Annotated in this window: 48 protein-coding genes, 3 tRNA genes and 8 pseudogenes (2 of these 59 running past the window's edge); 25 read left to right on the top strand and 34 right to left on the bottom strand. The window is 56.4% G+C overall.

The window, feature by feature from the left end:
- The 6 genes from sufB to ldtE form a co-directional block, all read left to right on the top strand.
- On the top strand, positions 1-982 hold the 3' portion of the coding sequence (sufB, locus tag WLO32_RS11400; RefSeq protein WP_435945285.1) for a Fe-S cluster assembly protein SufB. It extends 503 nt beyond the left edge of the window; the window shows 982 of its 1,485 coding nt (coding positions 504-1,485); its start codon lies off the left edge, out of view; it ends in the stop codon at positions 980-982.
- A 16-nt stretch (positions 983-998) separates the two neighbouring features.
- Positions 999-1,745 (top strand): Fe-S cluster assembly ATPase SufC, encoded by a 747-nt coding sequence (gene sufC, locus WLO32_RS11395; protein WP_435945284.1) that lies wholly within the window; start codon positions 999-1,001, stop codon positions 1,743-1,745.
- The gene (sufD, locus tag WLO32_RS11390; protein ID WP_435945283.1) at positions 1,720-3,000 is read left to right on the top strand and encodes a Fe-S cluster assembly protein SufD; all 1,281 of its coding nucleotides are present in this window, start codon (positions 1,720-1,722) and stop codon (positions 2,998-3,000) included. Before sufC ends, sufD begins: the two co-directional genes overlap by 26 nt.
- On the top strand, positions 2,997-4,217 hold the full coding sequence (gene sufS / locus WLO32_RS11385) for a cysteine desulfurase SufS (protein ID WP_435945282.1): 1,221 nt from the start codon (positions 2,997-2,999) through the stop codon (positions 4,215-4,217). The genes sufD and sufS overlap by 4 nt, the downstream gene beginning before the upstream one ends.
- Before the next feature lie 13 nt (positions 4,218-4,230).
- The gene (sufE, locus tag WLO32_RS11380; protein ID WP_121268799.1) at positions 4,231-4,647 is read left to right on the top strand and encodes a cysteine desulfuration protein SufE; all 417 of its coding nucleotides are present in this window, start codon (positions 4,231-4,233) and stop codon (positions 4,645-4,647) included.
- Positions 4,648-4,747: 100 nt separating this feature from the next.
- Positions 4,748-5,797 carry a L,D-transpeptidase LdtE gene (gene ldtE / locus WLO32_RS11375; protein ID WP_435945281.1) on the top strand — a complete coding sequence of 350 codons (1,050 nt, stop codon included), beginning with the start codon at positions 4,748-4,750 and terminating at the stop codon, positions 5,795-5,797.
- A 99-nt stretch (positions 5,798-5,896) separates the two neighbouring features.
- Here the strand turns inward: ldtE and WLO32_RS11370 are convergent, their stop codons facing one another.
- From WLO32_RS11370 to WLO32_RS11330, 9 genes and pseudogenes are all read right to left on the bottom strand, one after another.
- Positions 5,897-6,133 carry a major outer membrane lipoprotein gene (locus WLO32_RS11370; protein WP_034455915.1) on the bottom strand — a complete coding sequence of 79 codons (237 nt, stop codon included), beginning with the start codon at positions 6,131-6,133 and terminating at the stop codon, positions 5,897-5,899.
- A gap of 308 nt (positions 6,134-6,441) precedes the next feature.
- Positions 6,442-7,854, bottom strand: a complete 1,413-nt coding sequence (pykF, locus tag WLO32_RS11365) for a pyruvate kinase PykF (RefSeq protein WP_435945280.1) — start codon at positions 7,852-7,854, stop codon at positions 6,442-6,444.
- On the bottom strand, positions 7,851-8,057 hold the full coding sequence (ynhH, locus tag WLO32_RS11360; protein WP_435948286.1) for a protein YnhH: 207 nt from the start codon (positions 8,055-8,057) through the stop codon (positions 7,851-7,853). The genes pykF and ynhH overlap by 4 nt, the downstream gene beginning before the upstream one ends.
- 167 nt (positions 8,058-8,224) lie before the next feature.
- Positions 8,225-8,301, bottom strand: a tRNA-Val gene (locus WLO32_RS11355).
- Between the two features lie 184 nt (positions 8,302-8,485).
- On the bottom strand, positions 8,486-8,734 hold the full coding sequence (locus tag WLO32_RS11350; RefSeq protein ID WP_121268793.1) for a CsbD family protein: 249 nt from the start codon (positions 8,732-8,734) through the stop codon (positions 8,486-8,488).
- A 107-nt stretch (positions 8,735-8,841) separates the two neighbouring features.
- A complete protein-coding gene (iraP, locus tag WLO32_RS11345; RefSeq protein WP_435945279.1) occupies positions 8,842-9,171 on the bottom strand; it encodes an anti-adapter protein IraP in 330 nt (109 codons plus the stop codon).
- A gap of 135 nt (positions 9,172-9,306) precedes the next feature.
- A pseudogene (locus WLO32_RS11340) lies at positions 9,307-11,413 on the bottom strand (membrane-bound PQQ-dependent dehydrogenase, glucose/quinate/shikimate family).
- A gap of 590 nt (positions 11,414-12,003) precedes the next feature.
- Complete coding sequence (locus WLO32_RS11335) at positions 12,004-12,504, bottom strand: ferritin-like domain-containing protein (protein ID WP_435945278.1); 501 nt, start codon at positions 12,502-12,504, stop codon at positions 12,004-12,006.
- A gap of 107 nt (positions 12,505-12,611) precedes the next feature.
- Complete coding sequence (locus WLO32_RS11330) at positions 12,612-12,791, bottom strand: general stress protein (protein ID WP_435945277.1); 180 nt, start codon at positions 12,789-12,791, stop codon at positions 12,612-12,614.
- A 524-nt stretch (positions 12,792-13,315) separates the two neighbouring features.
- On the opposite strand from WLO32_RS11330, the gene WLO32_RS11325 reads away from it, so the two are divergent.
- Entirely contained in the window at positions 13,316-13,393 is a 78-nt protein-coding gene (locus WLO32_RS11325) for a hypothetical protein (RefSeq protein WP_259462055.1), read from the top strand.
- Between the two features lie 187 nt (positions 13,394-13,580).
- The gene (locus WLO32_RS11320) at positions 13,581-14,582 is read left to right on the top strand and encodes an SDR family oxidoreductase (protein ID WP_435945276.1); all 1,002 of its coding nucleotides are present in this window, start codon (positions 13,581-13,583) and stop codon (positions 14,580-14,582) included.
- A 31-nt stretch (positions 14,583-14,613) separates the two neighbouring features.
- Here WLO32_RS11320 and WLO32_RS11315 read toward each other — a convergent pair.
- Positions 14,614-16,243 (bottom strand): annotated as a pseudogene (locus WLO32_RS11315) (alpha-amylase family protein).
- A 300-nt stretch (positions 16,244-16,543) separates the two neighbouring features.
- Between WLO32_RS11315 and WLO32_RS11310 the strand changes: the two are divergent.
- Together WLO32_RS11310 and WLO32_RS11305 are read left to right on the top strand one after the other, a co-directional pair.
- Positions 16,544-17,932: a cytochrome ubiquinol oxidase subunit I gene (locus tag WLO32_RS11310; protein ID WP_435945275.1), complete on the top strand. Its 1,389-nt coding sequence runs from the start codon at positions 16,544-16,546 to the stop codon at positions 17,930-17,932.
- Positions 17,920-18,867, top strand: coding sequence for a cytochrome d ubiquinol oxidase subunit II (locus WLO32_RS11305; RefSeq protein WP_435945274.1), 948 nt, complete (start codon positions 17,920-17,922; stop codon positions 18,865-18,867). The genes WLO32_RS11310 and WLO32_RS11305 overlap by 13 nt, the downstream gene beginning before the upstream one ends.
- An 87-nt stretch (positions 18,868-18,954) precedes the next feature.
- Here WLO32_RS11305 and WLO32_RS11300 read toward each other — a convergent pair whose 3' ends face one another.
- Together WLO32_RS11300 and WLO32_RS11295 are read right to left on the bottom strand one after the other, a co-directional pair.
- Entirely contained in the window at positions 18,955-20,280 is a 1,326-nt protein-coding gene (locus tag WLO32_RS11300; protein ID WP_435945273.1) for a uracil-xanthine permease family protein, read from the bottom strand.
- 55 nt (positions 20,281-20,335) lie between these two features.
- Entirely contained in the window at positions 20,336-21,460 is a 1,125-nt protein-coding gene (locus tag WLO32_RS11295; RefSeq protein WP_435945272.1) for an aryl-sulfate sulfotransferase, read from the bottom strand.
- Positions 21,461-21,644: 184 nt separating this feature from the next.
- Here WLO32_RS11295 and WLO32_RS11290 point away from each other — a divergent pair, with 184 nt between their 5' ends.
- On the top strand, positions 21,645-22,652 hold the full coding sequence (locus WLO32_RS11290) for a LacI family DNA-binding transcriptional regulator (RefSeq protein ID WP_435945271.1): 1,008 nt from the start codon (positions 21,645-21,647) through the stop codon (positions 22,650-22,652).
- Positions 22,653-22,753: 101 nt separating this feature from the next.
- Here WLO32_RS11290 and WLO32_RS11285 read toward each other — a convergent pair whose 3' ends face one another.
- The 4 genes and pseudogenes from WLO32_RS11285 to mdtK form a co-directional block, all read right to left on the bottom strand.
- On the bottom strand, positions 22,754-23,323 hold the full coding sequence (locus tag WLO32_RS11285; protein ID WP_435948285.1) for a DJ-1/PfpI family protein: 570 nt from the start codon (positions 23,321-23,323) through the stop codon (positions 22,754-22,756).
- 233 nt (positions 23,324-23,556) lie between these two features.
- Positions 23,557-23,633, bottom strand: a tRNA-Val gene (locus tag WLO32_RS11280).
- A gap of 18 nt (positions 23,634-23,651) precedes the next feature.
- Positions 23,652-23,728, bottom strand: a tRNA-Val gene (locus WLO32_RS11275).
- A 155-nt stretch (positions 23,729-23,883) separates the two neighbouring features.
- Positions 23,884-25,258, bottom strand: a pseudogene (mdtK, locus tag WLO32_RS11270) (MdtK family multidrug efflux MATE transporter).
- A 248-nt stretch (positions 25,259-25,506) separates the two neighbouring features.
- Here mdtK and WLO32_RS11265 point away from each other — a divergent pair.
- Positions 25,507-26,148 carry a riboflavin synthase subunit alpha gene (locus tag WLO32_RS11265; protein ID WP_435945270.1) on the top strand — a complete coding sequence of 214 codons (642 nt, stop codon included), beginning with the start codon at positions 25,507-25,509 and terminating at the stop codon, positions 26,146-26,148.
- A 37-nt stretch (positions 26,149-26,185) separates the two neighbouring features.
- Here WLO32_RS11265 and WLO32_RS11260 read toward each other — a convergent pair whose 3' ends face one another.
- From WLO32_RS11260 to punC, 5 genes and pseudogenes are all read right to left on the bottom strand, one after another.
- The gene (locus WLO32_RS11260) at positions 26,186-27,109 is read right to left on the bottom strand and encodes a LacI family DNA-binding transcriptional regulator (RefSeq protein WP_435945269.1); all 924 of its coding nucleotides are present in this window, start codon (positions 27,107-27,109) and stop codon (positions 26,186-26,188) included.
- Between the two features lie 51 nt (positions 27,110-27,160).
- Complete coding sequence (locus WLO32_RS11255; RefSeq protein ID WP_435945268.1) at positions 27,161-28,552, bottom strand: glycoside hydrolase family 1 protein; 1,392 nt, start codon at positions 28,550-28,552, stop codon at positions 27,161-27,163.
- A gap of 47 nt (positions 28,553-28,599) precedes the next feature.
- Positions 28,600-29,920: pseudogene (locus WLO32_RS11250) on the bottom strand (PTS sugar transporter subunit IIC).
- 203 nt (positions 29,921-30,123) lie between these two features.
- Complete coding sequence (cfa, locus tag WLO32_RS11245) at positions 30,124-31,272, bottom strand: cyclopropane fatty acyl phospholipid synthase (protein ID WP_435945267.1); 1,149 nt, start codon at positions 31,270-31,272, stop codon at positions 30,124-30,126.
- 293 nt (positions 31,273-31,565) lie between these two features.
- A complete protein-coding gene (gene punC / locus WLO32_RS11240; protein WP_435945266.1) occupies positions 31,566-32,768 on the bottom strand; it encodes a purine nucleoside transporter PunC in 1,203 nt (400 codons plus the stop codon).
- 114 nt (positions 32,769-32,882) lie between these two features.
- Between punC and punR the strand changes: the two are divergent.
- A pseudogene (gene punR, locus WLO32_RS11235) lies at positions 32,883-33,822 on the top strand (DNA-binding transcriptional activator PunR).
- On the opposite strand, the pseudogene purR reads toward punR, so the two are convergent.
- Positions 33,819-34,845: pseudogene (gene purR / locus WLO32_RS11230) on the bottom strand (HTH-type transcriptional repressor PurR). The pseudogenes punR and purR sit on opposite strands and share 4 nt — an antisense overlap.
- A gap of 308 nt (positions 34,846-35,153) precedes the next feature.
- On the opposite strand from purR, the gene WLO32_RS11225 reads away from it, so the two are divergent.
- Complete coding sequence (locus WLO32_RS11225; RefSeq protein ID WP_435945265.1) at positions 35,154-35,243, top strand: YnhF family membrane protein; 90 nt, start codon at positions 35,154-35,156, stop codon at positions 35,241-35,243.
- A gap of 48 nt (positions 35,244-35,291) precedes the next feature.
- Here WLO32_RS11225 and WLO32_RS11220 read toward each other — a convergent pair whose 3' ends face one another.
- Positions 35,292-36,125: a C40 family peptidase gene (locus tag WLO32_RS11220; RefSeq protein WP_435945264.1), complete on the bottom strand. Its 834-nt coding sequence runs from the start codon at positions 36,123-36,125 to the stop codon at positions 35,292-35,294.
- Positions 36,126-36,486: 361 nt separating this feature from the next.
- Here WLO32_RS11220 and WLO32_RS11215 point away from each other — a divergent pair, with 361 nt between their 5' ends.
- Entirely contained in the window at positions 36,487-36,831 is a 345-nt protein-coding gene (locus WLO32_RS11215; protein WP_121268754.1) for a Grx4 family monothiol glutaredoxin, read from the top strand.
- A 464-nt stretch (positions 36,832-37,295) separates the two neighbouring features.
- Positions 37,296-38,831, top strand: coding sequence for a methyl-accepting chemotaxis protein (locus WLO32_RS11210; RefSeq protein ID WP_435945263.1), 1,536 nt, complete (start codon positions 37,296-37,298; stop codon positions 38,829-38,831).
- A 91-nt stretch (positions 38,832-38,922) separates the two neighbouring features.
- On the opposite strand, the gene rnt is transcribed toward WLO32_RS11210, so the two are convergent.
- From rnt to eptA, 5 genes and pseudogenes are all read right to left on the bottom strand, one after another.
- Positions 38,923-39,588, bottom strand: a complete 666-nt coding sequence (gene rnt / locus WLO32_RS11205) for a ribonuclease T (protein WP_435945262.1) — start codon at positions 39,586-39,588, stop codon at positions 38,923-38,925.
- Positions 39,589-39,679: 91 nt separating this feature from the next.
- Positions 39,680-40,088: pseudogene (gene gloA, locus WLO32_RS11200) on the bottom strand (lactoylglutathione lyase).
- A 96-nt stretch (positions 40,089-40,184) separates the two neighbouring features.
- Entirely contained in the window at positions 40,185-41,282 is a 1,098-nt protein-coding gene (locus WLO32_RS11195) for an alkene reductase (RefSeq protein ID WP_435945261.1), read from the bottom strand.
- Positions 41,283-41,336: 54 nt separating this feature from the next.
- Complete coding sequence (locus tag WLO32_RS11190; protein ID WP_435945260.1) at positions 41,337-41,936, bottom strand: TetR/AcrR family transcriptional regulator; 600 nt, start codon at positions 41,934-41,936, stop codon at positions 41,337-41,339.
- Between the two features lie 71 nt (positions 41,937-42,007).
- Positions 42,008-43,636 (bottom strand): phosphoethanolamine transferase EptA, encoded by a 1,629-nt coding sequence (eptA, locus tag WLO32_RS11185; protein ID WP_435945259.1) that lies wholly within the window; start codon positions 43,634-43,636, stop codon positions 42,008-42,010.
- A 185-nt stretch (positions 43,637-43,821) separates the two neighbouring features.
- On the opposite strand from eptA, the gene WLO32_RS11180 reads away from it, so the two are divergent.
- From WLO32_RS11180 to sodC, 3 genes are all read left to right on the top strand, one after another.
- Positions 43,822-44,061, top strand: coding sequence for a DUF1289 domain-containing protein (locus WLO32_RS11180; protein ID WP_435945258.1), 240 nt, complete (start codon positions 43,822-43,824; stop codon positions 44,059-44,061).
- 57 nt (positions 44,062-44,118) lie between these two features.
- Positions 44,119-45,015, top strand: a complete 897-nt coding sequence (locus WLO32_RS11175; RefSeq protein WP_435945257.1) for an aldo/keto reductase — start codon at positions 44,119-44,121, stop codon at positions 45,013-45,015.
- 81 nt (positions 45,016-45,096) lie between these two features.
- The gene (gene sodC / locus WLO32_RS11170) at positions 45,097-45,618 is read left to right on the top strand and encodes a superoxide dismutase [Cu-Zn] SodC (protein ID WP_435945256.1); all 522 of its coding nucleotides are present in this window, start codon (positions 45,097-45,099) and stop codon (positions 45,616-45,618) included.
- A gap of 1 nt (position 45,619) precedes the next feature.
- Here the strand turns inward: sodC and WLO32_RS11165 are convergent, their stop codons facing one another.
- The 3 genes from WLO32_RS11165 to WLO32_RS11155 are packed head-to-tail and all read right to left on the bottom strand — an operon-like array spanning position 45,620 to position 48,748.
- Positions 45,620-47,641 carry an FUSC family protein gene (locus tag WLO32_RS11165; RefSeq protein WP_435945255.1) on the bottom strand — a complete coding sequence of 674 codons (2,022 nt, stop codon included), beginning with the start codon at positions 47,639-47,641 and terminating at the stop codon, positions 45,620-45,622.
- 8 nt (positions 47,642-47,649) lie between these two features.
- Entirely contained in the window at positions 47,650-48,507 is an 858-nt protein-coding gene (locus WLO32_RS11160) for an efflux RND transporter periplasmic adaptor subunit (protein WP_435945254.1), read from the bottom strand.
- A 4-nt stretch (positions 48,508-48,511) separates the two neighbouring features.
- Positions 48,512-48,748, bottom strand: a complete 237-nt coding sequence (locus tag WLO32_RS11155) for a DUF1656 domain-containing protein (RefSeq protein WP_435945253.1) — start codon at positions 48,746-48,748, stop codon at positions 48,512-48,514.
- Between the two features lie 182 nt (positions 48,749-48,930).
- On the opposite strand from WLO32_RS11155, the gene slyA reads away from it, so the two are divergent.
- Complete coding sequence (slyA, locus tag WLO32_RS11150; RefSeq protein ID WP_435945252.1) at positions 48,931-49,365, top strand: transcriptional regulator SlyA; 435 nt, start codon at positions 48,931-48,933, stop codon at positions 49,363-49,365.
- Between the two features lie 106 nt (positions 49,366-49,471).
- Here the strand turns inward: slyA and slyB are convergent, their stop codons facing one another.
- Complete coding sequence (slyB, locus tag WLO32_RS11145) at positions 49,472-49,939, bottom strand: outer membrane lipoprotein SlyB (RefSeq protein ID WP_435945251.1); 468 nt, start codon at positions 49,937-49,939, stop codon at positions 49,472-49,474.
- A 284-nt stretch (positions 49,940-50,223) separates the two neighbouring features.
- Here slyB and anmK point away from each other — a divergent pair, with 284 nt between their 5' ends.
- The 5 genes and pseudogenes from anmK (at position 50,224) to pdxY (ending at position 54,844) form a co-directional block, all read left to right on the top strand.
- A complete protein-coding gene (gene anmK / locus WLO32_RS11140) occupies positions 50,224-51,348 on the top strand; it encodes an anhydro-N-acetylmuramic acid kinase (RefSeq protein ID WP_435945250.1) in 1,125 nt (374 codons plus the stop codon).
- Positions 51,349-51,434: 86 nt separating this feature from the next.
- Positions 51,435-51,764: a C-type lysozyme inhibitor gene (mliC, locus tag WLO32_RS11135; RefSeq protein ID WP_435945249.1), complete on the top strand. Its 330-nt coding sequence runs from the start codon at positions 51,435-51,437 to the stop codon at positions 51,762-51,764.
- Positions 51,765-51,821: 57 nt separating this feature from the next.
- Positions 51,822-52,479, top strand: a pseudogene (gene pdxH / locus WLO32_RS11130) (pyridoxamine 5'-phosphate oxidase).
- A gap of 142 nt (positions 52,480-52,621) precedes the next feature.
- On the top strand, positions 52,622-53,896 hold the full coding sequence (tyrS, locus tag WLO32_RS11125) for a tyrosine--tRNA ligase (protein WP_435945248.1): 1,275 nt from the start codon (positions 52,622-52,624) through the stop codon (positions 53,894-53,896).
- A gap of 87 nt (positions 53,897-53,983) precedes the next feature.
- On the top strand, positions 53,984-54,844 hold the full coding sequence (pdxY, locus tag WLO32_RS11120) for a pyridoxal kinase PdxY (protein ID WP_435945247.1): 861 nt from the start codon (positions 53,984-53,986) through the stop codon (positions 54,842-54,844).
- Positions 54,845-54,874: 30 nt separating this feature from the next.
- Here pdxY and gstA read toward each other — a convergent pair whose 3' ends face one another.
- Together gstA and dtpA are read right to left on the bottom strand one after the other, a co-directional pair.
- Entirely contained in the window at positions 54,875-55,477 is a 603-nt protein-coding gene (gstA, locus tag WLO32_RS11115; protein WP_435945246.1) for a glutathione transferase GstA, read from the bottom strand.
- Positions 55,478-55,586: 109 nt separating this feature from the next.
- Positions 55,587-56,787 carry the 3' portion of a dipeptide/tripeptide permease DtpA gene (gene dtpA / locus WLO32_RS11110; protein ID WP_435945245.1) on the bottom strand. 302 nt of this gene lie beyond the right edge of the window, so 1,201 of the gene's 1,503 nt are visible here — the last part of the coding sequence; its start codon lies off the right edge, out of view; it ends in the stop codon at positions 55,587-55,589.

The raw sequence follows: 56,787 nt of genomic DNA, 5'->3' as shown, positions 1-56,787 counted from the left end.
CGGCGAGGCGATTCACGAATACCCGGAGCTGGTGAAAAAATATCTTGGCACCGTGGTGCCGAGCAACGATAACTTTTTCGCCGCGCTGAACGCCGCCGTGGCTTCCGACGGCACCTTTATCTACGTGCCGAAAGGCGTGCGCTGTCCGATGGAGCTTTCCACTTACTTTCGCATCAACGCCGAGAAGACCGGTCAGTTTGAGCGCACCATTCTGGTGGCGGATGAAGGCAGCTACGTCAGCTACATCGAAGGCTGTTCGGCTCCGGTTCGTGACAGCTATCAGCTTCACGCGGCGGTAGTGGAAGTCATCATCCACAAAGACGCGGAGGTGAAATACTCCACGGTGCAGAACTGGTTCCCGGGCGACGGCAACACCGGCGGGATCCTGAACTTTGTGACCAAGCGCGCCCTGTGCGAAGGGGCGAACAGCAAGATGTCCTGGACCCAGTCGGAAACGGGCTCCGCCATCACCTGGAAATACCCAAGCGTCATCCTGCGCGGCGATAACTCCATCGGCGAATTTTTCTCCGTGGCGCTCACCGCCGGGCATCAGCAGGCCGATACCGGCACCAAAATGATCCACATTGGTAAAAATACCAAATCGACGATTATCTCGAAGGGGATCTCCGCCGGGCACAGCCAGAACAGCTATCGCGGGCTGGTCAAAATCATGCCTACCGCGACTAACGCCCGTAACTTCACCCAGTGCGACTCGATGCTTATCGGGCCGGACAGCGGCGCGCACACCTTCCCGTATGTGGAATGCCGCAACAATACGGCTCAGCTTGAGCACGAGGCGACAACTTCACGCATCGGCGAAGACCAGCTGTTCTACTGTCTGCAGCGCGGGATTGCCCAGGACGATGCGATATCCATGATCGTCAACGGCTTCTGTAAAGACGTGTTCTCTGAACTGCCGCTCGAATTCGCGGTGGAAGCACAAAAACTATTAGCGATAAGCCTCGAACACAGCGTCGGTTAAGCATTAAGGGAAAACTATGTTAAGCATTAAAGATTTACAGGTAAGCGTTGAGGATAAAGAAATCCTGCGTGGCTTGAGTCTGGAAGTCAAACCCGGGGAAGTGCACGCCATTATGGGCCCGAACGGCTCGGGTAAGAGTACGCTTTCCGCCACCCTCGCCGGACGCGATGATTATGAGGTCACCGGCGGCGAGGTTCATTTTAAAGGCAAAGATCTGCTGGAGCTGTCGCCTGAAGATCGCGCAGGCGAAGGCATCTTTATGGCTTTCCAGTACCCGGTGGAAATTCCCGGCGTCAGCAACCAGTTCTTCCTGCAAACCGCGCTGAACGCGGTGCGGCAGTATCGCGGGCTGGAAGAGCTCGACCGCTTTGATTTCCAGGACCTGATGGAAGAGAAAATCAGGCTGCTGAAAATGCCGGAAGATTTGCTGACCCGTTCGGTAAACGTCGGCTTCTCGGGCGGCGAGAAAAAGCGTAACGATATTCTGCAAATGGCGGTGCTGGAGCCGGAGCTGTGCATCCTTGATGAAACGGATTCCGGGCTGGACATCGACGCGCTGAAAATCGTCGCCGAAGGGGTGAACTCCCTGCGCGACGGCAACCGCTCGTTTATTATCGTCACGCACTACCAGCGCATTCTCGACTACATCAAGCCTGATTTTGTACACGTGCTGTATCAGGGCAGGATCGTCAAATCCGGCGATTTCAGCCTGGTGAAACAACTGGAGGAGCAGGGCTATGGCTGGCTTACCGAACAGCAGTAACGGCAACGCCCTGCAGCAGTGGCATCACCTGTTTGAAGCGCAGGGCATAAAGCGCACCAAAGAGGCCCAGCAGCATATGCAGCAAATGCTGCGCCTGGGGCTGCCGACCCGCAAGCATGAGAACTGGAAATATACGCCCCTTGATGGCTTGCTAAACCATCAGTTCGTCGCCCCGGCGCCGGAAGCTCTTAGTGAAATTCAGCGTGACGAGCGGGCGTTGCCCATTGACGCCTGGCGTTTAGTGTTCGTCGATGGGCGTTTTAGCGCCGAGCTGAGCGACGATCTCGCCAACAGCGGTTTTGAAATAACGGTGGATGAACAGCGCCAGTCGCTGCCCGCTGCGGTGCAGAGCGAAGTTTTCCTGCATCTGACAGAAAGCCTGGCCGAAACCGTCACGCATATTCGCGTGGCGCGCAACCACAGCCCGGCGAAAACGCTGCTGCTGATGCACATCAGCCGCGGCAGCGCGCAGGATGAAATGAACACCGCGCATTATCGCCACCACCTGACGCTTGGCGAAGGCGCCCGGGCGACGGTGGTTGAGCATTACGTTAGCTTCGACGAGCATGCGCATTTTACCGGCGCGCGTTTTACAGCCGAGGCGGCGGCGAACAGCCAGCTGCGCCATTTCAAGCTGGCGTTTGAAAACGCGCGCAGCTACCACTTCGCGCATAACGATTTAGTTATCGGCCAGGACGCAACGGTTGAAAGCAACAGCTTCCTTCTGGGCGCAGCGGTGCTGCGGCATAACACCAGCACGCAGCTTAACGGCGAAAATACCACCTTGCGCATGAACAGCCTGGCGCTGCCGGTCAACAACGAAGTGTGCGATACCCGCACCTGGCTTGAACATAACAAGGGCTACTGTAATAGCCGCCAGCTGCATAAAACTATCGTGCGCGATAAGGGCCGCGCGGTGTTCAACGGCATGATTAAAGTGGCGCAGCACGCGATTAAAACCGACGGGCAGATGACCAACAACAACCTGCTGCTGGGGCGCCTGGCGGAAGTGGACACCAAACCGCAGCTCGAAATCTATGCCGACGACGTAAAATGCAGCCACGGCGCCACCATTGGCCGTATCGACGATGAGCAAATGTTCTACCTGCGTTCACGCGGTATCGAAGAGCAGGCAGCGCAACAGATGATTATCTATGCCTTTGCCGCTGAGCTTACGGAAAGCATTCGTGACGAGGCATTAAAACAGCAGGTGCTGGCCAGGATCGGCCAGCGCTTTGCAGGGGGCGAGGCATGAGTTTTTCCATAGAACAGGTACGGGCTGATTTTCCAATTTTAAGCCGGGAAGTGAACGGGCAGCCGCTGGTGTATCTCGACAGCGCCGCCAGCGCGCAAAAACCGCAGGCGGTGATCGACGCCGAGCTGGACTTTTACCGTCACGGCTATGCCGCGGTGCATCGCGGCATTCATACCCTTAGCGCCGAAGCTACGCAGCTTATGGAAAACGTGCGCAATCAGGTTTCACGTTTTATCAACGCGCGTACGCCAGAAGAAATTGTATTTGTTCGTGGTACGACCGAAGGCATCAACCTGGTCGCCAACAGCTGGGGGCGCGCCAGCCTCCAGGCCGGGGATAATATTATTATCTCTGCGATGGAGCACCACGCGAATATCGTGCCCTGGCAGATCCTTTGCGAACAAACCGGCGCTACGCTGCGGGTTATTCCTCTCAATGAAGACGGGACGCTGCAGCTTGACGTCTTCCCGACGCTTATCGATGAGCGTACAAAACTGCTGGCAATCACCCAGGTGTCAAACGTGCTCGGCACGGAAAACCCGGTGCGCGAGATGATCGCCACCGCCCATCAGGCCGGCGTGAAAGTGCTGGTCGACGGCGCGCAGGCGATCATGCACCACGCAATCGACGTGCAGGCGCTGGACTGCGATTTTTATCTCTTCTCCGGGCATAAGATTTACGGCCCGACGGGGATCGGCGTGCTTTACGCCCGGGAAGAAATTCTGCAGCGCATGCCGCCATGGGAAGGGGGCGGCTCGATGATCGCCACCGTCAGCCTGACGGAAGGGACGACCTACGCGGCGGCGCCCTGGCGCTTCGAAGCCGGTACGCCTAATACCGCCGGCATTATCGGCCTGGGAGCCGCTCTGAGCTATATCGAGAGCCTCAACCTTCAGGAAGTAGGCGAGTATGAGCATTCGCTAATGCGCTACGCTCAGCAGGCGTTACAGGCCGTTCCTGACCTGACGATATACGGCCCGGAACATCGCCTGGGCGTAATCGCTTTTAACCTCGGCAAGCATCACGCTTACGACGTGGGAAGTTTCCTCGATAACTACGGCATCGCCGTACGTACGGGCCACCACTGCGCTATGCCGCTGATGGAGTTCTACAAGGTTCCGGCGATGTGCCGCGCCTCGTTTGCCATGTACAATACCGAAGAAGAGGTGGATCGTCTGGTTGCAGGTTTGCAACGCATCCACCGTCTGTTAGGCTAACAGGGAGAAGGTTATGGCCACGTTGCCAGATAAAGAAAAGCTGCTGAAAAACTTCAGCCGTTGCGCCAGCTGGGAAGAGAAGTATCTCTATATCATTGAGCTGGGCGGACGTCTGCCCGCGTTGCCAGATGCGGAGCACAAGGCGGAAAATGTCATTCAGGGCTGCCAGAGTCAGGTATGGATTGTGATGCACCAGCAGCCGGACGGCGTGATTACGCTTGAGGGCGACAGCGATGCCGCGATCGTCAAAGGGCTTATCGCCGTGGTCTTTATTCTTTACCAGCAGATGACCGCGCAGGACATCGTCGCCTTTGACGTGCGTCCCTGGTTTGAGAAGCTGGCGCTGGCCCAGCACCTTACGCCTTCCCGCTCGCAGGGGCTGGAAGCCATGATCCGTTCTATCCGCGCCAAAGCCGCCAATCTTAGCTAAACTAAAAGAACAGCTTTCATCCTGTTAACGCGAGGTAAGTTCATTGCCTCGCCGGGCTTTCAGCATTCCGACGTTCTGTCGGTGAATACAGGAATACAATATGAAATGCGCGTTCACTAAAATAACTTTTCTTTTAATCAGCACCCTGGCGGCCAGCCAGTCGGCGTGGGCCGTTGACTATTTATTACCGCCGCCGGGCAGCCGGATAATTGGCGAAAATAAAACGTATATTGTTCCCAATGACGGTAAAAACCTTGAAGCGGTAGCCGCTAAATACAGCACCGGCGTGCTTTTACTGCTGGAGGCGAACAATACCGTCGATCCCTTTTTGCCAAAACCGGGCAGTGAATTAATTATTCCTTCGCAAATGATCCTGCCGGATACGCCGCGCGAGGGCATCGTTATTAATCTGGCCGAGCTGCGGCTTTATTACTATCCGCCCGGGCAAAATCGCGTGGAGGTCTATCCGTTAGGCATTGGCCAGCTGGGGCGTGAAACGCCGGTGATGGTGACGCGCATCAGCCAGAAAATCCCCAATCCAACCTGGACGCCAACCGCCAATATTCGCGCTCGTTCCACAGCCCAGGGCATTAATTTGCCCGCCGTCGTGCCCGCCGGACCAAATAACCCGCTGGGACGCTATGCGCTGCGTCTGGAAAAAGGCGGCGGCGAGTATCTGATTCACGGCACAAACGCGCGTAACAGTATCGGACTGCGCGTGAGCTCCGGCTGCATGAGGATGCGCGCGCCAGATATCAAAGCGTTGTTCAGCCAGGTGGCCTGGGGAACCCGCGTGGAGATTATTAACGAGCCGGTGAAGTACACCACCGAGCCGGACGGAAAACGCTATGTGGAGGTGCATCAGCCGCTGTCGCGCAACGACTGGGAGAACCCGCAAACCGTGCCTATTGCGATTTCCGCTTCATTCGGGTCCTTTATCGATAACCCGCTGAGCGATAAAGCGCAGGTGGATAGCGCCCTGGCGCGTCGCGCAGGCTATCCGGTATTGATTAACGCGCCGCAGGGCGTGCCTTCGCAGCCGGTGAATATTACCCCCGTACAGAGCGTCAGAGCAGCCACAGGAGCCGCGCCGGTCACTCAGGCGACAGGAACAGCCGTTAGCGATCAAAATAGCGTAGTGATGCGTTAGGGAAGGAATACAGGGAAAGGGTAAAGAAGGGACAGGCAGGGTCCGGCAGACGGCCAAAAAAAATGGCGCACAATGTGCGCCATTTTATTCCAGTAACTCTTACTTACGGTAAGAGTGAGCCTGGTTGTCCAGACGCTGGTTAGCGCGAGCTGCGTCATCTTTAGCAGCCTGAACGTCAGAACGCATTGCGTTCACGTCGTTGCTCAGCTGATCAACTTTAGCGTTCAGAGTCTGAACGTCAGAAGACAGTTGATCGATTTTAGCGTTAGAAGAACAACCTGCCAGCATAGTAGAAGCCAGGATTACCGCGCCCAGTACCAGTTTAGTACGATTCATTATTAATACCCTCTAGATTGAGTTAATCTCCATGTAGCGCTACAAGTATTACACAAAGTTTTTTGAGTTGAGAATAAATTTTTGATGGGAATGCACTTAAATTTGATCGTTCGCTCAAAGAAACACCGAACCGGGGCGATAAGTTAAAAAAAACTGAGAAAACAGGGCGCTTTCATCGGATTCATCTTAATAAAATTTAGCTTAAATAGTTTTAGCCGATTTGCTTTTTTATTAATACTGTCTATTAAAGCAATAAAAAAAGCGCCCGCGGGCGCTTTTTAACAAAATATTCGTTCGCAACGTATAAATTACAGAACGTGAACGGATGCGGTATTGGTTGTGCCGCTTGGAACCAGCGCGCCGGAAACCATCACCACGATGTCGCCTTTACGCGCCAGGCCGCTTTCTAAAGCCACTTCTTTGCCCAGACGGTAGAAATCATCGGTAGAGGCGATTTCTTTAACCAGCTGCGGAACCACGCCTTTGCTCAGCACTAACTGACGAGCGGTGACTTCGTTAGTGGTCAGCGCCAGAATAGTCGCGTTCGGGAAGTATTTACGCACGGCTTTAGCAGATTTGCCGCCCTGGGTTGCCACAACGATCAGCGGCGCTTCCAGTTTCTCAGCGGTTTCTACCGCGCCGCGGCACACGGCCTCGGTGATGCGCAGTTTACGGCTGTCGTGGTTGTTATCCAGACGGCTGGTCATGACGCGGTCGGTACGTTCGCAGATGGTCGCCATGATGGTCACGGCTTCCAGCGGGTATTTACCTTTAGCGGATTCGCCGGAGAGCATTACCGCGTCGGTGCCGTCGATAATGGCGTTAGCCACGTCGCCTGCTTCAGCGCGGGTAGGGCGCGGGTTTTTGATCATGGAGTCGAGCATCTGGGTCGCGGTGATAACCACTTTACGTGCGCGAACGCATTTCTCGATCATCATTTTCTGCGCGAAGATAACTTCTTCAACCGGAATTTCCACGCCCAGGTCGCCGCGGGCAACCATGATGCCGTCGGACGCTTCGAGGATTTCGTCGAAGTTGTTCAGGCCTTCCTGGTTTTCGATTTTGGAGATGATCTGGATATTTTCGCCGCCGTGGGCTTTCAGGTGCTCGCGAATTTCAACCACGTCGGAACGCTTACGGATGAAGGAGGCGGCAACGAAGTCAACGCCTTGCTCGCAGCCGAAGATCAGGTCCTGCTTGTCTTTTTCAGCCAGCGCCGGCAGCGCGATGGACACGCCAGGCAGGTTAACGCCCTTGTTCTCGCCCAGGTCGCCGTTGTTCAGCACCTTACAAACAACGTTCTTGCCTTCGATAGCGGTGACTTCCATACCGATCAGGCCATCGTCAACCAGCACGGTGTTACCCACGCTCAGATCGTTGGTGAAGCCTTCGTAGGTCACAGCAACGATGTCGCTGTTGCCGACAACGGTTTTGTCGGTGGTGAAGGTGAAGGTCTGGCCTGCCTTCAAAGAGACGTCGTTGCCGCCTTCCAGTTTGATGGTACGGATTTCAGGGCCTTTGGTGTCCAGCAGGATGGCCGCTTTTTTGCCGGTTTTGCTGACAACGTTGCGCAGGTTTTTGATGCGCTGGCCGTGCTCTTCGTAATCACCGTGGGAAAAGTTCAGACGCATAACGTTCATGCCCGCGTCGAGCATTTTGGTCAGCATCTCTTCGGATTCGGTTTTCGGACCGATGGTGCAAACAATTTTAGTCTTTTTCATGACAGTCTTATCTGTAAGTTGAGAAGGATTGTTAAAACTCGGTTCCGGTGGACACTGTCGCCGGAGCGGAAATTGAAGCTGGTATTGTAAAATCGACACCTGGTAAGGATAGGTGACAGAAATAAAGCGTGCAGAGGAAAGTATGCTTGCGGTTCAGCCAGCCGGGGGAAAGTGCATAATTGTCTATTATAAAGGCAGTCCAATGCGCTGAAACCATTCAAGTTAGGAACCCGCGTATTATAGGGGCAAGTTGCCGGGAAAGGAATTAAAAGCGCTTTTTTGGCTAACGAAGTGTACAGATTTACAGCGACTGTTATCGCCGGGTTAGGGGAATATTAAAAAGTATAATAATAAGAAAAGGGTATAAGGATGGTGCGTTCAATTGGACTCGAACCAACGACCCCCACCATGTCAAGGTGGTGCTCTAACCAACTGAGCTATGAACGCATCAGGAAAGCTTATGCAAATTAACCGCTTGATTATTAAGCGTTTTGTATGACTAATACCGGGATAATCTACAGACTAACGCTGCTGGTGTCAATAAGAGGCATCAGCGTTCTGACCCGCAAAAAATGCGGGTCGATAATTATTGCTGCATTGATGAAGCTTTAGCGGAGCAGGCGACGAGCGCTTATTTACGGCCGAGAAGATAGCCGATAACCACGCCGATGGCGCCGGCTATCGCCAGTCCGCCGATAGGATTAGCTGAAACCTGATCTCTGAGCGAGTCGGTAGCATCGCGGGTAGCGCTGCTTGCCTGGGAAGCATATTTTTGCGCCATGCCTTTTACCGTGTCTTCAGGACTGTTAGTGGTGCGACCAAATACTTCCTGAGCTTTGCCCGCCGCTTCATTGACCTTATCTTCTGCTTTTTCAAACATTTCACTCTCCTTTAATGCGAATGTACCGATAAGTATAGTCAAGATATGCGGTCTCGTTAGAAACCTGTCCGGGTCTGCCCTTTATTGGCGTTATTTAAGACTTTTTACTACAAATTGGGCGCCGGCGGCTCGCGCAACGCTTCTACGTCAATCTCCGTATCCGCTTTTGCCAGCAGCCGCGTTAACGAAAGCAGCTCGTTAAACTGGCTTAGCAAAAGCTCCGTATCGCTTCTTAACTGGTTATCCGAGGCTTCAAGCGCGGTGTTGATGGCTTTTTTAACGCTTTCAACAATGTGCTCCAGACCGCCTTCCTTCCCCACCGCGAGCAGCATCGCGCTCAGTAACAGAGACTGAGCTTCCACCTGAGCGGTCAGTAACTTTGCTTCCGCATCCATCTTTGAAATCTTGGCAATCATACTGATGATGATATTTTTCATAACCGACCCTCGCTTGACATTCAGCCGTCACTGTAACTAAAACATTCCTGCATATAATCAGGCGAAGTCGCACATTTAACTAATAAATTCTTTCCTCCCGAGCGTTTTTTATGGTCTTTGCCGTTGCGGTGCCGGCTAGCGCCGGGGCAGGGCATAAGCGACCAGCGCGTCCCCGGAGCGGGTTCCCAGACCGCCGTGACCGCCTGCGGCTATCACCACATACTGTCTGCCGTCGGCGCCCATATAGGTCATCGGCGTGGCCTGCCCGCCGGCCGGCAGGCGCGCGCGCCAGAGCTCTTTGCCGTTGGTTTCATCAAAGGCGCGCAGGTAGTTATCAGCCGTAGCGCCCATAAAGATCAGGCCGCTGCGCGTCACGATATTTCCCCCAATCATAAAAATGCCGGTGGGCAAAGGCGCGTTGGCGTGCGTCCCGAAGATATTCATATCCCGGGTTGTACCCGCCGGCCGTTCCCAGGCGATTTTGCGCGTTGTGAGGTCGATGGCCACCAGTTTTCCCCACGGCGGCGCGCTGCACGGCGCGCCTAACGCCGTCAGCCAGGGTTTGACTACCGCGGCCCATGGCGTGCCGTACTGCGGCCCGACGGCAAACTCTTTGGGTTTGGGATAGGCCTCTTTGCTTCCCCATCCCGCCCAGCGCTGCATCAGCCCCTGCTTAATCGCCTCGCCGGATTTCAGCAGCTGCATGGTAAAGGGAATGTAGCTGGTGTTGGCGATAAGCACGTGCCGCAGAGGATCGACCGAGGCGCCGTACCAGTCCATCACGCCGTCAAAAGCCGGATAGGCGATCGACGTGCCCTCAGCCGGTGGCGTAAAGCGGCCCTGATAGCGGTAGCGGTGGAACTGGATCCGGCACCAGAGCTGATCGATGGGGGTGGCGCCCCACATATCCGTCTCTTTCAGATCCGGCGGCGCCAGGTTTGGCATGCCGGTTGAATCCGGCTGCGTCGGAGAAAGGTGTTCCCCGGGCAGGACGGGAGAGACAGGAACGGGCTTTTCTTCTATTTGCGCAAGCGCTTTGCCCGTGCGGCGGTCCAGCATAAAAAGCTGTCCCATTTTGGTTGTCTGAATCAGCGCCGGCAGGGTGCCGCCCTGTTCGCCTGGCAAGTCCACAAGCGTCGGGCCGATGGGAAGATCGTAGTCCCAGACATCGTGATGGACGGTTTGAAAATGCCAGCGTTCCTGGCCGGTATGGATATCCAGCGCAACCAGCGCGCTGGAATATTTTTCATCAAAGGGGCGCCTTTTCGCGCCGTAATAATCCGGCGTAGCGTTGCCCAGGGGAATATAGACCAGGCCCAGCTCAGGATCGGCGGTATAGGTTCCCCAGCCGTTAGGCGTTCCGCGCGTGTACTCTTCGCCTGGTTTTAACCGCCCATTCTGCGGGTTCCTGCCCATATCCCAGCTCCACGCAAGCTTGCCGGAGGCGGCGTCATAGGCGCGCACCACGCCGGAGGGCTCGCCGGTGGCCTGGTTATCGTATATCCAGCCGCCAAGCACGATGCGGTTATCCATAATCAGAGGCTGCGAGGTGATGAAATGGAAACCAGGCGGGACTTCGCCCATCTGGTCGGTCAGGCTAACAAAGCCCTGCTCGCCGAACGCCGGGCAGGGCTTACCCGTTTGCGCATTCAGAGCCACCATCTGCGCGTTGCTGGTGGTGGTAATGATTTTTTCCGGGCAGCTTTTATCCTCAACCGCTTTGCTGTAGGGCCACTCCGCGGCAGGCGAGATATTCATTTGCCGAGGTGTCCGGGTGCGGATCAAAGCGCCAGCGCTGCCTGCCGGTCGTGGCATCAAGGGCAATCACCTGGCGGTGCGGCGTGCAGATATAGAGCACGTTTCCAACCTTGATGGGCGTGACTTCAAAATTAAACTCGCGCCCGGCTTTATCCTCCCCCTCGCGCAGGGTATCGCCTGTATGATATTCCCAGGCAGGCTGCAGTTTGCTGACGTTCGCGGGGGTCAGCTGTTCCAGCGGCGAATAACGCTGGCCGGCGGCAGTGCGGCCATAAAAATGCCAGTCGTTAGCGTCGGCTTCCTGCGCAGGCGCGGCCTCCGTTTGCGCGGCGGGAATCGGCTGGCGCTGAACAAAACGTGAGTCGCTGATATGCCAGCCCGCATAGAAGATGCCTGCAATAGCCGCAAGATAGAAACAGCCGGTAAGTAAACCTGGGTAATAAGGATTTCCGCGCGCCACGAGGCGGCGGGTAATCCACGGCATGCTTATCCAGACGCCGAGGAGGGCAAGGCCGAATAAACGCGGCATCAGCTGCCAGCCGTCGAGCCCCACCTCGCTTAGCGACCATACGGCGCAGGCGATAAAGGTAAGCAGGTACAGCCCGATGCCCGCACTGCGATAACGAACGAGGTAAATGCCGCTGATTAAAAAGCCGACGCCGAACAGCAGATACCACGGCGTGCCGCCCAGCGCCGCCAGCCAGCCCCCTAAGGCGAGGTAGGTTACGCCAAGCAGAGCCACTACTATCCCTGTTACAGAAACTAATGAAAATAAAGTTTTTTTCATTATGCCACTTCACCGGTTAAAGAAGATGACTAAAGCATATGAAGGAAAGCGCAGAAAAGGAGGGCAAAGCGCAGGCGAAGCGAATTAAGTTATAAAAGGCTTTGTAAATCAACGGTAAAGATAGTGTAAATTATTGTCTCTAAATTTTACAGCCGCTATTTTTCGGTTGATTTCGCAGGAGTTATTTTTAATAACGGTGGTTTTTATTAATCAAGGCGAGAAAATAAAGAAGGGGAAGAATAAATATAAGTAAAAAAATAGCCCGGCGTTTTAAGCCGGGCCGGGTTTTAGCCTTTTTGCTTCGCTTTTTGATTAATTCCTGATTCGGCGAGGGTGGTCAGCTTATTGTCAGCTGATTTTTCTTCTTCAAGGGTTTGCCCAAGTAGCGTTTTGGCTTCTTTATAGCCGAGCATATCCGCCAGCGTACACAGGGTGCCGTAAGACGCTATTTCATAGTGTTCCACTTTTTGCGCCGCGGCGATTAAACCTGCGTCGCGTACAGGGCCTTTATCAACGCTATCAATCACTTCCTGGCCTTCTTCAATTAACCCCTCCATCGCCACGCATTTCATGCGTTTTAAACGGAAATCGGGAATGCTGTCCACCACCTGATCGATGCGTTCCACCTGGCCGCGGGTTTCTTCAAGGTGGGCGGTGAAAGCTTCGCTGAGCTTAGGGTTTTCCGCAGCGCGGGCAAGCTTAGGCAGCGCGCGGGTTAATTGTTTTTCAGCACTGTATGTATCTGACAGAAGGTGAACAAAAAGGTCTTCAATGGTTTTAATCTGCATGATCGCTCCAGAATGCGCTCTTTATTTTATATCAGGCGATATGGGTAAATCCGCCGATGCAAATTTACCCATATCGATGAGGTTTCAGTCCTGTCCGTTCAGGTTAACTACCCGGATTTACGTCCGCCCCCGTGGCTATTTTCGCCACCTTTACGACCTGCTTCTGAGGCACGCTGTGGATCGTTTTTAAAGTTTCCGCCGCTGTGCTGACCACCTTTGCGGCCTGCTTCCGACGCTTTTTCACGATCCTGTGCAAAATTACCTGAACCGCCTCGATGCTGAGTCATAATTTACTCCTCACTTTGGTTGATTAGGGTAATACTTCACGCAGCATTACTCTTGCCGCGTGACTAAAAATTGTAGTAGAGGGTTTATCTATTGCAAGGAAAAAACGGGGGCGCAGCTATATAAAATCAAGCACTAAGAATAATCTTAAAGCAGTAAATTTATTTGTTTTAATTCGTTAGCTCATTATATTTATTTGGTGCTGTACCTTAAAAGTCGGGAGATAATTATGGTGTGGTATAAACATTCACGAGGGAATGTGAAAGGTGAGTTTACGTTATTTTTATTCAAAAACACCCTGTGTTTATTGCTTAAAAACGGCGGTGCGCTTTATCGTCCACGAGACTGGCTAAAACTTGAATATAAGTATTTAAAAGTCGTAGAGAAAAAATAGCAGCCGCGGGCCGGCCGGTAACGAAGTCTTGTTACTATGTGATTGATTTGCAGGCCTCGCGCATCGGGCTGAAAAGTGACTCAGTAGTCATTTTTATCAGCCGTTCAGACGAAAGACACACTGGAGGCGATTATGTTATTTGTTGAAAAAGACGACCCGACGGAAGCACCTGAATCCGGGGATAAGAAACCACAACCCGATAAAAAATAACCGTTTAAAGGCCGCTTGAGCGGCCTTTTTGATTTTTAGCGATATTTTCAGGCTATCCGCTATAAACCGGTACTACGCGCCCCGGCCTGGCATTTTTCTTTAACGCGGCTATAAAAATGAAGTTACCCGCCGGGCTAACGGCTTTGCGGGTCAGGGGATGTCTTGCTACGCACAGGGGAGGAAAGATATGGCTGTCGTTGTGATTACAGGAGGAACGGCGGGGATAGGCAGAGCCGTCGCGCTGCGTTTTGCGCAAGAAGGTTATGACGTCGCGGTCATTGCCCGCGGCGAGCAGGGCCTGCGGGAAACGGTGGCCGGGCTGCGTGAAACCGGCGTCCGTGCGGCCGCCTTCAGCGCCGACGTGGCAGACGCTGCGCAAATGGCGCAAGCGGCGGACAGCATAGAGCAGCAGCTCGGCCCGGTCGACATCTGGATCAACTCGGCCATGTGTACCATTATGTCGCCCTTTGAGGATATCGATCCCAACGAATACCAACGCGTGACGGAGGTGACCTATCTCGGCGTGGTAAACGGCACCCGAGAGGCGCTGCGCCTGATGGAGCCGCGCCGTGCGGGCACTATAGTGCAGATAGGCTCCGCGCTGGCTTACCGCTCTATTCCGCTACAGTCCGCCTACTGCGGCGCGAAGGCGGCGATTCGCGGCTTCACGGACGCCTTACGCTGCGAGCTTATTCATCAACGCAGCGCCATACGCCTGACAATGGTCCATCTGCCGGGCACCAATACCCCGCAGTTTGGCTGGGCCCGTAACAAGCTGGGACGGCCCGCGCGTCCGGTGGCGCCTGTTTATCAGCCGGAAGCGGTAGCAAAAGCCATTTTTGACGCCGCCGCGCGCGCGCCGCGGGAAATGTGGGTCGGGAAAGCCACCGTGCAGTCCATTCTGGGGAATTATGTTTTTCCGCACTGGCTGGACAAGATGCTGGCTAAAAAAGCCTGGTCCGGACAAATGGAAGGCTATGAATACCTCTCACGCCGTCCGGATAACCTTTTTAACTCCGTAGAGGGACAGCATCAGAGCAGGGGAAATTTCACTCATGAAGCAAAAGAAAGCGTAATCAGTATGAACGCCGCCACGCCGGTGAGAGTGATTTTCGCCGCGGCGGGTTTAGGCGCTTTACTCTTCCTTAAAAAGCGCCGGCTGCGGCGTAAAAAAATTAGCCGCAGATAAATTGCCATCGGGCCGCCTGCGGCGGGCTTTTTTAGCCGTGGGTTTTAATAATGGAAAACCAGCGGTAGCCATAGCCATTCATAGTAAGAGAAAAGGGTGCCGTCAGGGATCCGGACTCCTGATATTCCTTATCAGCGAGGCACTCCGTTAGCCCGGCAATATCAGCCTCGTTTATGTCCGCCGTCACTTTTCTGCTGCAAAAATTAGCTAACAGCAGCAGGCCCTTATTGCCATAGTCATATCTCACGGCAAAGATTGCCGGGTTGCTGGTTTTAATAACCTGATAAATGCCTGAACCAATGGCGTTCAGGCCCAGCCGCGCCCTGGCTATTTTGCTCACGCGATGCAATAAAGAGTCGTCTTTTATCAGCGAGGCGTTAACGTTAACTTTTTGATAGCCGTATGGCCCGGTATCGATGACCGGCGCAATAAATTTTTCTGGTTCAGCCTCGGAAAAGCCCGCGCCCGCTAAGTCTGACCACTGCATCGGCGTTCTGACGGCGTTACGTTCTTCAAGCTGCAGATCGTCGCCCATGCCTATTTCATCGCCATAGCGCAATACCGGCGTGCCGGGTAAAGAGAAGAGAACCGCGTGGGCCATCGCCAGGCGTTTTATATTGCCCTTGAGCATCGGCGCTAGCCTGCGCCGCAGCCCTCTTTGATAAACATGCATATTTTTATCCGGGCCGAAGCTCTTCATCACGTCTCGCTTTTCCGCTTGCGACAGGCCGTCCAGGTCAAGTTCATCATGGTTGCGCAGCCAGTTAGCAAAGCAGGCTCTGAAAGGCGGGGCGGGCAGCTCTTCGATGGGCCTGCAATAAAGCGGTGGCATTCTTACGGGCGAGGGAAACATAAAATTTTTTATTCAGGTTAAAGCTGAGCAGCATCGACAGACGATTGTTATCGCCGAAATAATGGCGGTACCGGCTGGCATCCACGTCCACTTCGCCTAATAGCAGGGTTTCAGGGCGGCGGCGGGAGATAAAATCTCTCAGGTGGGTCAGTAAACTAAAGCCGTGCTCTTCTTTGCCTTCCCCCGCCTGCTTGACCATATGCGAGGCCGCGTCAAAGCGAAAGCCTGAAACGCCCATTCTTAACCAGAAAACGATCACTCGCTCTATCTCTTTAACGACCTGCGGGCAGGAGAGGTTTAAATCCGGCTCGTGGCGATAAAACATGTGGCGATAATACTGCTGGGCTTCTTCGTCCCAGCTCCAGACGCTTTTTTCAACGCCGGGAAACATGGGCGCATCGTCTTTTTTCGGCGGCTTATCGGCCCAGATATAATAGTCGCGGTAGGGCGAGTTTTTGTCGCTTCGCGCCTGCTGGAACCAAAAATGCTCGCTTGAAGTGTGCTGAAGCACCAGTTCAATAATTACGTGCAGGCCAAGCTCCTCGGCCCTTTCGACCAGCATAACCATATCGGCGATATCGCCGAAGCGGGGATCGACGCGCAGATGGTCGCTGACATCATACCCGCCGTCGCGAAAAGGGGTGAGATAGAAGGGGCTTAGCCAGACGGAGGTGGCGCCGATGCCGCGAATATAGTCGAGCCGTTGAGTGACCCCCTGCAGGTCGCCGCAGCCGTCGCCGTTTGCGTCAAAAAAAAGTGCCGTATCAATTTGATAAATTATCGCATTTTTATACCAGTCGCTTTTCATCTGCGCCCCTTAGTTAAATTCCTCGATCCCAATTTCGCAACGATCAAACTTTTGTAGCATTGCCAGCCGCCCGCGGTGCGCTGATGATTTATAACCCTAATATGGTAGTCGTAACCCGTTCTTTCTGCTCGCTTAAGCCCATATTTCGGCTACTGTTAATAACAAATGACCGGGAAAAAGCAGCGCTGTTTAGCTTTAACGACCCGTGCTATCCCCCGGCAGTTTTCGCGCCGCGGGGAATCAAAATAGCCGGGTATTAAATGCTGAAGAATAAAAGATTATTTGCCGTGGGGACTGGTAATGACTGATGCCGAATGGGTCCTGCTCCTTTCGCGCGGGCAGTTTGCGCTCACTATGGGAATGCACATCACGCTTGCGGCCCTGACGCTTGGTCTGGCTCCTTTTCTGGTGTGGTTCGAGGCGCGCTGGCTGTGGGGCGGGCGGGACGCCGCGCGGCAGGCGCTGCACTTCTGGATAAAAATCTTTGCGCTGACGGTGGCGGTGGGCGCCGTAACAGGCGTGGTGATGGAGTTTCAGTTTGGCACTAACTGGGCGCCGTTTTCGAAAAAAACCGGCGGTTTTATCGGGCCGCTGCTCTTTTTTGAAGTGCTGGTGGCCTTTTTCATGGAGTCGGCGCTAACCGGGGTCATGCTCTTCGGCATGGGTAAAATACGCCCGCGCGTGCATTTTGTCGTGACCTGCCTGGTGGCGTTCGGGGCTTTAGTCAGCGCTTTTTGGATCCTGGCGGCAAATTCATGGATGCAAACGCCGGTGAATTATCTGCGCAATGGCAGCGGCGCTTTTATGCCCGCCGACTGGCTGGCGTTTATCTCGGCGCCTTCGTTTCCCTGGCGTTTTGGGCATATGGTGCTGGCTTCGTATATCGCGGCAGCCGTGATGATTGCGGGTATCGCCGCCTGGCGCCTTCTGCATCGCCCTGATGAATCCGCGGCACGCTGCATGTTGGTTTGTGCGATATGGTTTGCCGCCGTGGCGCTGCCCGTACAGTTTGTCACGGGTGACCAGCATGGCGAAAATACGTTGCGCTACCAGCCCGCAAAGCTTGCGGCAATGGAGGCGGCCTGGCGTCCGCCGTCCGCCGGCGAGGGAGAGCCGCTGCGTATCTTCGCCATACCCGACCAGCGCGCGCAGCTTAACCATTTTGAGCTGGCTATTCCCGATATCGGCTCGCTCTATTTACGCCACAATTTAACCGGCCATATAAAAAGCCTGAGCGAGTTTCCTGCCGCCGAGCTTCCGCCCGTGCTGCCGGTCTTTTTTGCTTTTCGCATGATGGTCGGGCTTGGGCTGCTGATGTTCGCCGCGCAAATTATCGCCGTGGTGCAGCATCTGCGCGGCAGGCTTTTCACCTGCCGCCGTTTACTCTGGACGATGACGATCCTGACGCCGGCCGGCTTTATCGCCCTGCTTGCCGGTTGGGTGGTCAGCGAAATGGGGAGGCAGCCCTGGCTTGTGCAGGGGCTGGTACGTACCGCCGAGGGCGTTTCGGCACTGCCGCTGAAATGGCTCATTATCTCCTGCTGCAGCGTGGCGGCGGTGTATGCGGCCGTCTTCAGCTACGGCATGCGCCACTTCCTGCGCTACGTCGCCGCGCCGCTGCCCAGCGGCGAGGTGGTAAGCACGAAAATTTCCACGGTACCGGGGGGAAGATCGTCATGGAAGGATTAGCGAATTTATCGGCTGCGACCATGCTCTTTTCCCTGCTGATGTACCTGATGCTTGACGGCACGGATCTCGGCGTCGGCATGCTCTTCTTTTTGATAAAGGAAGAAGAGCCCAGGCGACGGATGGCGCACTCCGTGCTGCCCATCTGGGATGCGAATGAAACCTGGCTGGTGCTGCTGGCCGGGGGAACGCTGGCGCTGTTTCCCGATATTTATGCCCGGGCGTTAAGCCTGCTTTATCTCCCCATTTTTCTGATGGCGCTTAGCCTGATTTTGCGGGCTATGGCGCTGGAGTACCGAAGCTCCGCCAGCAAACGCGCGCGCCTGGTGCTCGACCTTATCCTGCCGCTGGCATCCTGCCTGGCGGCGTTCAGCCAGGGCGCCTGCGCCGGCACGCTGGTGAGCCATTTTCTGCTGCACGACGACGTGAGGTGGTTTGATATTTTCCCGGTCCTGTGCGGCCTGGGCTTAATGTCGATCTATATTTTGCTCGGCTGCGGCTGGATAGGCTGGCGAATCGGTGAGGAGGTGGGCAAAAGGGCACGGCGCCTTAGCGGCTATTTTTTCCTCCTGTGCTGCGCGCTGTGCGTCGCCGTCATGCTTGTTGAACCGCTTCCCTGGCGCCAGGCGTGGCTTTACCCGGCGGGCAAGGCGCTATCGCTGGCGATTTTATTGCTCCTGCCGGTCATGGCGGCAGCGCTAAGTCGCGGGTCGGGCCTGCTACAGCTGATGCTTACCCTGGCGTTAATGACGGCCATAGTGCTTTTAATGGCGACGGGATGTTACGGGCTGGCGGCGAATAGCGTAGCGAGCCTTGCCGCCCACGCTGCATCAAAAACGACGCAGTTAGTGGTCCTGGGCGGCAGCGCGGTCATTATTCCCCTCACGCTTGCCTACCATACTTGGGTCTTCTGGGTTTTTCGTGGGAAAGTGATGTGATGACGCTGGCAGGAAATGTTTCGCGAAGGGAAGCTGACTGCTCCCCTTCTTCGGTCGCCAGGGCAACGTGAAGGGGAGCGAGCGTCGCTAGCTCTTTTCCCGCAAGGAAATACGTTTTTCACCGAACAGAAATAAAGAGTTCACTATTATGGCCGTCAGGGTTCCTGCCGCCATCCCGTTGCCAAAGATCATCTGCACCAGCGCGGGGAAATTCTGATACAGCCCCGGCACGAGGATTGGCAGCATCCCCATAACCAGCCCCGCGGCTAAGGCATAGGTTTTCCCCGGCGCGTGCAGGGGTTCACGGGCAATCATATCAATGCCGATAACCCCGATTATGCTAAAGACGATGACCGCCGTACCGCAAACAACCGGGCCGGGCAGGCAGATCGCAAGGCGAACCAGGGGCGAAAACAGCGCGATCAGAATTAACAGCGCGCCTGCTATTGCCGTGACGTGGCGCGACTTCACGTTGGTTGTGCGCACCACGCCGATGTTCTCGCCGGAGGTAATGATCAGGGAGGTTCCGAACATTCCGCCCAGCAGCGACATGATGGCGTCACCAAGAATAGTGCGTGGGATCGTCTTATGAACGTCCTGCGTCGAGCCGACGATCTCCGCTGTGGCGATCGTTTGCCCGGCCGCTTCGGCCATAGAAATAACCGCGTAGATAAGCAACGGCAGCGAAGCCGAAAGGTTAAAGACCGGCCAGCCGAACGGGAACAGCTGCGGGGCGCTGAACCAGGGGCCGTGGCTGACGGCGCTGAAATCGGCGCTGCCTGCGGCTATCGCCAGAAGTGTGCCTCCGAGCAGGCCGAACAGTACCGACAGCTGACGCAGGATGCCGGTGAAGGCAAGCGCGAAGATCAGGGTTATCAGGATGGTTCCCAGCGCCAGGGCAATGCTGTCCGGCGGCGCGAAGTGGGGGCTGCCGGGCTGGCCGGTAATTAAACCGCCATACAGACGAATCAGGTTAACGGAGACCAGCAGCAGCATGATGCCGATGATAAAAGGTGGAAAGTGATGCAGGCAGCGGCGGAAAACGGGCAGGGCGATAAAGTAGAACAGCGACGTTAGAATCACCGCGCCGACCGCCGTCTGGATATCTGTCTGCAAAGCGATAGCGACGAAAATCGCAATCGGCGCGCCGCCCGGCACCATAATAAACGGCAGGCGCGCGCCTATACTACCGATGCCGAGGCTCTGCACTATGGCCCCGAGCCCGCACATCAGAAAAGTTGCGCTTAATACAGAAGTGGTGACCGCTTCGGAAAAGTGAAGGGCCCTGGCGATAAGAAATACCGCCGTGATCGGCGTCGCGGCGACGACCAGAACGTGCTGAACAGCCAGCAACAGCCTGGTATGCCAGGACAAGGCTTCGTTATCGGACACTGCGGAGCCAGCTTGCGACATGTTACGCCTCCCGGGACGTCAGAAAGTAGCCGCCAGCCGCGCTGGCGGAGAAGGATTATTTCAGCCAGGGAACCGCGCTGGCAGGATAACGGTGCGCGCGGAAGGTGCTGTTATGCTTACCGGGGATCACGGTTTTGCTTAAATGGTCCGTGTATTCATTGAAATAAGGAATGATGTATTCCCAGACGGTCTCGCCCTGCGCGGTCACTTCAAACAGGCGGCCGAATGCCGATTCGCAGATAAAAGTATTGCCGTTAGCCAGGCGCTGCGCGCTGCCCATATAGGGCGAGAAAAAGGCCGGCGGGAAAATATCGCGGTATTGCCAGGTGACGGCCTTAGTCTGCGGATCGAACTCCAGCACCGTTGAGTGCGGCGAAGTCACCCCGGGGCGCAGGTTGCCGTTATCGAACACCAGAATCGTGCCATTTTCCATCTCAACCGGCGTATGCTGCTGGGCAACCACGTCCGGACCCGCGTGCCAGGCAACCTTGCCGCTTTCTTTGTCAACGGCAATCACGCCGGAGGTGGTGCGCAGGCTCATCAACACCAGACCGTCACGCGTGACGGACAGGCCGTTAATCATTGGCCAGTGGCGACGGTCGAAGATCTCATGGACGGGAAAATCCTCCGGCGCCAGGTGTTCCCAGGCGCGCCACTCCCATACCACCTCGCCGTCGCGGTTAACCTCTTTAACCACATCGCTGTAAATAATGCCGTCCGGCGCATCCCGGCGCGGATCGCCGCCGGTCACGCGTGCGGCAATCTCCGCGGGCAAGGGCGCGGCGGCGGTATACAGCAGATTGCCGTTGGCGAGCCACTGCGCATCATGGTGATGGAAAATATCCTCGTAGCGCCAGACGATTTCGTTATCCGGAGTGACCTCATAGAAGTCTCCGCCGTGCCAGAGATCCCACGCCGGATAAAGGTTCGCCGAGGTAGGATGGCTGCCGTTATAACCCAGATTGCCGTTGGGCAGAATAACCGCATCCCGGCCGGCGCGGACCGGTAGCTGCCATTGATGCGCCACTTCTCCCCGCTCGTCGACCAGATAGACCCGGCCTGCGGCGGTTTGCGGTGCGAAGAGGGTATAGCCGCCGAAGCTTTTTTCCGCTATCGCCAGCGTCAGCCCGCTGGCACGACGACCAAGGGTGAAACCAGCATTCTGTGTTGAGTCTGACACTTTTGCCTCCCGATTAAAAAATCGCATTAAAACGTTTTAATGCGGCGAATGTAATATGTCCGACCCACGCAGGGCTACTGTAATCAGGCGCTTTTTAATATGATTTTGTTATGCCTTAGAGACAAAATTAATATATTGAACAGTATGCTACCCTAAGCGGAAAGATCAGGAGACCGCTTAGCCCATGCCAGCACAGGATAAAAAACGCGCCAGGTTAGTTGATGTCGCCCGCCACGCCGGCGTATCGCCCGGCACGGTATCGAACGCGTTGCACAACACCCGCTTTGTTGAGCCCGGGACGCGGCGGCGCATTGAAGAGGCCATTCAGGCGCTAAACTACACGCCGAACATTCGCGCCCGCCAGCTACGCACGGGAAAAACCAATACCATCGCCTTGCTCTCTTCCGTTCCCCTGAGCATCGCCTCAGGCGCATCGAAGCTTGGCTTTATGATGGAGGTGGCGCTAACGGCGGCGATTATGGCCCTGGAAAAGCAGCACGCGCTGATTCTTGTCCCGCCGGGCGAAAGCCCGCTGGAGACGGTGAGCTTCGATGCCGCGATTTTGATTGAGCCCGCAGAAAACGATGCGCAGCTGCAGGCGCTTGAGCTGGCGGGCATTCCCTGCGTCACCATTGGCCGCACGCCGGGAACGGCGACGCCGGTTCCCTGGGTCGATCTGCATTCGGGGGCAACGGCTGAGCTGCTGCTGGCGCATCTGCGGGCTGCGGGAGCCGGCAAATGCGCACTCTTTATCGCTACGACCCGCCGGACCTCCACGCTTGAAACGGAAGCGGCCTATCGGCGCTGGTGCGAAGGGCGCCAGGCGCCGGTTATTTATTATCTTGATGAAAACGAAGGCGAAACGGCCGGCTATCAGGCCGCACTCAGGCTATTACAGGACGAGCCGGAAGTTGATGGCCTGCTGGTTTTAGTCGACACCTTTGCCAGCGGAGCCGTGCGCGCCTTTCATGAAACCGGAACCGCTATTCCGCAAAGGATGCGGCTGGTTACCCGCTACGACGGCATTCGGGCGCGGGAATCCCGGCCGCAGCTAACGGCGGTGAATATGCATCTGGATGAGGTCGCCCGTCAGGCGGTCACGCTTCTGTTCGAGGCGCTGGCCGGGCATAAGGTGAAAGGAAGCAGCGGGGCGATGCCTGAACTGTCGATCAGAAAATCCACTCAGGGGTAATTTTGCGTGCCCCGTGGTGGATCGGGTCCGGCGTTCAGTCAGTAAACACACACCGCGCCGCTGAGGTTAAGCTTTCGATTTGGCGGCCGCTTGTGCAAAGCTTACTGCTGCAGCACTTCGGCAAATTTCGCCAGCCACTGCGGATGCGCGGGCCAGGCCGGGGCGGTGACCAGATTGCCGTCAACGTGCGCCTGATCGATGCCGATGTCGGCATAGTGCCCGCCGCCGAGCCGCACTTCCGGCGCGCAGGCCGGGTAGGCGCTGCAGGTTCGCCCCTTCAATATCCCGGCGGCGGCCAGCAGCTGCGGGCCGTGGCAAACGGCGGCAATAGGTTTGCGCGCGGCGTCAAACGCCTGCACCAGTTTGATCACTTCGTCATTTAAGCGCAGATATTCAGGCGCTCGTCCGCCCGGAATCAACAGGGCGTCATAATCCTGCTCCTTCGCAGCGGCGAAATCGGCGTTGAGCGTAAAGCGGTGGCCGGGTTTCTCGCTGTAGGTCTGGGCACCGTCAAAATCATGGATCGCCGTCATGATGTAGTCGCCCTTCGCCTTGTCCGGGCAGACCGCGTCAACCTGATGGCCAATCATCTGCAGCGCCTGAAACGGCACCATGGTTTCGTAATCTTCGGCGTAATCGCCGACCAGCATCAGAATCTTTTTGCCCGTCATGACCCTTCCCCCGAGAATGAACATGCCTAAGGTATAGCCCAGCGCCAGGGGGAATGCGAACTGCTTAGCCGTCTCCGGAAGGGGTGACGACAAAAGGAAGAGTTATTCTCGGCGGGAGGTTTGGGCGACAGATAAAAGCGAAACAGCGTGGAGCCTGACGGAAAGATAAAGCGTGGGATTTTAACGTTTTTCAAGGGACTGCCGGCATTTATGCATGTCTGCGGCATAAGAAATGGTGCGTCCGAGTGGACTCGAACCACCGACCCCCACCATGTCAAGGTGGTGCTCTAACCAACTGAGCTACGGACGCACTGGGTAAAACTTAAAATGGTGCGTTCAATTGGACTCGAACCAACGACCCCCACCATGTCAAGGTGGTGCTCTAACCAACTGAGCTATGAACGCATCAAGCTGTCTGGCGACAACGGGGACGAATATTAGCGGCAGCCTTGAAGCCTTGCAAGGGGAAAACCGCAATTTTCTCTAAGATTTCACGCAATTGCTGAGCAACTGCGCAGTACGCTGAAAAAGTAGCCGCCATCAAGGCGGCCGTTGGCGTTTTATCGTGCGGCGCGCTGCAAAATAGTCGCTGAAGGCTGACGCTGCAGCCAGCGCATGCGCAGCATCATCATAACGGCGGCGGAGGTCAGGCCGATAATAAAGCCCATCCAGAATCCCGCAGGCCCCATGCGCTCAACCACCAGATCCGTAAGCGCCAGCACGTAACCGCTCGGTAACCCCAGCACCCAGTAGGCGATAAAGGTGATAAAGAAAATCGAGCGCGTGTCTTTGTAGCCGCGCAGCACGCCGCTGCCGATAACCTGCACCGAATCGGAAATCTGGTAGACCGCGGGCCAGCAGCATCAGGTGCGCGGCCAGCGCGACCACCGCCGGATTATCGTTATACAGCAGGGCGATGTATTCCCGGAAGGTGACGGTGAAAAGCGCGGTAATAGTCGCCATGCAAATCCCTACGCAGATACCGGTGCGGGCGGCGATTTGCGCGTCAAGGGTGGAACCTTGTCCGAGCCGGAAGCCGACGCGGATAGTGACCGCGGCGGCCACCGACAGGGGAATGACGAACATCAGCGAGCTGAAGTTAAGCGCAATCTGGTGCCCGGCCACGTCAACGATGCCCAGCGGCGAGACGAGCAGGGCGACGACCGCGAACAGCGTCACCTCAAAGAACAGCGCCAGCGCAATGGGCAGCCCGAGCTGCACCAGACGCTTCACCACGTTCCAGTCCGGCGCGCCGAATCCGGCGGGGCTGCGAATATCGCGCATGGAACGCGCCTTGCGCACGTAGGAGATCATGCTGAAGAACATTACCCAGTAAACCGCCGCGGTCGCCACGCCGCAGCCGACGCCGCCCAGCTCCGGCATGCCGAAATGGCCGTAGATAAAGATGTAGTTCACCGGAATATTCACCAGCAGGCCGATAAAGCCCATCACCATGCCGGGTTTGGTTTTTGCCAGCCCCTCGCACTGGTTACGCGCGACCTGGAAGAACAGATAGCCCGGAGCGCCCCACAGCAGCGCGTGCAGGTAGCCCACCGCCTTTTCGGCAAGCCGCGGGTCGATGTTGTGCATGGAGCCTATGATATAGCCCGCGTTCCACAGCACGACCATGATCAGCAGCGACACCATACCCGCCAGCCAGAAACCCTGACGAATCTGATGGGCGATGCGCTCGCGCCGTCCGGAGCCGTTAAGCTGCGCCACCACCGGCGTCAGCGCCAGCAGCAGGCCGTGGCCAAACAGAATGGCGGGCAGCCAGATGGAGGTGCCGATGGCCACCGCGGCCATATCCGTAGCGCTGTAGCCGCCCGCCATGACGGTATCGACAAAGCCCATGGCGGTTTGCGCGACCTGCGCCAGAATCACGGGTATCGCCAGAGCTAACAACTGGCGGGCCTCAATAAAGTACTTCTGCATACTGACACCTGATTATTATTAGTTATAAGAAACACAAAGACGCCGCCGTCTGTGGCAGCAAGAAGAAATTGCAGGGGAATGAGCCAGACTATTGTAGCGAGAGTTAATTAAATCGCCAGCCAAATAATAGCGGGGCCGCGATGATGACTGGCAAGCTTTTTTTCCAACTGTTAAAGTGCCGCACACAGATACAGGCATGCCCCGTCGGGGATGCCGGTGGCACTTATTAAATCGTCAGGAGCTTTAGGATGTTTACAGGTATAGTGCAGGGCACCGCGACCCTGGTCTCCATTGATGAAAAACCTAACTTCCGCACCCACGTTATCGAGATGCCGGAGGCCATGCTGCCCGGCCTTGAAACCGGCGCGTCCGTGGCGCACAACGGCTGCTGCCTGACGGTCACGGAAATCGATGGCAACCGCGTCAGCTTCGATCTGATGAAAGAGACGCTGCGCATCACCAACCTCGGGGAATTAGCCGTAGGCGATAGCGTAAATGTGGAGCGCGCGGCGAAATTTAACGACGAAATCGGCGGGCATTTAATGTCGGGGCATATTATGACCACGGCGGAAGTGGCAAAGATCCTCACCTCGGAAAATAACCGCCAGATCTGGTTTAAAATTCACGACAAAAGCCTGATGAAATATATCCTGCACAAAGGTTATATCGGCATTGACGGTATTAGCCTGACGGTAGGCGAAGTGACGGCGAGCCGTTTTTGTGTGCACTTAATTCCCGAAACGCTGCAGCGCACCACCCTCGGCAGTAAAAAGCTGGGCAGCCGCATCAATATTGAAATCGATCCGCAAACCCAGGCTATCGTCGATACCGTTGAACGCGTGCTGGCAAGCCGCGAAGCGACTCTTGCCGCGGCGTTGACGAAGGAATAACCTCCGGCGGCGGGTGGGCCGCTCACCCGTCGTTCATTCAGGCAATCAGCAAACTCCCGCGCACTAAATCGCCGCTATGGCGTTCCCCCAGCAGGAGCTCCATCGCGCGGCGGGCAATGCTTTCCAGCGGATATTCAATGGCCGGGATCGTACTGACGCCGGGCAGGCGAGTCGAACCATCGAGGCTGAACACCATCACTTTTTCCGGCACCGATAGCTGATACTGATTGAGCATCATCACCGCTTCCTGCGCCTGGCTGTCGTCGGTAACCAGCAGGGCGGTAAACTTCACGCCGCTGTTAATCAGCTTCTGCAGCGCGATGCGCAGCGACGGCTCGTTCTCAATGACCAGCTGGCGGTTGAACGGCACCACGTAGTTGTGCAGCGCCTGACGGTAGCCATCCATGGTCAGGGCTGCCGCCTCGCCGCCCGGAAAGTTAACCAGCGCGATATGCCGGCGATGCTGCGAACACAGATAGTGGACGGCGGTTTCGGCGGCGAAGATCCGGTCGCACTGGACGCTGTTAACGCCTGCCGGATTCAGGCAGTCAATCAGCACGACCTCTTGGGCAAGCACCGGCAGCGGGAAACGCGCGCCGATGACGACCAGCGCGTCGCACATGCCGTTGGAGAGTTCCTGAACCGCGTGGGCGACGCTTTCAGCGTCGTTGGCGAAGCGCAGCAGCAGGTGTTTGCGGTGCTGGCTGAGCTGTTTCTCCAGCGCCTGCAGGTAACCGGTGGATTGCTGAATATGCTCGGTGGCGCAAATAACCCCGACGCAGTTTGTCGTCTGGCTGCTCAGGGACTGGGCGATGGCGTTGGGCTTGTAGTTCAGGATTTCAGCGGCGCGCAGCACGGCGAGGCGGCTTTCATCCTTGACGCCGCGGCTGCCGCTCAGCACCCTGGAAACGGTGGCTTTCGAGACCTGCGCGAGACGCGCAACATCATTAATATTTGACATGGTGATTTCCTGCACTGCCAGAAGCGGGCCGAAATGGCCCGCTTAATTACCTTACCGCCGGTCGTCAAAACCGTTTTTTGCCGCCGTCTCGCGGAACCATTCGCCGCTTTTCTTGATGGTGCGCTTCTGCGTCGCCAGATCCAGCGACACGAAACCGTAGCGGTTTTTATAGGCGTTACACCAGGACCAGTTATCGATAAAGGTCCACATGTGATAACCGAGGCAGTTGCTGCCTTCGCTAATGCCTTTGTGCAGCCATTTCAGATGGTCGCTGACAAAATCGATGCGGTAATCGTCCTGGATTTGCCCATTCTCATCGAAACGCTGCTCGTTTTCCACGCCCATACCGTTCTCGGAGATATAACAGCGCGGGTTGTTATAGTTTTCGCGCAGGTTGGTCAGGATATCGTAGATGCCCTGCTCGTAGATTTCCCAGCCGCGGTACGGGTTCATTTTGCGGCCCGGCATTTCGTAGGCCTCAAAGAACCATTCCGGCATGAACGGGCTGTCCGGGTTCACCTGCGAGTCGCGGCATTTGATACGGCGCGGCTGGTAGTAGTTGATGCCGAGCAAATCCACCACGCCTGCTGCAAGCAGGGCTTTATCTTCCGGCCGGCACGCCGGCAGCTGGCCATGCTCTTTAAGCAGCGCGACCAGCTCCTGCGGATATTCGCCGCGCAGCGCCGGGTCGAGGAAGCTGCGGTTGAACATCAGGTCGGCAATATTCGCGGCTTTCACATCCGCCGGGTTTTGCGAGCGGGGGTAGGAAGGCGTTAGGTTGAGGATAATCCCGATTTCGCCGCCGTCGTTACGCTCATGATAAGCCTGCACCGCCAGCGAGTGGGCGAGCATGGTGTGGTAAGCGACCGTTGCCGCACGCTTAAAGTCCACCACGTTCGGATAGTGGAAGTCGTACAGATAGCCGCCCTCGACCGGCACTACCGGCTCGTTAAAGGTAAACCAGTGCTCAACGCGATCGCCGAACAGCTCGAAGCAGGTTCTGGCGTAGTCGGCATAAGCGGTGACAACGTCACGGCTTTCCCAGCCGCCCAGCTCCTGCATCGCCATCGGCATATCGAAGTGGAACAGGTTAATAAACGGCGTGATGCCCTGAGCATGCAGCTCGTCAAACACCTGGCTGTAGAATTTCACCGCCTCCTGATTGACTTCTCCACGGCCCTGCGGAATTAAGCGCGCCCAGGAGATGGAGGTGCGAAAAGTATTGTGGTTCAGGGCCTTGAGCAGCGCGATATCCTGCTGCCAGTGCTGATAAAAGGTTGAGGTATCCGTCGGGCCGACGCCGTTGTGGAAACGCGTGGGCTGCAGGGCGAACCACTGGTCCCAGATGGTGGCGGACTTGCCGAAGGCCAGCGTCTCGCCTTCGGTTTGCGGCGCGGAACTGGCGCTGCCCCACCAGAAGTTATCGGGAAATGCGTATTTCATTCTTTTTCCTCGTTTGACGTACCCGCCATCAGGCAGGCAATAAATGTTCAATTCACTATCACCGGGCTTTCGTTTTCCTGCGCGCTGCGCTCTTCATCCTGTTTGAGCAGGGTGCGCTCGTAGGCCTTCAGGAAGGGGTAATACATCACAGCTGACATCACCATACAAATCAGGCACATGATTACGGGACTTACCGCCCAGTTTGCGGCCCAGGAAGCGCCTACTGGCGCCGGCGTAGTCCAGGGCGTCAGCGAGACGACCTGTGCGACCCAGCCGAGCCTGGTGGCGATATAAGCCAGCGTGGCGTTAATCATCGGCACCAGCGTAAAGGGCAGGAAAAACACCGGGTTCATGATGATCGGCGTACCGAACAGAATAGGCTCGTTGATGTTGAAAAAGCTCGGCACCACGCCCATTTTGCCGATGGTGCGCAAATGTACCGCCCGGCTGCGCAGCAGCAGGAAGGCCAGCGGCAGAGTTGAGCCCACGCCGCCAATCAGCAGGTAATGATCCCAGAAGCCCTGCAGATAAATATGCGGCAGCGCGGCGCCTGCGGCCAGGGCGCTCTGGTTGGCGGAAAGGTTCGCCATCCAGAAGGGGTTCATAATGCCGGTGACGATAAGCGCGCCGTGAATGCCTGCGAACCACAGGATCTGGCAGATAAAGACGGAGATAAGTATGGCCGGCAGCGAATCGGAGGCGGAAACCAGCGGCGCGAGCAGGTGCATAATCGCCTCCGGCAGAATCATCCCGGTTGCGGACTCAATCAGCAGGTTCAGCGGATGAAGCGTGAAAACAATCACCACCACCGGAATCAGGATCTCAAAAGAGCGGGCCCACGCCGGTCGGCACTTCTTTTGGCAGGCGGATGGTTATATTGTGGCGTTTGAGCAGCGCGTACATTTCGCTGGCGTAAATAGCCGTAATCAGCGCGGTGAAAATGCCCTGGCCGGAGAAGTATTGCGTAGAGATCTGCCCGTCCTTATAGGGAGCGGCCACCAGCAGGAAGGCCATAAAGGCCAGCAGGCCGGTCATCACCGGGTCGAGCCTGTAGTGCTTGCCGAGGCTTGCGCCGATGCCGACGGAGATAAAGAACGTCATCACCCCCATGCTGAGGTTAAACGGCAGCATTAGCTGTTCGCGGTAGGTCTGCGAAAAGTTTAGCCACGCGCGGGCGAAACCCCAGCCGCTGTCCGGCGAGAAAGGCGGGAAAATAAAAACTAACAGGAAAGAACCGATAATCATAAACGGCAGGGCGGCGATAAAACCGTCGCGAATGGCGATAACGTGACGCTGCGAACCCATCACTCCCGCCATTGGCGTCACTTTTTGCTCAATCACATTGACCATCTTTTGGTACATGCTCATGGCGATATCCTTGCTATTGTCCCGATAAGTAGCCCGATTGTGAAACAAAATGGAAACCGGTTTCCAATGGCGAAATGGATATCTGCTAGCGAGATCAACATCGTGACGGGAAGGCGTTTTGAAACGTGAAGAAAATCACGTTTTATTCAGCTTGCGCTACAGCGGAAGAAAAGCTGTTCCCCCGACGCTGCGGGGGGACAGTATTAGCGGGGCACGCGCAGGCCGTTTTCAACGCCGCGGCTAAAGACCACCTGCCAGAGCTGAATGTCGCGGGCGCGAAACGCTCCGGCGCAGGCGTTGAGATAATAGCTGAACATGCGTTTGAAACGCTCAGAGTAGTTATCGGCGATTTCCGGCCAGCAGGCGAGGAAGCGCTCGTGCCAGGCCATCAGCGTTTTGTCGTAATCCGCGCCAAAATTGTGCCAGTCTTCCATCACGAAATGACTTTCGCTGGCGTCGGCGATTTGGCGGATGGAGGGCAGGCAGCCGTTGGGGAAGATATATTTATCTATCCACGGGTCCACGTTGTTGTCGGTTTTATTCGAGCCGATGGTGTGCAGCAGGAAAATGCCGTCGGGCTTCAGGTTGCGGTCGGCCACTTCAAAATAGGTAGCGTAGTTTTTCGGGCCGACGTGTTCGAACATGCCTACCGACACAATGCGGTCGAACTGCATGTCCAGATCGCGGTAGTCCTGCAGCAAAATGGTGACGTCCAGCCCTGCGCAGCGCTCCTGCGCCATTTTCTGCTGTTCGGCGGAAATGGTGACGCCGTGCACCGTCACGCCGTAGTTACGCGCGGCGTATGCCGCAAGCCCGCCCCAGCCGCAGCCGATATCGAGCAGGGTCATGCCCGGCTCCATATGCAGCTTATCGCAGATCATCTTAAGCTTGGCGTCCTGCGCTTCGCTGAGGGTGGCGGCGTCTTTCCAGTAGCCGCAGGAGTACTGCATATGCTCGTCAAGCATGCGGCTGAACAGGTCGTTGCCCAGATCGTAGTGCTCTTTGCCTACAATCCAGGCGCGTTTTTTACTTTGCAGATTAACGAGCCGGGCGGCCGCGATACGCAGTGTGTCTTTTAAATGATGCGGGAGCTGTTTTTCCAGTCCGGCGCGAATCACTTTGCAAAAAAAGATATCCAGACGTTCGCAATCCCACCAGCCGTCCATATAGCTCTCACCTAAACCCAGTGAGCCTTCCTGCAGGACGCGTTTAAAAAAGTCGGGATGTTTAATCTGAACATCAAAAGGGTGAGGGCCGTTAATAGTAATCCCCGCCCGGGTGAGCATTTCGTTCGCGATACGATACCATTCATTATCTCGTATGCTGACTTCTTCTATACACGATGAACTCATAGCTTCTCCATCACAGAGTGACCAGAACCTTAAAACAGCGTAGACGCTATTTCGGGTATGTGAGAAATCGCACGGAAAAATCCGTGTGCCTGATATCCGACGTAGAACAGAGAAAAGGGCCGGCGCCCGTAATAATGACTATCCAAAGTCAAACGGGAGCACGCAGGCTCCCGTTAATACATTCATTATAGTGATAATAATCGAGCCGCTGTCGAGTATATGCCTGTAAATCTGATGATTCAATGCTTTATCGTTAGCAAGCTAATTACGTTTTTTTTACATTATCGCCCGGGTTACCGTATCCGCGAGGAGGAGGCCTGCGCCGCCTGCCAGTTTCGCGCGCGGCTGCGGCGCTGGAGCAGATAGCCCAGAATCGCCATGGCGACGGTGGCTAACATGACGCTGGTGGTGGTCAGCAACGGCGTGGCGACCAGCCAGGAAACCACCAGGCTTGCGAAGAAACATAAGCCAAGCTGCAGCGTGTTTTGCAGCGCGGCGGCCTTGCCGGTCGCCTGCGGGAAGGGCAGCAGGGCCGCGGCGACCACGACGGGATAAATGGCGCCGTTCGCCATCGCCATGACGCAAAACGGGATAAGCAGCAGGGTCAGGTTTGCATGGCCGCTGACCGCGACGGCCCAGGTGCCGAATACGCTCAGGGTATAGAGCGCCAGCAGCCAGGGCAGCATTTGTTTCCCCTGCCACTTTTGCAGCGCGCTGCGGCAGCCGTAGCCGCCGATCAGGAAGGCGATGGTCTGCGGCATATAGCTCAGGCCGATAGCCGCCGGGCTGTAGCCCATGTCATTAAGGATAAACGGCGAGCCGGTAAGCCAGGCGAAGAAGCTTGCCGAGCAGGCGGCGTAAACCAGCACGTTGCCGCCGTAGACGCGCGAGCGCAGCAGCGACAGGAAGCTTACCCGGTTGTCGTCGGTCTGCGGGTGATGCTGTGTACGGGGCCGCAAACGCAGCGTCGGCACCATCAGGATCAGGGTGATGACAAACAGCGTGGCGAAAATGGCCTGCCAGTCGAAATGGTTAAGGATCCAGCTTCCCAGCAAAGGGGCGAGCGCCGGAGAAAGCCCCACCAGCGGCATAATGGTGGCAAAGATGCGGTTAGCGCGGCTCGCCGGATAGTAATCCGTCACCAGGGCCTGCCAGCTTACGGCCGCGGAACACACGCCCACCGCCTGAATAAAGCGCAGCGCGAGCAGCGCCGTCGCGCTTTCAACCCACAGCATACCGAGGCAGCCTGCCGCGAAAATGCTTAATCCGGCTAACAGGACCGGTTTGCGGCCGAAGCGATCGGACATCGGCCCCCACATCAGCTGCGCAAAGGCAAAGCCCGCCAGGAACAGGCTCAGGCTGGCGCTAACGGCGGAGGCCTCGGTGTTTAAATCCTGTTGGATAGCGGCGAAGGCCGGCAGATACATATCGGTGGCAAGGAAGCCCAGCACGCTCAGACCAGCCAGCCAGATAAGAAATCCTTTTGATGGTTGCATAGTTTTCTCTTGAATTATTCGCAGGTTTTCAGCGGCGAGAGTCTACGGAGTGCAAAGTGGCTTGTGAAACGCTAATATTTGTAGATTGCATTCAAATTTTTTGCAGGCACAAATATGTGGTCTGAATATTCGCTGGAAGTCATAGACGCGGTGGCGCGCAACGGGAGTTTTAGCGGAGCGGCGCAGGAGCTGCACCGGGTGCCTTCCGCCATCAGCTATACGGTGCGGCAGCTGGAAGACTGGCTGGCGGTGCCGCTGTTTGAACGCCGCCACAGGGACGTTGAGCTAACGCCCGCCGGCGCCTTCTTTTTGAAAGAAGGCCGTTCTGTTATCAAAAAAATGATGACGACACGGCAGCAGTGCCAGCAGATCGCTAATGGATGGCGCGGGCATCTGGCCATCGCCGTGGACAATATCGTTAAGCCCGAGCGAACCCGGCAGCTGGTGCTGGATTTCTATCGTCATTTCCCGGACATCGAGCTGCGCGTTTTTCAGGAGGTGTTTAACGGCGTGTGGGACGCGCTGGCGGACGGGCGGGTGGAGGTGGCGATTGGCGCCACGCAGGCTATTCCCGTCGGGGGGCGCTATGCGTTTCGCGATATGGGCGTGCTGAGCTGGCGCTGCGTGGTGGCCGCAGCGCACCCGCTTGCGCAACGTGACGGGGCCCTGAGCGACGAAGAGCTGCGCGCCTGGCCTTCGCTGGTGCTGGAAGATACCTCCCGCTCGCTGCCCAAACGTATTACCTGGCTGCTGGATAACCAGCATCGCGTGGTGGTGCCGGACTGGCAGTCCGGCTCGGACTGCCTGAGCGCGGGCCTGTGCATAGGTATGGTGCCGTCGCACATCGCCAGACCCTGGCTTGCGGCCGGGGCATGGCGCGAGCTGGCGCTTGAGAATCCCTTCCCGGACGCGGGCCTGCTGCCTGACGTGGCGGCAAAACGATGCGTCGCCGGCGTTAAGCTGGCTGCTGGAGTATCTGGGGGACAGCGAGACGATGAATCAGGAATGGCTAAGGGAGCCTGAAGAAGATCCCCAGGCTCAGGCTACAACTTAACGGCGGTAGTCGCGGAACGGGCCGTCGGCGACCGAGCGGCGTTCAATCAGGCGCGGATGCACCTCAATGGTCTGCGACTCTTCGCGTTTATTAACGATGCGGTCAAGCAGCATGCTAAACGCGGTTTCGCCCAGCGAGTCTTTCGGCTGGTGAATGGTGGTCAGCGCCGGGGAGAAGTAGCGGGCGTTGCGCACGTTGTCGTAGCCGATAATGGAAATATCCTGCGGCACGCGCAGGCCCATCTCATCCGCTGCGCAAATCGCGCCCATCGCCATAATATCCCCGCCGCAGAAGACGGCGGTTGGACGATGCGGCTGGTTTAAAATCTGCTGCATGGCGCGATAGCCGGATTCCGGTTCGAAATCCCCCTGCACGATCCAGTTCTCGGGCACGGTGATATTCGCCTCTTCCAGCGCTTTCATAAAGCCGGCATGACGGCCGCCGCCGGTGTTGCGTTCCATTTGTCCCGGAATGGCGCCAATCTCGCGATGCCCGCGCTCAAGAAGATAGCGGCCTGCGAGGTAGCCGCCGCGAAAAGCGTTGTCTATCACCGAGTCGGTGAAGTCGGCTCGTGCTTCGCCCCAGTCCATCACCACCATGGGAATATGGCGGTATTCTTCAAGCATGGTCAGCAGCGTGTCCGGGTATTCAGAACACATAACCAGCAGGCCATCGACGCGCTTTTGCGCCATCATCGACAGATAGGCGCGCTGCTTTTCAAAATTGTTATGCGCGTTGCCAAGAATCAGGGTGTAGCCTTTTTCAAAGCAGCTGTTTTCTACCGCTTCGATAATTTCGGCGAAATAGGGCGCTTCGCTGGAGGTAGCGAGCAGGCCCAATCGTCTTGGTGTGATTAACTTTCAGGCTGCGCGCCACGGCGCTTGGCGAATAGTGTAATTCTTTGATTGCCGCCCAGACCGCGTTGCGGGTTTCTTCCGCCACAAAGCGCGTTTTGTTAATAACATGTGACACGGTTGTGGTGGAAACGTTTGCGCGCTTCGCCACGTCCTTAATTGTTGCCATTAGATGTCACTCCAGGCCATATCGTAAACTCCTGATAATCCGGCTGTTAAACGTTTGCGTTCCCTGACTCCTGGGGCAACTTTTGGGCTGCTGCATGTCGGGAATGCGACATAAAACGGGAGGAGGGCGTTGAATTGATAGCACGCAGTAAATTAGCGAGGGATTTTGGCTTATCTTTTAGCAAAGTGGAAGAGGGAAAACCAATATCATCCTAAATCCAGGAGGATTTTTGCGCCCGTTTGTGGGAAAATCATTCGCACATACTCTTTGTAGGGTAATATTCTTAGCGTAATAAAAGGAAGCTGCTGATGAATACCGATCTGAAATTTTCCGTTATCACCACGGTAGTTGTACTAAGCCTGATTGTCGCAGGTGCTTTAACAGCAGTAATGCACTAATTAAAAGGGGCCGCATGCGGCCCCCTTTGTCTTTTATCCCACGCGCAATTAACGAATGGTTTTTGGCGTCATCACGCGTTTGGCGCCAACGTAGTGGCGCTGCCAGTAATCTTCGCTCAGCGAGGTAATCTGGATATCGCGACCGCTGCGAGGAGACTGGATAAACTTGCCGTTGCCTACGTAAACGCCAACGTGATCGGCCGCGCCGCGCCCGCGGGTGCGGAAGAACACCAGATCGCCGCTTTCCAGCTCGCCGCGATCGACGGAAGCCGCATCACGCAGGTGATACATCTCATTTGCCGTGCGCGGAATGCGGAACTTAACTAAATCTTTATAGGCGAAATAAACCAGCCCGCTGCAGTCGAAGCCGGTGCGCGGCGAGGTGCCTCCCCAGCGATACGGCTTGCCAATCTGACCCATCAGCTTATTCATCGCCGTCTTCTGCGCTTTTTGCACCCGTATTTTGTGCGCCTGGGCAATAGTCAGGTTTTTGTCGCCTTGCAGCGCCACGCACTTCGCTTTATGCCCTTTACGAGCTTTCGTGCACTGCCGGGAGGATACGGGGCTTTGAACTTTAGCGGCCTGAAGGCCTTTCACAGAAGATTTTTTGCTGGTGTTTTTCGCGAGGGTTTTACTTTTAGCGGCCGCTGCTTTCTTCTTTACCGGAGCGGACGTTTTCTTGCTGGACTTGCTGGTGGAGATGGAACTGGTCTTTTCTTTACTCTTGCTGGTTTTCGCTGCGCTTTTTGTTGGGCTTTTCGCTGCCGGAGCCTTAAGCGTGGCAACAGGTCGCGCGTGCCCGGAGGCCTGCGTCAAAGGTGTATAAGGCAAGGTAAAGAGCAGAGCACAGAGCGTGATAGAGATTTTTGTTATCCGCGCCACTCGACAATCCCCTGATAAAATGAAGGCAGGGTGAACGCCACCATGCCTGCGTATGATTTTTTGAAACCAGCCGATTCTAATCTATAAGAAGCCATAAAGTTAATAGCCTTTTACTCTGCGACATAAGGTTTCGTTATCAGGCGCAAAAAAATTAACCAATTATTTGCTTATAAGACTATTTATTGATCGAAGATGGGGCATTTTGAAGATTTGCCTGCTGGTGAAAAGTGTTATTCTTAAAACATGTTTAGCCGCCTTTGCAGTCAGGGAATAACCATGCGAAATTTGGTGTTTTCTGCCGGGGGCGCAACTCGCTACAATGGCAGGCTACTGCCGTAAAAAGGTTTGAGGAAGCAAGACAATGAGCACAATCGAAAAAATCCAGCGCCAGATCTCAGAGAACCCGATCCTTCTCTATATGAAAGGCTCGCCGAAGCTGCCAAGCTGCGGCTTCTCAGCCCAGGCGGTACAGGCGCTGTCCGCCTGCGGCGAGCGTTTTGCCTACGTGGACATCCTGCAGAACCCGGATATCCGCGCAGAACTGCCAAAATACGCCAACTGGCCGACCTTCCCGCAGCTGTGGGTTGACGGCGAACTGGTCGGCGGCTGTGACATCATTATCGAGATGTACCAGCGCGGCGAACTGCAGACGCTGATTAAAGAAACCGCCGAGAAATACAAGTCAGAAACGCCTGACGCTGAATAAGTCGCGCAAGCTGATTGAAAACCAGTCCCTTTACGGGGCTGGTTTTTTTTATGCCCTCTCCCCACTACGGCTGCCGACAGGCGGTTGATGCTTTTTTCTTAAGCTGTGGCTTTGCCTGCCGACATTCAATAAGTTAGCCATAAATCCGCCCCTTTTTTAACCGCGGCTTAGGCTCCTGACCCTTCATTTTTTTTGCGTTACTATTTCAGATAACGGCGTTTGAACCGATATATAAATTATCGATAAGGATTATCTGGTGTGCTTCAGGATGCTGCACCGATATTAACATTGGGTATTTATGTATTTTTTGAACTTAACTCAGGCGGCCGTGTTTTTTGAACGATCGGCGTTAAACGGTGCTGGCAATAACTTCATCAACGGCTTTTTCGGCCACGTTACCGACAGCATTTTCAGCAATAACCCCGGGCGCGTAGCGCGATCGCGGATAGCCGTGCGGGGGTTGCATGAGAACCAATAACCCCGTCTCCCAGCGTGAACTCCTTCTGGATGAAGGCGAGGCTTTAATGTCGACTACCGACATCGACAGCCATATTACTTACGCAAACTCCGCTTTTATTAAGGTCAGCGGGTTTAACGAAGAAGAACTCCTGGGCGAACCCCATAATCTTATTCGCCATCCAGACATGCCCGCGGAAGCTTTTGCCGATATGTGGTCAACCTTAAAACAGGGAGACAGCTGGACGGGCGTGGTCAAAAATCGCTGTAAAAATGGGGATCATTACTGGACGCAGGCGAACGTTACGCCCGTTTATCAGGATGGCCGGCTCAAGGGCTATATCTCGGTACGCACCGTGCCGGGCAGGGAAGAAATACAGGCCAGCGAAGAGCTGTATAAAGCCGTAAGGGAAAAGCGGGCCGGGCATCTGCGGTTTTATAAAGGGCTGGTTGTCCGCCGCGGCTGGAAAAGCGCGCTTTCGCTATTTCAGCGCCTGTCCCTTTCAAACCGCCTGGCCGGAACGCTGCTGTTGCCGGCGCTTGTCACCATCGCTCTGCCGTTTTCAGGGCTGGGGGCGGTTGCGCAGGCGTCGATAGCGGCTGGATTATTTCTCGCCATGAATTCACTCCTGCAGCGCCAGGTCGCAAAGCCGGTGAGAACCATCGTGCAGCAGATGCAGAAGATTGTTTCCGGTCAGAAAGCGGAGCTGCTCCATTTTAACCGGGTGGACGATATCGGCATGATGATGCGCCTGGTCAATCAGTCAGGGCTGAACCTGCGGTCGCTGGTGGACGATGTCAGCACGCAAATCAGCGGCATCGGCCATATTACCCGCCAGCTGGCGACCAGCAGCAAAGCGATGAGCGAGCGTACCGACGAAACCTATGCGGACTTGCAGCAGACGGTAAGCGCCATCGAGGCTATTTCCGTCGCCGTTAAGCAGACCGCCGACACCTCAGCGGAAACTACGCGCATGGCCATACAGGCAAGCTCGATGGCGGTGAAAGGTGAGCAGATGATGAAGAATACGCTGAGCATGATGGAGTCGATGGCGCAGGCAAGCCAGCATATCGTCGAGATCATCAGCGTGATTGACCGTATTGCCTTCCAGACTAATATTCTCGCGCTTAACGCAGCGGTTGAAGCGGCGCGGGCAGGCGTTTCCGGGCGAGGATTTGCCGTGGTTGCGGCGGAGGTTCGTCAGCTGGCGCAGCATTCGGCAACGGCTGCGAAAGAGATAAAAAATCTTATCGACAGCAACGTGGAGAATATCAGCACCGGCGTCGGCATGGTGCAAAGCTCCGAAAGGCATATCAGTGAAATGACCGCGGAAATTGTACGCATGACGGAGCTAATCAGAGAGATCGGCGACGCAACCCGCGAGCAGACCAGCGCGCTGGCGCTGATCAACAGCTCCGTTGAGCGGATCGGTACTATGACGCAAAACAATGCTGAGATGGTGGTTCACGCCGGAACCGTGGTGGAGAACCTCAATTTGCGCTCGGTACGGCTAAGCAGCGCCATTAACGTTTACGGCAGTTAAGCCGCAACTTTTCTCCACCTGCGGGCCCAGCTGACAATCGCCGCGCCGATCAGGTTCGGGCAAACAAAAGGCCGCGTTAAGCGGCCTTTTTTTAAAGCTTTTGTTCAGGCGCCGGCGCTTCCGGCATCGGCAGCGGCCAGCCGCCAAGCCGCTTCCAGCGGTTAACGATTTCGCAAAACAGCAGGGCGGTTTGCTCCGTATCGTACAGCGCGGAGTGCGCCTGGCTGCTGTCGAAAGGTATGCCCGCGGTGATGCAGGCTTTCGCCAGCACGGTCTGACCCAGCGCCAGGCCGCTAAGGGCCGCGGTGTCAAAGGTCACAAACGGGTGGAACGGATTGCGCTTCAGGGAGGCGCGCTCCGCTGCGGCCATCATAAAGCTGTGGTCGAAGGTGGCATTGTGCGCCACCATAATCGCCCGGTTACAGCCGCTGTCCTTAATGCCTTTGCGCACCATTTTAAAAATGCTGTGCAGGGCTTCGTACTCACTGACGGCACCACGCAACGGGTTGTGAGGATCGATACCGTTGAAGGCCAGCGCTTCCGGCTCGAGGATGGCTCCCTCGAAAGGTTCAACATGGAAATGCAGCGTTTCATCAGGTGTCAACCAGCCCTCCGCATCCATCTTCAGCGTAATGGCGGCCACTTCCAGCAACGCGTCGGTTTTGGCGTTAAAACCTGCGGTTTCAACGTCAATGACTACCGGATAAAAACCACGAAAACGGTCGCACAGGCCAGGCAATTGCGTGTTGTCAGACATCAGGATCTCTTAATACGGGGAAAATGCAGCGCGCATTATGGCAAATTTCGGGAAGGGAAGCTAACGGGCGCACAACGCGCCCGCCGGGAAATTAGTTGCCCAGGCCTTTGCCCGCGTCTTTGCTTTCAATGAGTTCAATTTTGTAGCCGTCGGGATCTTCAACAAAAGCGATAACGGTGCTGCCGCCTTTTACCGGGCCCCGCTTCGCGAGTGACGTTGCCGCCGCTGTTGCGAATGCGTTCGCAGGCTTCGGCTGCGTTGTCCACGCTCAGGGCGATATGGCCATAGGCGTTGCCCGCATCGTAGCTTTCCACGCCCCAGTTATAGGTCAGTTCGATCACCGCCTCTTCGCTTTCCGGGCCGTAGCCGACGAACGCCAGGGAGTATTTGTATTCCGGGTTTTCACTGGTACGCAGCAGGGTCATGCCCAGCACTTTGGTGTAGAACTCGATGGAGCGTTGCAGATCGCCAACACGCAGCATGGTGTGAAGTAAGCGCATAAAATCCTCTTAGAATTAAACGTTTAAAGACGCAAAACGTTTTTTAAATGTGGGATAAGTATAGCGGCGTTTGCGCGCCGCTATCAATGGAAGGGGTTATAAAGTTGGGTAATCGGTATAGCCTTCCGCGCCGCCGCCGTAGAAGGACTCCGGACGCTGCGGATTAAGCTCGGCTTTGCGGTGCAGACGCTCAACCAGGTCTGGGTTTGCGATGTAGTCACGACCAAAGGCCACCGCGTCGATTAACCCTTTGGCGATTAAATCTTCGGCTTTTTCAGGCGTATAAGCGCCCGCGCCGATGATGACGCCGTTAAAGCGCTCGCGCACCTTCCGGCGGAATTCTTCGCTATAAGGCTTACCGCCGGCCCAGTCCGGCTCGGACATATGCAGATAGGCGATGCCGCGCTTGCTCAGCTCTTCAATCAGATAAAGCGCATCGGCTTCTTCGTCCGGGCCGTTGTCGACGTTCTGGAAGGTGCCGACCGGCGAAACGCGAATGCCGATGCGATCGGCGCTCCACTCTTTGCTCACGGCGTCAATCACTTCCAGCACCAGACGGGCGCGGTTTTCGCGGCTGCCGCCGTACTGGTCGGTACGGTGGTTAGAGGACGGGGAAAGGAACTGATGCAGCAGGTAGCCGTGCGCGGAGTGCAGCTCAACGAGGTCAAAACCGGCGTCGCGGGCGTTGCCTACCGCCTGGCGGAAGTCGTTGACGATGCCCGGGATTTCTTCGATGTCCAGCGCGCGCGGCATGGAGGTATCGACACGGATCGCATTGCCGTTTTCGTCACGCAGCGAGGTGCGGGTGCCGGCAGAAATAGCCGATGGCGCTACGGGAGCCTGGCCGTCTGGCTGGAGGCTGGAGTGGGAGATACGCCCGGTGTGCCAGAGCTGTACGGCAATGCGGCCATTTTCAGCATGCACGCCGGCGGTGATTTTTTTCCACGCTTCGATCTGTTCGGCGCTGTGCAGGCCGGGCGCGCCTTCGTAACCTTTAGCCTGCGCGGAAATCTGCGTCGCCTCGCTGATGATAAGCCCGGAGCTTGCGCGCTGGCGGTAGTACTCGCCCATCAGCGGGGTGGGAACGTCGCCGGGCACGATGCTGCGCAGACGCGTCAGCGGAGCCATGAATACGCGGTTTGGCGTGGTAATCGCGCCCACTTTCAGCGGGGTGAATAATTTATCTGCTGACATGTAATATCCTTGAGTAGACCGGTCGTCTAGTAATGGGTGAAATAAAAAAGCCCGTCAGGAGACAGGCTCCGCTATTAAACGATTCACATAGATAAGCGCGCTTTCCAGCGGCACCGCGCTACGAGAAATCTTCGCCTGCAGGCTGGCGCCCAGCCACAGGGCGTAAATAGTCTGGGCAAGGCTTAGCGTATCGCCCTCAATCACCAGGCTTTTTTCCGCCTGGCCTTTTTCCAGCGCGTTGGCCAGCTGGCTGATTATCTGCGCGGCGCCTTTGTCCAGCGCGGCGCGCATATCTTCGGAAAGGTCGCAGACCTCGGCCGAGAGTTTTACCGTCAGGCAGCTGATTAAACGGCTGTGCTGGCAGAACCAGGTGAGGGCTTCCTGATACCAGCCCAGCAGTTTGTCACGGTAGCTGCCGCCGCCCTGACAGAAATGCTCATGCAGCCGCTGGTTGTAGCCTTCGTAATAGCGCTCCAGCATCACCACGCCAAACGCCTCTTTCGAGCGGAAGTAGTGATAGAAGGAACCTTTCGGCACCTCCGCGGTGCGTAACAGTTCGCTTAATCCCATGCCCGTAAAGCCGCGCTGCAGGCAAAGCTGCTCGCCGGTGGCAAGGAGGTGTTCACGAGTGTCATGTGCAGGATTTCTGTTCATGGCGATCACTGTAATAGACCGATCGGTCTGGCGCAAGATGCGGGCGAACGTTTTTAGCGTCCGCCCGGCGGTTATGCCTTGCGGCAGCTGGCCAGAACATCCATATCCGGTTGATATACGGAACTTTTAATATCCATCATCCCCAGCAAAGTCGAGAAAATATTATCCTGCGAAACCTTGTCGCCCGCCGTTTTGCTTATCAGGCAGTCCTTGCTGAGCGAGAAGTTTTGCTGATAATCCTTCGACAGCCAGAACAGGAACGGGATATGCGTCTGCTGGGAAGGCGCCAGCATATAAGGCGTGCCGTGCAGATAAATGCCGCTTTCGCCGAGGGATTCACCGTGATCCGAGAGGTAAACCAGCGCGGTGTTGAATTTATCCGCACGCGCTTTCAGCAGATCGATGGTGCGGCTGACCACATCGTCGGTATACAAAATCGTGTTGTCGTAGGTGTTGATTAGCGCTTGGCGGTCGCAGTCCTGGATCTGGTTGCTGTCACAGGTCGGCGTGAAGCGGCGGAACCTGTCCGGATAGCGCTGATAGTAGGCCGGGCCGTGGCTGCCCATCAGGTGCAGGACAATCACCGAATCCTGCCGCACGCCGTCCAGCACGTTATCCAGCCGGTAGAGCAGGGCGTCATCGACGCAGGATTTGTTCTTGCACAGGTCGGCCAGCCGCCACTGCGTCATGTCGGTGTGCGTAATACGGTTGCAGGCGCCCTTGCAGCCGCCGTCGTTCTCACGCCACAGAAGATTGATTCCGGCGTGGGCCATCACGTCCAGCAGGCCCTCCTGGTGCCGGGCGAGATCGGCATCGTACTGTTTCCTTGGCATGCCCGAGAACATGCAGGGCACGGAAACGGCGGTTTCGGTGCCGCAGGAGGTGGCGTCAGGGAAGTAAATCACCCCCTGCTTTTTCAGCTGCGGATTCGTTTCCCGGGCGTAGCCGCCGAGGGAATAATTTTCCGCGCGGGACGCCTCCCCAACCACCAGCACCACCACCGTTTTCTTTTTCTGCCCGCTGATGAGCGGGCCTTTGCGGGCGTCTTCGCCGAGGCGAAGCAGCGTCTCGTCTCCTGTAAACCAGCGCTCTTTGCTGTAGCGGCTAATGGCGCTGATGTAGTTGGCCGGGGTCACCATCTTCACCACGCCTTTGTTATTGCGAAACAGCGAGGCGTAATCCTTATAAAAGACGGAGGCGACCAGAATAATCACCAGCAGCCCGGCTAAAACACCCACCGCGCGGGTGAGAAAAATATGCCACCAGCGCGCGGGCTTAATTTTAATCGCCGCGAGAATCAGCGCGGGGATTAAACCGGCCAGCGATAACCAAAGTATCAGCTGCGGGGTAATCAGGGCGGCGGCTTCCTGCGAGTCGGTTTCAAATACGTTCACCATCATGCTTTTGTCGATGACGGCGCCGTAGGTGTACATAAAGTAGTTGCTCGCCGCGCAGCCCAGTACAAGAAGCACCAGCATCGGCTTACGCAGCCATGGAATATTGATTACGCTGAAAATCGTCAGCCAGGCGCAGAACAGCACCACGGGAACGGAGGCCGCAAACAGCCAGTTGTGCAGGGAGTGGGGAGCGATGATCTGCCAGCTGCGCTGAATAAAGAGCGCGTTAATTAACGTGAAGAAGAATGCGCAGCAAAGATTAAACTTTGCATCGTTACAGTGTAACTTTTTGCTGAAGGCCATAATCGTTTTTGCTAATTTTGAACGTGCGCACAGCCTAATGGATGAAGATTAGGGGAACCTTAATTTACCGGCGGGCGTGAATATTTGTCCGCACGGCAGAGCGGGCGGCATTAATCGCCGCTCTCGCTTGCAACACTGCGATTGTCGGTCTTCAATTGTAGGAAGGTTGATAACGGGGAACCTGAGTGCCAGAACAGCTTGAGTTTTTTCCAATTCAAAGTCCGTGCCGCGGCATCTGCCAGTCGGACGAGCGCGGCTTTTGCCGCGGCTGCATGCGCAGCCGGGACGAGAGATTTAACTGGCAGCAAATGAGCGACGCACAGAAACAGGAGGTGCTGCGCCTTTGCCGCCAGCGTTTTTTGCGCAGGTTACGAGCAAACCATACCTCCGCATCCGAAGAACCGCAGCAACCCTCACTTTTTTAATCGCTTAACCTCGTTATACTCCGTCGCAGAATTTATCCATTATTGAGGTCATGCTTTATGGTACAGCGCATTACGATTTCCCCGCAGGGGCCGGAATTTTCACGTCTGGTAATGGGGTACTGGCGGTTGATGGAGTGGAATATGTCGCCACGCCAGCTTGCGAGTTTTATTGAAGAGCATGTCGAATTAGGGATAACCACGGCCGACCACGCTGATATTTATGGCGGCTATCTGTGCGAGGCGGCCTTCGGCGAAGCGATGCGCCTGGTGCCGCACCTGCGTCAGAAAATGGAAATCGTGACGAAGTGCGGGATTGCCACCACCGCCAATCCGGCTCACGCTCTGGGACACTATATTACCGATCGCAGCCATATCATCAGCAGCGCCGAAGCCTCGCTGCAAAAACTGGCTACCGATTACCTGGATTTACTACTGATCCACCGCCCGGATCCGTTAATGGACGCTGACGAAGTGGCCGAAGCTTTCACCGCGCTGCATCAGAGCGGAAAAGTGCGTCATTTCGGCGTCTCTAACTTTACGCCCGCCCAGTTTGCGCTGCTGCAGTCGCGCCTGCCGTTTACCCTTGCCACCAACCAGGTTGAGATTTCCCCGGTTCACCAGCCGGCAATTCTCGACGGCACGCTGGATCAGTGCCAGCAGCTGCGCATTCGCCCTATGGCCTGGTCCTGCCTCGGCGGCGGCCGCCTGTTTAACGACGAATCTTTCCAGCCGCTGCGTGACGAACTGCAGGCCGTGGCGGATGAAATCGGCGCGCAAACCATCGAGCAGGTTGTTTACGCCTGGGTAATGCGCCTGCCGTCGCGGCCGCTGCCGATTATCGGCTCCGGCAAAATCGAGCGCGTGCGTTCGGCCATCCACTCCCTGTCTGTGGAAATGAGCCGTCAGCAGTGGTTCCGTATTCGTAAAGCGGCGCTGGGTTACGACGTGCCTTAATCCTGAAAAACGTTCGCCTCCCGGTGAAAACTGCGCTTGTGGCCTATGCTTAACAGGCGAAAAGATAACCCGGGAGGTAGCATGAAGCGTTTTAATCTGGCTTTATTAGCGCTTTTCACCTGCGCTGCGGCGCAGGCGGCAAGCGAAAAAGTAGAAATGAATCTCGTCACCCCGCAGGGTATCGGCGACTCCGTCGGCGAGGTAACCCTTAATGAAACCGATAAGGGCCTGGAGTTAGTTCCCGACCTGCGCACGCTGCCCCCAGGCGAGCATGGCTTCCATATTCACGCCAACGGCACCTGTGAACCCGCCTTAAAAGATGGCAAACCCTCCGCCGCGGAAGCCGCAGGCGGGCACCTCGATCCTGCACACAGCGGCAAACACTTAGGGCCGGAAGGCGCCGGACACCTGGGAGATTTGCCGGTACTGGTTGTGAATAACGACGGTAAAGCCACCGAGCCCGTCACCGCGCCGCGTCTGAAAACCCTTGCTGAGGTGAAGGGCAAAGCGCTGATGATCCACGTTGGCGGCGATAATATGTCCGATCAGCCGAAACCGCTTGGCGGCGGAGGCGAGCGCTACGCCTGTGGCGTGATCAAATAAATCATTTGCCGCCTGTCAGCGTACCGGCAGGCGGCGCCTGCTCCAGCTGCGATAGCGAGCAGTAAAGCCGCCAGATAATACCCGCCAGGTCCCGCGCCTCGGGATTATGATGATGGGACAGGCTATCGCATATTCTTTGCAGCTCCCGCAGCGCTTCCCCAAGCGGGCGTTGCTGTACGCCCCGTTCGCTCATCACATCGCGCAGCGTATGCAGGCAAATATCCCGCACGTTCGACAGCGGATCCGAACGGGATCCCCAGCCGCGCAGCTGCCACACCACGTGCGAACAGTTCAGCAGCACCACGCCCCAGCGCAGCAGCCAGCGTCGCGCCGTTTCATCCTTGCTGTTGCTCAGCTGGCTGATATGGTGATAAACCAGCGACTCGAACTGGTTTTCGTTGCGCTGCGGCCGGCTGCTGAGCTGGTCGACAAAGCCGCGCCGAAGCGAACGGATATGCCTGCGGCTTTTGCGCGTATCGGAACTTGGGCGCAGAACGGAAAAGGCCACCCACGACAGGCCCACGCCGATAACTTTTGCCAGGTTATCGTTAAGGAAATCCGCAAAATCGTAAACCGGCGGGTTGGTGACGGCGATAAACGAACCCATAAACACAATCAGCTGGCCCCACAGCCCGGCAAGCTTCGGCTGCTGGAGCTTCATAAGCTGCATGGTGGCGAGCAAGGGGAATAAAAACAGCAGGAACTGCCATAAATCCGTTATCTGCACCATCAGGCCGAATTTGACCAGGAAGCTGAACAACGACAGCCACAGCAGGGTGCGCATCAGCAGCGTTAAAGAGCCAAGCGGCGAGGCGACGGACGAATAAAGCACGCAGCTGATGGCCGCAAGCGACAGGGCGCCGCCGGCGGCTTCCCACTGGGTGCCGATCCCCCAGGCGCCGGTTGCCGTTATCACGCAGAAGGTGCGCAACGCGCTCCACGCCGCTTCGGCGTTATCGGTATTGCGCGCAAGCGAGGGCGTTTTGGGCGGCGTCAGGACCGAAACCGGCGTGGCGTTTTCCAGCTCGCGCAGCCAGCGGCTGCCGTCGAGATACAGCCAGCAGAAATAGCGCAGACGATGCCAGAACGCCTGGTGGCGATAGTCGTTGCGATCGACCGGGGCGAGCTGCTGCAAAAGTCGTGCAACGTCGTATTTATGCGTATCCGGGCGCGCCAGCTCCTGCAACAGCTCTTCGAGCAACGGCCAGATCCGCTCCGGCGGATTTTGCCAGTTCAGCAGCATGCGGCGTAAGCCCGAAATCACGCTTGTCAGCCGCAGCTGCTGGTGGAGCAGATAATTGAGCAGGTTGTTCTGGCGACGAAAGCGGTAGTGGCTCCAGAAGGCCTGGATGCGCAGCAGGTTCAGGGTCAGAATCTGGCCAATCACCCCTTCGTGAGCGGTGCGAATGGCGTCGGTGGTTTCGGGCTTCCACAGCAGGCTGGCGTGTTCGAGCAGCCGGGCGTGCATATTTCTGAGCGCGGCGAGCAGCGCCGTGCCGTCGGAGGTGCTGGGCAGCACCATCATCATAAAGCCGCCGCACAGTATCCCGACCACCACCTCGCAAACGCGCGCCTGGGCTATATCCCACAGCCCGGTAGAGTCAACGGTATCGATCATGGGAAAGGCGATGATGGCCGCGGTGTACCCGGCCAGCATAAAGGCGTAGGCGGCGTTATTCTGGAAATGGCTGGAAAGCCAGGTGCACAGCGCAAGCCAGGCGGCCATCGCAAAGATAAACAGCCAGGGATCGTTTAGCGTGTTGCCGGCGACGATCAGCGCCGCGATTGCGCCAATAAAGCTGCCTGCAATACGCCCGAGGCTTTTACTGACCACGCCGCCGACGGTCGGGAAGCTGACCACCGCGGCGGAGGTCATCGCCCAGTAAGGCTCATCGAGGTTCAGATAATAGGCGATGGTCAATGCCAGACACATCGCGATAGCGTTGCGCAGCGCATAGCGCCACTGCCCGACGTTAGCCTTTCCCCACGGCGTGTTGTGCCATTCAAGCCAGCTTAGTTTCATCGCCGGGCTCAGTGCGTAATGGTGACGGTGCAGGTGGTGCCGGAAACCAGCGTCACGCCCTGCGGGATAGCGTCGAGTCTGATGCGTACCGGCACGCGCTGGGCGAGGCGTACCCAGGGCACGTTAGGCTTGATGTCCGGCACCAGATCGCTTTCATTTTCAATGCTCTGGTCGTAGATAGCGCGGCCGATGCTTTCCACTTTTCCCGACAGCGGCTGGTGGCCGCTGTAGAGAATAATGCTCGCCAGGTTGCCGGGCTGGATATGACGCAGCTTGGTTTCTTCGAAATATCCCACCACGTAAAACGAGTGGCTGTCCACCAGGGCAAACACGGGCTGGCCGGTCGTGGCGTAGTTTCCGCTGCGGGTTGAAAGGTTGGTGACCCAGCCGTCTACCGGGGCCCTGACCGTGGTCTGGCTGATTTGCCACTGCGCCTGTTCAAGCGTCGCCTGGGCGGCCTTGACCGCCGCCTGCGCGGCTTTAACGTTGATATTCGCGGTGTCCATATCCTCGGCGGAAATGTAGTTGCGCGGCAGATTATGGCGACGGCTGGCCTCGTTGCTGGCCTTTGCAAGTTCTGACTGCGCCTGGGCGAGCTGCGCCTGGGCGTTGAGCTCGGCAATATGGTACGGCGTGGCGTCAACGGTGAATAAAACGGCGCCCGCTTTCACAAACTGGTTGTCGGTCACGTTCAGTTTGGTGATGGTCCCGGAAACCTGCGGCGTGATGCTGACCTGCTCGGCGCGAACCTTGCCGTCTCGCGTCCAGGGGGATTGCATGTAATAATTCCACAGCAGCCAGCCGACGATCAGCGCCGCGGCGAAAACCAGCAGGGTGGAAAAGTACTTTAAGGTTTTAAAATTCATGTTGTTACCATGCGACCAGAATGACAAGAGCTGCGCTCACCGACAGGGCGAAAAGCGATAAATCCATTAGCGTGGGGTGCCATATCTCCCCTGAATACATCCAGTCGCGTAAAAGACGATGCAGCACCAGCCAGATAAAAAAGCCCAGCATCACCGCTTTAAACAACGGGGGAAAGTAGATGGATGCGCCTAGTATTAAATCCTGGACGGGCAGGCCCGAGGCGGTAAATGTGAAGCTCACGTTGGATAATCCTTTAAATAGCGGGGGCCGGCTGCCGTTTCCCCGGGCATCGTTGTGGTATTAAAGTGTAGCTGTTCGCATAACATCAGCAAAAGTAAGGAATTTGTTTTTAAAAATTAAAGCCTGCACAATAGTCTAAAATCAGTATAATAAGTTAGCAAGCTAATTATAAGGAGATGAAATTGGAAACGCCATTAGGATCAGATCTGGCCCGCCTGGTACGCATCTGGCGTGCTCTGATTGACCATCGCCTGAAACCTCTGGAATTGACACAGACACACTGGGTAACGCTGCATAACATTCATCAGCTGCCGCCCGAGCAGTCACAGATTCAGTTGGCCAAAGCGATTGGCATCGAGCAACCTTCACTGGTCAGAACGCTCGATCAGCTTGAAGAAAAAGGCCTGATATCGCGTCAAACCTGCGCAAACGACCGCCGGGCAAAACGCATTAAGCTTACCGAACGCGCCACGCCGATCATCACCGAGATGGAAGACGTGATCGATAAAACGCGTGGAGAAATTTTATCCGGCATCAGCCCGGATGAGCTAAAGCTGTTGATGAATCTTATCAGCCGCCTTGAGCAAAATATTATCGATCTCCAGGCGCGGGACTAAGCGAGAGCCGACCGAAAAAAGCCCCACCGAAGTGGGGCTTTTTTATTGCGCAGCCGGCAGGCAAAAAAAAGAGGCCTGCTAAACAGGCCTCTTCATAAAACTCTTTTTAGCGTGGGGAAACGGTCAGCTGGTTGCCGCTGCCGGCGATCGCTACGCGCTGTCCGGCAGAGAATTTGCTGGTGCCCTGTTTCTGGACCACCATGATGCTGTTGCCGTCGTCTTTGCGGATTTCCAGCTCGACGCCCTGGCTTTTGTTAACCGCCCCCTGAACGCCCTGGCCCGCTACGCCGCCGGCCACCGCGCCGGCAGCCGTGGCTAAGGAACGCCCGGTGCCGCCGCCGACGGTATTGCCCAAAAAGCCGCCCAGCACCGCGCCGCCAATGGCGCCGATTACGTTGGTGTCGTCGCCGCCTTGAATCTGAACCGGACGAACGTTGACCACGGTGCCGTAGGTGACGCTCTGAACCTGTTTTGCATCAGAAGCTTTATACACATCGCCGGAAAGCGAGCTGTCATTGACACAACCAGCCAAAGATAAGCCAACGAGCGAAACAACCAATACGCGTGAAATCATTATGAATCTCCTGTTCATCTGGAAACGCCCAAGCGAGCATCCTTCATGGGTAAATTATATGGTATTTAGATGCAAAATTTCATTTTAGTTCAGCGCGGTGAATGTAAAAATAATATATGAGCCGTGCTTAACCATAAGTAAACGGCAATCTTATTGGGCGCAGGCCGAAAAGCAAGCATGCTTAAGATCGCGATGTTGTTAAAAAATATTAATAAATCATCGTATTGAGTGCTAGTTTATGGTGGAGTATTTCCCCTAACCGGCGTGTTTTACAGGAGTAGCAGATGAAATCTGGTCGTTATATCGGCGTGATGTCGGGCACCAGTCTCGACGGCATAGATGTGGTTTTAGCGGCTATCGATGAGCATCTGGTCGTGCAGCTCGCCAGCTACACGCATCCCATTCCCCTGGATTTAAAAAACGCCGTTCTGGCCATCTGCCAGGGCCAGCAGCTTACCCTTTCCCAGCTCGGCCAGCTTGATAACCGGCTGGGCAAACTCTTTGCGCAGGCCGTGCAAATTATTATGCAGCAGCAAAGCCTGACGCGGGCGGACGTGACGGCGATCGGCTGCCACGGGCAAACCGTCTGGCACGAACCCCAAGGCTGTGCGCCGCATACGCTGCAAATCGGCGACAATAATCAGATAGTCGCGCTAACGGGCGTGACCGTAGTGGGCGATTTCCGCCGCCGTGATATGGCCCTGGGCGGGCAGGGCGCGCCGCTGGTTCCGGCCTTCCATCATGCGCTGCTCGCGCACCCCACGGAACGCCGCATGGTGCTCAACATCGGCGGCATCGCGAATCTTTCGCTGTTGATTCCCGGCCAGCCGGTGAAAGGCTACGACACCGGGCCCGGCAATATGCTGATGGATGCGTGGATTTGGCGGCAAAAGGGCAAGCCGTATGATAAAGACGCCCTGTGGGCAAGCAGCGGCAAAGTCATTCTGCCGCTGCTTCAGCAGATGCTAAGCGATCCTTACTTTGCCGCTCCGGCGCCGAAAAGCACCGGGCGCGAGTATTTCAACTTAGGCTGGCTTGAGCGTCAGCTTAGCGTCTTTCCGGGGCTTGCCGGCGAAGACGTGCAGGCGACGATTACCGAACTGACCGCGGTGACTATCTCCGAGCAGGTTCTGCTAAGCGGCGGATGCGAACGTTTAATGGTATGCGGCGGCGGCAGCCGTAACCCGCTGTTAATGGCGCGCCTGGCAGGGCTGCTGCCGGGCACGGAAGTAGGCACCACCGACGAGGCGGGCATCAGCGGCGACGATATGGAAGCGCTGGCGTTTGCCTGGCTTGCCTACCGCACCCTCTCCGGCCTGCCGGGCAATCTCCCTTCCGTAACCGGGGCGTGCGAGGCGAGCGTGCTGGGGGCGATTTTTCCCGCCAACCCGCTGCATAATCAGAGTTAACTGAAATTATCTTCATCCCACAGTCTCTACACTGACAAAGAAAAGGGAGGGCCGAGCCCCTCCAGGGATAAGAAGATCTTCAGGGTATGCAGATGAAAAAATTACTTGTTGCCATCATTCCAGTGCTGCTGTCCGGCTGCAGCTACTACAACGCCTTCGTTGAACGGATGCAAACCGACACGCTGCAATACCAGTGTGATGAAAAGCCGCTTACCGTAAAGCTTAATAACAACAAGCAGATGGTCAACTTTGTCTACAACAACGACTACCTGTCGCTGACCCAGGGGCTGTCCGCCTCCGGCGCGCGTTATACGGACGGCGTTTACGTCTTCTGGTCCAAAGGCGACAGCGCCACCGTTTACCGCAAAGACACCGTTGTGCTCAACAACTGCCAGCTACAAAATCCTAAGCGTTGAGATTTATCAAGGTGGAGCGCACAATAGTTCCACCCGATCCTAGCCTGATGTAACGTCATGTCTGATAACGACTCTTTGCAACAGATTGCGCATCTGCGCCGCGAATACACCAAGGGCGGGCCTGCGCCGCCGCGATCTCACCGACAGGCCTCTTGAGCTATTTGAACGCTGGCTTGGCCAGGCGTGCGACGCGAAACTTGCCGATCCCACCGCCATGGTGGTAGCGACGGTGGATGAGCACGGACAGCCGTATCAGCGCATCGTGCTGCTAAAACATTTCGACGAGCGCGGGCTGGTGTTCTACACCAACCTCGGCTCGCGTAAAGCCCGTCATCTGGAAAACAATCCGCGCATCAGCCTGCACTTCCCCTGGCATATGCTGGACCGGCAGGTGATGGTCCAGGGCACCGCGGAACGCCTGTCGACGCTTGAGGTGATGAAATACTTCCACAGCCGCCCGCGCGACAGCCAGATTGGCGCATGGGTCTCTAAGCAGTCCAGCCGCATTTCCGCGCGCGGCATACTCGAAAGCAAATTCCTCGAGCTGAAACAAAAATTCCAGCAGGGCGACGTTCCGCTGCCGAGCTTCTGGGGCGGCTACCGCGTTAGCGTGGAGCAGATGGAGTTCTGGCAGGGCGGCGAACATCGCCTGCACGACCGCTTTTTATACCAGCGCGAAGGCGACGCCTGGAAAATAGACCGCCTTGCCCCGTAACGCCGAGGAATTATTGCGTTAAGCGCTGGCACTCCGTGGGCTGGCGCTTTATTCTATGTCCCCTCAGAAATTAACTCCTTTCGCCACAGGGCGAAAAGCCGTGTACCGGCAAAGGTGCAGTCGTAACTACATGGAGAATTTGATGGCAAGCATCAATTTGATAAAACAATTGCAAGAGCGGGGCCTGGTGGCTCAGGTAACGGATGAAGAAGCGCTGGCGCAGCGTCTGGCGCAAGGGCCAATCGCGCTTTATTGCGGCTTCGATCCTACCGCTGACAGCTTGCATTTGGGCCATCTGGTTCCGCTGCTGTGTCTGAAACGTTTCCAGGAAGCCGGCCACAAGCCGGTAGCGCTGGTGGGCGGCGCTACGGGCCTGATCGGCGATCCGAGCTTTAAGGCCGTTGAGCGCAAGCTCAATACCGAAGATACGGTGCAGGAGTGGGTCGAGAAAATTCGCCGTCAGGTTGCGCCTTTCCTCGATTTCGACTGCGGTGAAAACTCCGCCATCGCCGCCAACAACTACGACTGGTTTGGCAACATGAACGTGCTGACCTTCCTGCGCGATATCGGCAAGCACTTCTCCGTTAACCAGATGATTAATAAAGAAGCGGTGAAACAGCGTCTGAACCGCGATGACGTGGGCATCTCCTTTACCGAGTTCTCCTACAACCTGCTGCAGGGCTACGATTTTGCCTGCCTGAACAAGCTGCACGGCGTGGTGCTGCAAATCGGCGGCTCCGATCAGTGGGGCAACATCACCTCCGGTATCGACCTGACTCGCCGTTTGCACCAGCAGCAGGCGTTCGGTCTGACCGTTCCGCTGATCACCAAATCCGACGGCACCAAATTCGGCAAAACCGAAGGCGGCGCGGTCTGGCTGGATCCGAAGAAAACCAGCCCGTACAAGTTCTACCAGTTCTGGATCAACACCGCGGATGCGGACGTCTACCGCTTCCTGAAGTTCTTTACCTTCATGAGCCTTGAAGAGATCAACGCGCTGGAAGAAGAGGACAAAAACAGCGGTAGCGCCCCTCGCGCCCAGTACGTGCTGGCCGAGCAGGTTACCCGCCTGGTGCACGGCGAAGAGGGCCTGGTGGCGGCTAAGCGCATCACCAGCAGCCTGTTTAACGGCAACCTGAGCGACCTGACCGAAGCTGACTTCGCGCAGCTGGCGCAGGACGGCGTGCCAATGGTCGAGCTCGAGCGCGGCGCGGATCTGCAGCAGGCGCTGGTTGATTCCGAACTGCAGCCGTCGCGCGGCCAGGCGCGTAAAACCATCGCGCAGAACGCTATTACCATCAACGGCGAGAAGCAGGCGGACCCGGAATACACCTTTGCCGGGGGCGATATTCTGTTCAACCGTTACACCCTGCTGCGCCGGGGTAAGAAAAATTACTGCCTCGTCTGCTGGAAGTAATTAAGAAAGACCAGAAGGGCGCCGGACTGCAATCCGCGCCCTTTATTTTTGCCACACACAACAGCTGTTGTTCCATCCGGATTAGAAATGAAAAATATCCTTGCCATCCAGTCTCATGTGGTATTCGGTCACGCGGGCAACAGCGCCGCCGAATTCCCGATGCGCCGGCTGGGCGCCAACGTCTGGCCGTTGAATACGGTGCAGTTTTCCAATCACACCCAGTACGGGAAGTGGACCGGCAGCGTGATGCCTGCCAGCCACCTCAGCGACATCGTACAGGGGATTGCGGATATCGGTCAGCTGCAGCGCTGCGATGCGGTGCTGAGCGGCTATCTGGGCTCGGCCGAGCAGGGCGAGCATATCCTGTCCATCGTTCGTCAGGTGAAGGCGGCGAATCCGAACGCGAAGTACTTCTGCGATCCGGTAATGGGGCATCCGGAAAAAGGCTGCATCGTGGCGCCGGGCGTCGCAGAGTTTCATACGCGCTGCGCTTTGCCCGCAAGCGACATTATCGCGCCTAACCTGCTGGAGCTTGAGATTTTAAGCGGCCACGCCGTGAACTCGGTTGACGAAGCGGTGAGCACCGCACGCGAGCTTATCGCCCGGGGGCCGCAAATTGTGCTGGTGAAACACCTGGCGCGAGCGGGCTATCAGCAGGATCGCTTTGAAATGCTGCTGGTGACGGCGCAGGAAGCCTGGCATATCCATCGTCCGCTGGTGGACTTTGGCGAGCGCCAGCCGGTGGGCGTGGGCGACGTCACCAGCGGCCTGCTGCTGGTTAAGCTGCTGCAGGGCGCCACGCTGCGCGAAGCGCTGGAGCACGTTACCGCCGCGGTATACGACGTGATGGCGATGACTAAAAAAATGGGCGAGTACGAGCTGCAGCTGGTGGCGGCTCAGGAAGGCATTGCGAAGCCTGAACACTATTTTACGGCGGTTAAGCTGTAAAAATAACGCCCTCGTATCGAGGGCGTTTTACTATAAACCTTCCGCGGCAAGCGCCGCCGCAACGGCAGGACGCGCCTTTATGCGCTCCATAAACGCCTCGATGTTGCTCAGGCCGCTCATCTCAAGCTTAACGCCGTATGCCCAGCGCAGTACGGTAAACAGGTAGGCATCCGCCACGCTAAAGCGCAGCCCCATCAGCCACTGCTTATCGTTGAGCTCTTCATTCACATACTGCAGCTTCTTCTCAAGCGCCTTACGGGCAATCGCCTTGTACTCGTCAGGGGTGGCCGGGTTGAACAGCGGGCTGAAGCCTTTATGCAGCTCGGAGGCGATGTAGTTCAGCCATTCCAGCGTGTGGTAGCGCGTCATGCTGCCGGCGGGGGCGAGAAGCTGGCGGTCGGGCACCTTATCCGCAAGGAACTGTACGATAGCGACGCCTTCGGTGAGCAGCGACCCGTCATCAAGCACCAGCGCCGGCACCTGGCCCTTGGCGTTAATTTCCAGATAGTCGTCGCCCGCTTCCGTTTTTTTGGCCGCTAAATCGACTTTTACCAGTGAAAAATCAACGCCGGTTTCGCGCAGGATAATGTGGGGGGAAAGGGAACAGGCACCGGCTTTATAATACAGTTTCATTTCTAAACTCCTGTGGGCGCTAAGATAACCTATGGTAGTCCTCATACAGGTAAAAAAAAAGCCGTTAGCGGTGAAGCTAACGGCTGAAAATCAAATGTTTCCCGCTACATTACGCGGTGACGGTTTTCTTCGCGGTTTCGATCTCTTCGCTGTGCGTCATGCGGTTCAGCTTCGGCGCGATGGCAAACATCAGCACGGCGATAACGGCGGTCGCGATACCAATCTGCATAAAGACATGGCCATACACGGCAAGCGACTGCAGCGGATCGGTAACGTTCTCAGGCACGGCCATCAGGTTGGCGACCTTACCGGCGATGATGGCAGCGCCAGCGGTAGTCAGGAACCAGCTGCCCATGATGAAGCCCATCAGGCGCTGCGGAACCAGCTGCGCAACCATTGCCAGACCCAGACCGGAAATCATCAGCTCGCCGATGCTCTGCAGCGCGTAGCTCAGCACCAGCCAGCTTACGGAAACGATACCCGCCTCGGAGGCGAATTTTGCGCCCAGCGGCAGCACGAGGAACGCCATGGAGCACAGCGCCATGCCGATAGCGAACTTGTGCGGCATCGGCAGACGGTCGCCCATCTTGTTATAGATAGCGGCAAGAATAGGGCTGCCGATCATAATCCAGAACGGGTTCAGCGCCTGGAACTGCTCCGGCTGGAAGGTGATGCCTAAAATGGCATGCTCAACGTTGCGGATAGCAAAGAAGTTCAGGGACGTCGGCATCTGGCTGTAGAGCACGAAGAAAACGATGGCCTGCATCATCAGTACGAACGCTACGATCATCTTACGGCGCGCGGCGTCTTTCATGGCGATAGCTTCTTTCGCGAAGATAATCACGATGCCCAGCGCAACCACGCCCAGCACCATGCGCGCGATGCCCTGGTTGTGCAGCAGCCAGGTAGCGACGGTCGCCAGAATAACGACGCCGGCGATAGTGGCAGCAAGCTTACCGAAGTGAACCGGCTCAAAGTCAGGTTTGGAACCGTAGTCTTTAACCCATTTTTTGCAGAACATGAAGTTCACAAGCGTAATCAGCATGCCCACAAAGCTCAGCGAGAATGCGACGCTCCAGCCGAACTTCGCGGCAAGCCACGGCGTCGCCAGCATGGAGAAGAAGGAGCCGATGTTGATGGACATGTAGTACATGGTAAAGGCGCCATCAAGACGCGGGTCATCTTTCTCATAGCAGGTGGAAAGCAGGGAGGAAGGGTTAGCCTTAAACAGGCCGTTACCTACGGCGATAGTCGCCATACCCATATAAACGATGCCGGCATTGTGGCCGGAGAAAGCGACAAGCGCGTAG

This window comes from Dryocola mayonis, from assembly GCF_051307045.1.
Classification (GTDB): domain Bacteria; phylum Pseudomonadota; class Gammaproteobacteria; order Enterobacterales; family Enterobacteriaceae; genus Dryocola.
The sequence above is the reverse complement of the archived record's forward strand: the minus strand, read 5'-3'. Positions and strand labels throughout refer to the sequence as shown.

Bases quoted from the DNA above. Each gene is read 5' to 3' on its own strand.
- sufC (WP_435945284.1), top strand. From the start codon at position 999: ATGTTAAGCATTAAAGATTTACAGGTAAGCGTTGAGGATAAAGAAATC.
- sufD (WP_435945283.1), top strand. From the start codon at position 1,720: ATGGCTGGCTTACCGAACAGCAGTAACGGCAACGCCCTGCAGCAGTGG.
- sufS (WP_435945282.1), top strand. From the start codon at position 2,997: ATGAGTTTTTCCATAGAACAGGTACGGGCTGATTTTCCAATTTTAAGC.
- sufE (WP_121268799.1), top strand. From the start codon at position 4,231: ATGGCCACGTTGCCAGATAAAGAAAAGCTGCTGAAAAACTTCAGCCGT.
- ldtE (WP_435945281.1), top strand. From the start codon at position 4,748: ATGAAATGCGCGTTCACTAAAATAACTTTTCTTTTAATCAGCACCCTG.
- WLO32_RS11370 (WP_034455915.1), bottom strand. From the start codon at position 6,133: ATGAATCGTACTAAACTGGTACTGGGCGCGGTAATCCTGGCTTCTACT.
- pykF (WP_435945280.1), bottom strand. From the start codon at position 7,854: ATGAAAAAGACTAAAATTGTTTGCACCATCGGTCCGAAAACCGAATCC.
- WLO32_RS11350 (WP_121268793.1), bottom strand. From the start codon at position 8,734: ATGTTTGAAAAAGCAGAAGATAAGGTCAATGAAGCGGCGGGCAAAGCT.
- iraP (WP_435945279.1), bottom strand. From the start codon at position 9,171: ATGAAAAATATCATCATCAGTATGATTGCCAAGATTTCAAAGATGGAT.
- WLO32_RS11335 (WP_435945278.1), bottom strand. From the start codon at position 12,504: ATGCAGATTAAAACCATTGAAGACCTTTTTGTTCACCTTCTGTCAGAT.
- WLO32_RS11330 (WP_435945277.1), bottom strand. From the start codon at position 12,791: ATGACTCAGCATCGAGGCGGTTCAGGTAATTTTGCACAGGATCGTGAA.
- WLO32_RS11325 (WP_259462055.1), top strand. From the start codon at position 13,316: ATGTTATTTGTTGAAAAAGACGACCCGACGGAAGCACCTGAATCCGGG.
- WLO32_RS11320 (WP_435945276.1), top strand. From the start codon at position 13,581: ATGGCTGTCGTTGTGATTACAGGAGGAACGGCGGGGATAGGCAGAGCC.
- WLO32_RS11310 (WP_435945275.1), top strand. From the start codon at position 16,544: ATGACTGATGCCGAATGGGTCCTGCTCCTTTCGCGCGGGCAGTTTGCG.
- WLO32_RS11305 (WP_435945274.1), top strand. From the start codon at position 17,920: ATGGAAGGATTAGCGAATTTATCGGCTGCGACCATGCTCTTTTCCCTG.
- WLO32_RS11300 (WP_435945273.1), bottom strand. From the start codon at position 20,280: ATGTCGCAAGCTGGCTCCGCAGTGTCCGATAACGAAGCCTTGTCCTGG.
- WLO32_RS11290 (WP_435945271.1), top strand. From the start codon at position 21,645: ATGCCAGCACAGGATAAAAAACGCGCCAGGTTAGTTGATGTCGCCCGC.
- WLO32_RS11285 (WP_435948285.1), bottom strand. From the start codon at position 23,323: ATGACGGGCAAAAAGATTCTGATGCTGGTCGGCGATTACGCCGAAGAT.
- WLO32_RS11265 (WP_435945270.1), top strand. From the start codon at position 25,507: ATGTTTACAGGTATAGTGCAGGGCACCGCGACCCTGGTCTCCATTGAT.
- WLO32_RS11260 (WP_435945269.1), bottom strand. From the start codon at position 27,109: ATGTCAAATATTAATGATGTTGCGCGTCTCGCGCAGGTCTCGAAAGCC.
- WLO32_RS11255 (WP_435945268.1), bottom strand. From the start codon at position 28,552: ATGAAATACGCATTTCCCGATAACTTCTGGTGGGGCAGCGCCAGTTCC.
- cfa (WP_435945267.1), bottom strand. From the start codon at position 31,272: ATGAGTTCATCGTGTATAGAAGAAGTCAGCATACGAGATAATGAATGG.
- punC (WP_435945266.1), bottom strand. From the start codon at position 32,768: ATGCAACCATCAAAAGGATTTCTTATCTGGCTGGCTGGTCTGAGCGTG.
- WLO32_RS11225 (WP_435945265.1), top strand. From the start codon at position 35,154: ATGAATACCGATCTGAAATTTTCCGTTATCACCACGGTAGTTGTACTA.
- WLO32_RS11215 (WP_121268754.1), top strand. From the start codon at position 36,487: ATGAGCACAATCGAAAAAATCCAGCGCCAGATCTCAGAGAACCCGATC.
- WLO32_RS11210 (WP_435945263.1), top strand. From the start codon at position 37,296: ATGAGAACCAATAACCCCGTCTCCCAGCGTGAACTCCTTCTGGATGAA.
- rnt (WP_435945262.1), bottom strand. From the start codon at position 39,588: ATGTCTGACAACACGCAATTGCCTGGCCTGTGCGACCGTTTTCGTGGT.
- WLO32_RS11195 (WP_435945261.1), bottom strand. From the start codon at position 41,282: ATGTCAGCAGATAAATTATTCACCCCGCTGAAAGTGGGCGCGATTACC.
- WLO32_RS11190 (WP_435945260.1), bottom strand. From the start codon at position 41,936: ATGAACAGAAATCCTGCACATGACACTCGTGAACACCTCCTTGCCACC.
- eptA (WP_435945259.1), bottom strand. From the start codon at position 43,636: ATGGCCTTCAGCAAAAAGTTACACTGTAACGATGCAAAGTTTAATCTT.
- WLO32_RS11175 (WP_435945257.1), top strand. From the start codon at position 44,119: ATGGTACAGCGCATTACGATTTCCCCGCAGGGGCCGGAATTTTCACGT.
- sodC (WP_435945256.1), top strand. From the start codon at position 45,097: ATGAAGCGTTTTAATCTGGCTTTATTAGCGCTTTTCACCTGCGCTGCG.
- WLO32_RS11165 (WP_435945255.1), bottom strand. From the start codon at position 47,641: ATGAAACTAAGCTGGCTTGAATGGCACAACACGCCGTGGGGAAAGGCT.
- WLO32_RS11160 (WP_435945254.1), bottom strand. From the start codon at position 48,507: ATGAATTTTAAAACCTTAAAGTACTTTTCCACCCTGCTGGTTTTCGCC.
- slyB (WP_435945251.1), bottom strand. From the start codon at position 49,939: ATGATTTCACGCGTATTGGTTGTTTCGCTCGTTGGCTTATCTTTGGCT.
- anmK (WP_435945250.1), top strand. From the start codon at position 50,224: ATGAAATCTGGTCGTTATATCGGCGTGATGTCGGGCACCAGTCTCGAC.
- mliC (WP_435945249.1), top strand. From the start codon at position 51,435: ATGCAGATGAAAAAATTACTTGTTGCCATCATTCCAGTGCTGCTGTCC.
- tyrS (WP_435945248.1), top strand. From the start codon at position 52,622: ATGGCAAGCATCAATTTGATAAAACAATTGCAAGAGCGGGGCCTGGTG.
- pdxY (WP_435945247.1), top strand. From the start codon at position 53,984: ATGAAAAATATCCTTGCCATCCAGTCTCATGTGGTATTCGGTCACGCG.
- gstA (WP_435945246.1), bottom strand. From the start codon at position 55,477: ATGAAACTGTATTATAAAGCCGGTGCCTGTTCCCTTTCCCCCCACATT.